Origin of the sequence: Enterobacter cloacae complex sp. 2021EL-01169 (assembly GCF_020733125.1) — a bacterium.
Lineage (GTDB): Bacteria > Pseudomonadota > Gammaproteobacteria > Enterobacterales > Enterobacteriaceae > Enterobacter > Enterobacter roggenkampii.
This window is the reverse complement of the sequence record NZ_JAJFTC010000019.1, coordinates 1-44,609: the sequence shown is the minus strand read 5'-3', so window position 1 is coordinate 44,609 and position 44,609 is coordinate 1. Positions and strand designations below refer to the sequence as shown.

Genomic DNA, 44,609 nt, shown 5'->3' with positions numbered 1-44,609 from the left:
GCCCGCACTCCACGCTGAATTATCAGACACCGTCTGAATTTGCAGCGGGCTGGAGAAAGGGTCATTCTGAGAATGAAGATTCCGACGTTACTAACTGAGTGTTGTATCTAATCGTGGGGGCAGGTCATCGCAACAGCAGCGCCTTTTCTGTGAGCGTCAACGAGCATATTTGCTAACAGCACGTGGTCGCTTTGGCTGAACGGTTTACCATCGTAACTGACAAAACTAGTTTTGCTTGTTTTGTCATATGGCGGATCACAATAAATCTGATCTCCTTCGCCGGTTGCGGCCAGAGTCTCCTCAAAACCAGCGGTGATCAGTTCAATACCTGAAAGACGAAATGAAAGGTAGTCTATTTTATTGAAGTCAAGCTTCAGTTCTGTATGTTTCCCCCAGGGCACTGAATAGATTCTTTCTGAGTTATAGCGGCACATACCGTTATAGCCCAGGCGATTCAGGGAGTAAAACAAAGCCGCTCTTTGAAGCGGTTGACCAGAAATACAGGTTTTGTTGAAACGGTCCCTCATCTCATAGTAGTCCTTTTCGACAAAGGTTTTATCCGCTAGGTTTTGGACCTGATTTATAAAGTTAGTTTTCTGTCTTTGAATAGTCCTGTATAGGTTGATCAAGTCTGGATTGCTATCTGCAAGCAATGCATTTTGTGCAAACATGTTCAGAAAAACGGCACCACCGCCTATAAAGGGTTCTACCCACCGGCAACTATGATCGTGTGGGTAGTGATGGCTGATGAAAGGCATCAGTTTCGTTTTTCCACCAGCCCATTTGATTATCGGCATGTGTCTGAGATGTCGAGTCAAAGTGTCTATACCTGAGAGAGAAATTTAGGTGCTGGTATCGTACCTAACCACGGGCTTTAACTAATAACTTAGGGAGCAAAAAAAAGTTGTTTAAGACGCACAGTTTTGACTTTCAGCATTGCGGATTTATAAGATTTTTCCTCACTGATACCTGAACTTTATGTTTTGGATTTATGTCTTTGTTTATGAAGCGATTTTGATGCCATCACAAGAAATGGGGAGCCCTCTTTTTTTGTGAAAAATCAGAATAGGCTCAAAAAGTACCTTTTTTGCGAAAAATTATGGATTTTTTTTTCGGTAGTATCCCCGCTACGCAGAAAGTAAGCAGAAAAATGTAACGGAGCCCCTATGAGTGTTTTACTGACAGAACCTACACAGCAAGCTAATGACAAGGTCTTTAAAACGGCCCATGTTGCCTTTTCAGTAGTTACTGGCACAGGTCGTTACGTCACTGGGCTTAAACAGTTCCGTGATGCAAACCCTGAACTTTGTACTGAAGTAAGTGACCAGAAAGCATGGGCTATCCACCCTTCAGTAATTCAGGTCACGCCAGGCTTCAACTCCCGCGAAATGGGAATGGGTGACGATTACTATAAGCTCCCTGAGGTTGAAGAACACATCTACAACATCAAGAATGCCTACATTCGAGGTGACTATGTAGACCCTATCCGAGTACGTGTCATTGATGGGGTACCTTTTGTTCGCCAGGGGCACTGCCGTTTAAAAGCCGCAATGATGGCATGTGATGAAGATCATGACATCACAATCCTTTGCGTTGAGATTAAAGAAGATGAAATTGGCTGTGAGCTCGCGACCATTGATGGTAACCGTGGTCTTGCGCTTTCTCCTGTTGCGCTTGGCGAGTCCTATCGTCGCCTACATTCTCTTGCTGGCTGGTCACTCGAACGAATTGCTCAACGTGAAAATAAAAGCCCGACGACCATCAGTTCTCTTATCCGCCTGACAACCTGTTCTGTTGTTATCAAGAAATGGATTCATGCTGACGCTATTTCGTATGTTAACGTGCTTTCACTGATCGATGAGCTCGGTGAAACAGAAGCAATTTCACGTATCAAGAAGATGATCGCGGAACTTGAGCAGGCCGATGCGAATGGCATCACGGTGAAAAAAACCCAACATGGTCAGGTACGAGTCAGACCTTCAGACTTCAAGCCAGCACGGATTCCGCCGGTTATTGCCACAAAAGCCGTAGAAGGCGTCAAACTCATCACCACCAGCTTATTACAGAAACTGGGGGATATTGAATTGCCGGAGATGACAGATTCAAGTGCTGACGAAGAAATCAACATTACGTTGAACCGCAGTACTCTGGAGATGCTGAGAAATCTTTCAAAAGAGATCACAGAATCAGAGAACAAGCAGCTTCGCCGTGCGGAGAATCGTCAGGCAAAACTTAATGGTGAGAAGCCAAAATACCCACGTAAAAAAAATGCTAAGAAGGCAGGGGAAGAGACCGATCAGGATACTGACCCACAGCCGGACGCAGAATAATTTACTTTTGGCAAAGTGTTGGTTTTGTCAGAGTCATTAAGGATTCAGGCTTTTTGCCCGCCTTTTTTAAACCTCCATGTATCGTTCTTGCCCCGTTTATGCGGGGCTTTTTTTTTGCTTCTTTCTATGAGTTGACATCTTTAAGTTTTATTCAGAGACATAAAAAACTTTTTCGTGTCACTGAACCTATTAGGTTACAGAGCGACGTTGCTATCCTGGTAAAAGTTTTTTCTAAAGGACCGGTAAAATGTCATCTCTTGATTCTGAAGCTAAACCCGATAATGCAGGTCACAGCGTACTGGCTTTAACAACCTCTCATAGCCTGGTGGTTAGCTCTTCTGAAACATTTCTTCCAGATATGCGCAAAGAGCTCGGCATTATCGCGGATCTTGTTGAGTCCTATAATGATGAACTCTGCTTGTTGAAACACATGGCTGTCCAGTTCAAAACCCACAATCACCAGAAACTTTATTCTTATCTCTCAGGCTACAACCACAGTATCTCTGAAGCGGATGCCTTGTTCGCGGAAAACGCTCTGAGATCTGAATACTGGAAACGCGTTATGGCACTCACTGATGTTTTGCCTATCATGTCGGATGCCAAACGTAACGAATGGGATAAGCAGTTTACGGCCGACCGCTATATTATGCCGCCTCAGGTGATCCCTGATTTCACAGCTGACGCTGTAGTAGGCACAGTCGTTGCTTTGCTTAATGACCGCAATCAATTTATTAAAGAAAGGGTTTACGACGTCTTCCAGTCTCTGAGCCGCAGTCATAAGACAAACAAAGCTTTTGGGTTCTCCACCCGCATGATCACTACCGGAGTTTGCGAGCCGTCTAAATACCCCTGGCAGAAATTAAGGGTGGATTTTAAAGAGTCTGGCATTTCACCACTGAGCGAGCTCCGCGTTATATGCGCATTCTTCCGTGGCGAACAGGTGAAGGCGATCCATAACACCAAATCATTGGTTGAGGCGTTGGTCGAACATGAGGGGTTCAGAAAATGGATCTGCATCGATGGCAACAGTATTCGTTTCAGGGTTTACAAAAATGGATCAATGCATATTGACGTCCACCCTGATATCGCCGAGCGGCTTAACAATATTTTATCAGCTATCGTACCGCTGGCATTACCTGCCGACCGCATGGCTCATAGCAAGAAATCTTTGGAGGCATTCCCTGTACTTAAGCAGTGCATCGACTTTGATACCCGGATGCAGCTTTCTGAACTAATGTTTAAAAATGACGGGGACAATAAATGGAGTTGCTGGACATCTTTAGGGTCTCTCGCCGAACGCAAATCTTCGAGTGTTGCCGCTGACACCCTTCGGTTCTTAGGGGCAACAGTAACAAAATACGATGTGACATTTTCCTATGATCCGTGTGAGGTTATTCGTTACATCGGCCAGATAGGGGAGATGCCTGATATTGTATCGCATCAGTTTTACCCTTCATCTTGCCGAATCAGCGAATATGTATATTCCCTGCTCGGTGCAGGGGAAGGGGATACCCTCCTGGAGCCTAATATTGGCCATGCGGATTTGCTTAAATCATTCCCTGCCGGTGTGATCGTTACTGGCATCGAGCTTGATACTTTGAATTGCCTTATCTCCCGGGCTAAGGGATACGATACGACAGAAGCTGACTTCCTCACATGGTCTAAGTCTAATCAACAGAAGAAGTTTGATTATGTCGTGATGAACCCACCTTTTGCCGATAACCGGGCCAGGCTGCATCTCCAGGCAGCTGCATCTCATCTCGCAGCCGGGGGATCTCTAGCAGCCGTTCTTCCATTATCTCTTCAGGGGCTCGATAACCTTCTGGGGGAAGAATTCCGGACGGAATGGATGGACGTTTTTGAGAACGAGTTTGAAAACACGACCGTTTCGGTTCGCATCCTGTACGCCGAACGTATTCAACAAGAGGAAGTCCTATGAGCAACCAACCCACCAGCCTGCCAGAAGAAGATATTGAGTTTGTTATGGATACCTTTCAGAGGAGCATGGGTAAATCCAAACCTGTCAGGGATACTCAAATAGAGGGCGAGAAACCGCAAAGTAAAGAGTCCGCAAACTCAACTGAAAACCCCGGTTATGAAGAATTCTTTTAATTACGCTCATGATATCCTGGTGCAGTTATTTAGAATGATATTTGAGGGATGGGGGACATTGTGATTAAAAGGCGTAACATTCGACGATCAGTTTATGGATTGCTTATTGTTCTTATCGCCGGAAATGTGTGGTTAGGCCTTAGAGCTGATAAAATTCATAAAGTGCGTTATCAGGATTTCTGGTCACCGGCAACTGTGATTAAAGTAACTGTAATGCCTTCAACGAATGAAATCCAGCTCAGTGGTAAAATCCCTAAATCGGTAAGAGTTTCAAACAATTATGTTGAGTACTCGTTACCGGGCACACTCTCGGACAAGACCATTTACCGAAGCGTGTTAGAAGATGAGATGCTCACTTTGCTTAATGCTGGAGGTCAACTTGAAGTTAAATACACTCTGGACAAGCAGACAAATCGAACTAAGGTATGCACTAAGTGCTTACGGGTGATTAAAGATATTAACCATCAATATTCAGCCACTGAGGTAAAGCATGGGCAGTCCTAAATTTGAAATTGCTGAGCAAATTAAAATGTGGATCGTTGTTTATCTAGTTTGCTTTTTAGCACTTTACTGTGTGTTAAGCGCTCTACATGCGCTTTATGATCCGCTAAATTTACCTGCCCTGACGTGGCCTATCAGCTGGTTCGTGGTGCCTGAAATGACAAGTTTTGGCAGTGCATTATTAGCTTTTGTCCTAACGCCAGGCCTTTGCTCTATAATTGCTGTTTTATTCGGTAAGTCTACCTTTAAAAAAGCTAAAACAAAAATATAGAGTTAATTAGATTGGTGGCTCAGGTTTATAAAACCTCTCACTAGAGAGGTTTATTTATTATTTTTGACTGAGATTAACAGCGTTTTCCATAAATGTATCAATAACAACCGTAAGAGACTGGCTGGTACCATGGCTATACTCAGGCCAAGGTAAAAAAGGATATGAAGAATACGCCATCAACATGATACTGGTTGGGCAACGCCAGTCCGTTGGAACACCTTTACTGTAATGGACAATCATAGCCGGGCGACTACAATCAATATCTCCAGCGTTTTTATCGAGTACGAAAGTAGCCAGAACGCCGGTGTCCTTCTGGGATACGAAAACAAGGCTGTCAGTAAAAATAAAGGCCATTAAGGAAGAGGCCAGGAAAGCGCCAGTAAATAAGGACTTCTTCTCTTTCCAAACGCGTCGAGCATATAACCCCATTAGCGCTACCGCTGAAACCATTCCGGACCACTGAGCACCCAAAGAAAAATCTGTTACTGTTTTAGATGTCATACTTTCATTAATAGTAATCATTGCGACAATGAATGGTGATGCAATTCCAAGTGTTGCTAGGACTATCAGCGATATTTCAGACCGGTTTTCTTTAGCGGATCCTTTACTTATTGCAGACATTGCTCTGAACATAACGAATGTACTGTTGAGCATCAGAAAACAGCATAAGAGCATGTATAACATTGGGTTTCCTCAACCTAGAAGTGATGGTTACCCTGTTATTTTACATAAATTTGACTCAACAGATGCTTTTAAAATCTCGCTTCCTTGAATTTAAAAACATATCAGCACAATTGGCAAACATAAAGGAGCAGCGTCTATCAAAAGTTACTTTTATGATTGGTTGAATACTCATTTTGAAGGCTAAAATCCAAAAAAGTGGGTACAAAAAGTTACTTTTGCGTCATCCAGATGCACTGCCGCCATTTTGCATTCTGTACGTTGGTTGCTTTCTCACTTGATGTCTCTTTTAACAGGCAAATTATCACTTTATCCGACCGGACCTTGTAGGCTGAATCCGTAGAATAAGGCTATAACCTATTCCCGGAGCATCATATGCGTAAAACTCTAATTGGCTGCATGGTTGCAACTGCCCTTGCTACTGTATCTTCGGCACATGCTCAGGTATTTAGCTACTCATTTACAGATACCAATAAGGCTGTTCGGAATATTAAGCCTGCAACACAAACATATCTTAATCCCGCTGGTGTTTTGACTCTGAACTTGATATCGGGTCTTGATCGGTACGAGCGAGTGACGGTCACACGAGACAGCGATAAAAAGGTTATGTATTCCTCCGTCTCGACCAAAACGAGCGTTGCAGATCGTATCGTTGCTGCCGATGGAACAGAATACTATGGAAAGGATATGGTTCTACCGGCGCTCGGAGAAGGGACCTTTACTGTAGTCAATGAAACTCTGGATATTCGCCAGACTGTAGTGAGCACATCTACTTATCATTTCATCGTTGATACAACTCCTCCACGCTATAAGAGTATTTATCCGAGTCAAAACGCAGGTTACGACATGGTACTTTCTGGGCCACTTTGGGAGTTGGGCCGAGGCGGTAGTGGCCAGTTTTCTATATTTGCAGACGGTATTGAGGATGCTAGTGGAATTGCCAAGATCCGTCTTGTCATTAAACGAAGTAATGGTTCTGTGGTCTCCGACAATAACCTGAGTTATGACACAGCCAATAAACGTGCGTTCTATCCGTGGATTAAAGATATGAACACCCAGGCTGGCATGCCCTCAAGTGATCTTGATGAAGAATTCACCTTCAATTTCATCGTTACGGACCTGGCAGGAAATACGCTTAACATTCCTCCCCAGCGGTTTTTATATGACGATCAAATGGGAGAATTTACGCCATTTGCAGTTCATGACTCACGTGTAAGCACCAGTGTTGTACCCGGCATTTCTTCGGGATACGTCCCGTTTAAACGAGGCCTTACAGTGCTGGAAAACCCCTACAAGTTGGTTATACGTATCCCAAGAACTAACTGGAAGCCATATCGAAATGGTGGCATGAGCATTACCAATAACTATGGCGGAGTACAGGTCCTTTCCGAAGATGCCACCTATGTCTACGTGGAAGTTAAGCTGCCACAGGGTGCCTTAGATGGAAACTACTATAGACCTGTGAATACATATCAATGGTCTGGAGGAGATCTTGGTCAGTATGCCAGCTGGCTCAACTGGGATCCTGCCTCTGTAAAGAGTCCGGCTTGGGGAAGTTCACCCATAGAACGACAAAAGGCTGATGGAACATGGTTCAACAGCGTAAACTGGAACCTGTTCAAGGCATCTGATATGCCTATAAAACTTACTAATATCCGGTTCAATGTACAGGCTAGGCCATATGATCAAAAAATCACTGGCGGAGCAACATGCAGTATTCCAGCTGGCTCAACAACCTGTACCGTCTCTTTGCCCCAGGATATTATAAATGGCACTACCGGCTATCTTCATAGTGGCTATGAAGTAAGGTCAACCACCGAAGCAACCTTCTTTGCCCCTATATGGGAGAATATAGCCTGGCATACACTGGGTCCCTCCGTCACTGGATTTGATTACATTGAAACCACCAACATTCTCCAGGTTTACGTGAATCAACCTGGAGATGGTTCATATTTCGACCATGTTTATGTAAATCGAGTTTGGTTGTCAGATAAAAACCGTAACAACGCAGAAATAAGCGTAACCGGCAAACAAACAGGTAGAAATATGGCGTCTGGGAACTACACGTATGAGTTCAACATGAAAGAGGTACCAGAAGGCAGTTATAACGTGGTAATTAATGCCCAAGATACATTCAACAATACCGGTAACCTCCCTTATCAAACTGTTGTCGTTGATAATACAGCACCATCTGTAAGTATTAGCTACGAAGGAAAACCGATCAGCAAAAACGTAACAGTATATGGGCTGGAGAACGTCCGTATACAGCTCACCGATGCTCTAACTAAACCATCCTTAAGCCGTATGACTCTTCGCGGTGGCCCTGTTTCTGATGCGGTGGAATTGTCTTGGGTGAATCTGGGAAACAACCTGTATGCACCTAATTATCCCAAGATCTTTCCGTCTCTTAATGAAGGCGAAACATACACTCTCACAGTTCAGGCCAAAGATGAGATGAACAACGTTAAAGAAAGCTCAGTCGAATTTAACTACCTTCCAAACAATCTCGTCAGGCTAGAGAATCTGAAAACCTTAGCTGTCAATGCTTCTCTCAAAACATCTGACAATACTCCTCTGGCTGTTCTGTATGCCAGCCAGCTGCGTAAAAAGGATGGTTCAATCGCTACAGGGCTTCAGGACGCAGTGCTTACTGTCCGTAAGGACGCTGCATTCGGCGTGACTGTAAATGGTGTTTCTGCGATGCCAGGTGAAAGCAAAGAGCTTCAACTGGATTTGGGGCTCGGGGACAGCCGTAGCTTTCCTATTTTCCCTGCTGTATCCGGCCTTACAGGCAGATCTGAGTTCATGATTAACATTGAAGAATTAAAATAAAGCAGGGCTGTTTTGCTGAAGCACAACGGCCGTCTTCTGATGCGCCGTAGCCCATGTTGTTGCAAATCAGTCCGACGTTCATTGCGTAAGTAACGCTTACTGCGGACCATGGTAGTGATTAGACTCACTACCATGGTCATTTCACCACATATCTTCTCTGCATTGCTCTTGTTGGGCAGACTAGTAACTCGTCACTAAATTGCAGCTTTTGTCTTGCTAAGTCGCTGGTATAACTGCACTACGAAATCGTCAAAAGATTTTATCCCTCATGTAGATCCAATAAATGATCCCAAAGGTGCCAGAGAGTACAAAGAAGATCCCGGTACGCTGTAGGCCGCATGGTTACTGGGCTGGAGCATTGTCACTGACAACAGTAGCGACATAAGTGACAACGGGAGTGACTTAAAAGACAATGGTAGAGACTATTTCGACGTTGGTAATGATTTTAAGTGACAATGGTAGTGAGGTTAGACTTAAACTTCCACTGTAAGGTAAGGTGACTCGCATTATTTAAATAAATTATTACTTTCAATTACTTGCGACACGAGTCTGCATGTATGCTTCTATTTCTCAAAAATTTATCCACCGAAAATGCCTGTGGCTGTGATTTAGCTTTGACGACAGTTTTTATCAGGGAGGCAAGTTGAGACCTGTATAAGAACTAAGCATTTATTTATCCCCATTTTCCACAAGGTAGTTCCAATAATTAGTACCTTAGTGTTCCTGATAGATCAAAAGAGATCCCCGCTGCCTCCAGGCCAGACGGCACAAGGCCTGAGACGTGATCAGTGACAACAGTAGTGATTATTTTGACATTGGTAGTGATTATTATAACGTTGGTAATGAGTTTTTTGACATCAGTAGTGATCAGAGCGACAATAGTAGTGACTTTTCATTAGATCTTTTTAACTTGATCTGATCCGTTGTTGATAAGAGTTGCAGGTCATTGTATGCAAAGAGTTTTTGCCAAGTTTTAATGAGTGGAGTCGTTTTTTTAGGTAGAACTTATGCACAGATATGGATCATCACAATGATCCATCCAGTGACATAGAGTTCGCTGGGGCTTACTATTCACCAATCTGTTTACACATTCAGTGATAACTTATTATGACTAAAGAGAAAGATACTGAGCAGCAGGACCTGGTCACCAGGGCTTTCTCTGTTAGAGAGAAAGAATCAGGTAAAGACATCATTTTGCGTCCTAACAGCAACCGTACGGTGCAGTCTATTGCTTTGATGCGGCTCGGGCTGTTCGTCCCATCACCAAAGAGTGTGGGGCGTCAAAATCGGGAATATAAAACGGTTGGCTTTGACGCAACGAAAGAGTTACAGACGCTCTCTTTAATGGAGAGCGAGGGGTTCACCAATATTTCAATTGTCGGTGAGCGTCTTGATATGTCAGTAGATTTTAAGACGTGGATGGGCATCATTCGAACCTATGCCAATCATCCGATTAACAATGACACGATAAGCTTAAAATTCACTGAATTCCTCAAGCTATGTACGCCTGAAAATTATCGCTCATCTACAGCGTCCAGAAAACGTATAGACGCCTCCTTACGCAGGTTAGCATCCGTTACCTTGTCGTTCACCAGTAATAACTCGTCCAAAGTCTATACAACGCATCTGGTACAGTCTGCCCTGTTAGACCCGGAATCAGATCAGGTTGTCCTTCAGGTTGATCCTAAGATTTTCGAGCTCTATCAATACGATCATAAGGTTTTGATGCAGCTGAAGGCAATTAAGGAGTTGGCCAAGAAGGAAAGCGCCCAGGCTCTCTATACGTTCATAGAGTCATTACCGCCAAATCCTATACCGATATCCCTTACTCGGCTGAAAAATCGTCTGAACCTCAAAACACGAGCAAATAGTCAGAATGCTACCGTGAGAAAGGCTCTTGAAGAGTTGGCATCGATAGGATACCTCCAGTACACCGAAATTAAGAAAGACGGAAAAGTATACTTCCAGATTCATAAGCGGGATCCCGATCTGAATTTGAACAATACTCAGCCTCCTTTAGAAGTGGTTGAAGATGAAGAAGAGAACTCAGGGTCTTCTGTTTTAGAAGGTGAGTTATGCCCACCAGCTGACCCGATAGACGGCGATGATGTTCTTACCGTCCATGATTTAACCGCTGAAGAACTGCGCTATATTCGTAGTCTTCGAAGCCAGAAAAAGAACAGCAACGCCAGCTAAAGTTAACCCGGCGGTTCAGGCTCCGGGTGCTAAATTACTTCTTCGATTTTCGTTAGTCCCAGCCCGCTCTTTCACGTCAACGGTAATGAGTCAAAAGTCATTACCGTTGTCATTGTTCTCTACCACCCTATGTAGATCGAGATTGCGAATTCAACGCTTTCTCCTGAGTCACCTGTTAACACCCGGTTTCTACGCTTTACTTCATTGGCCAGTACATCCAACGGAAAATATCGTAACGGGGTGACAATGGCAGTGAGTTGACCCACTCACTACCATCGACATTCAAATCCCGGCTTCTCTGGTAGCTATAGTGACAATGGTAATGATGTGTACCTTACTGGCATTGTCATTGTCCTCCGAGTGTGCGTTCAGCTTTGGGAGGACACCGGAACTTAATGCGGCGAGTCACGGCCATTGTGAATCTCGATTGGATTGGCGAATACGGCTTCCGGTTGGGCCAGATGTCAATGGTTATGCTTCATCCAGCTCATTACTGTAGTCATTGCCGTTCAGCTGAGCTGATGCTCCTCTCATTCTATGTGGCGACAACGGTAGTGAGCCCAGAAAGTGACTACCGTTGTCATGGCCGTCCAGTAGAGCGGGTCAACCTCTTAAATCACAGGGTGACAACGGTATTGAGCCCAGAAAGTCACTACCGTTGTCATGGACGTCTGGTTAAGCGGATCTACCTCTCAATTCACAGGGTGACAATGGTAGTGAGCCCAGCAAGTCACTACCGTTGTCATAGTCGTCCCGTTGAGCAGATCAACCTCTTAACTTACAGGATGACAACGGTAGTGAGCCTATTAAGTCATTACCGTTGTCATTGCCATCCAGAAGAGCGGATGATCCTCTCAATTCATACGGCGACAATGGCACTGAGCCCAGCAAGTCACTTCCGTTGTCATAGCCTTCCAGAAGAGCAGATGAGCCTCTTAATTAACAGGGTGACAACGGTAGTGAGCTCATTAAGTCATTACTATTGTCATGGCCGTACAGCTGAGCTGATCATCCTCTCAATTCACACGCCGACAATGGTAGTGAGCTATTAAAGTCACTACCATTGTCATAGACGTCCAGTTAAGTGGACCATCCTCTCAATACACACGGTGACAACGGTAGTGAGCCATTAGAATCACTACCGTTGTCATTGCTTTTCAGGTGCACTGATAAGGCTCTCAATAGACACGACGACAATGGCAGTGAGCAATTAGAGTCACTTCCGTTGTCATTGCTTTCAGCTGAGCTGATAAGGTACGTCATTTACACGATGACAATGGCAGTGAGCCAATCGAGTCACTACCGTTGTTAATGCCGACCAACCGAGGGAAGGGTCCGCTCAAAGAACTGAGTGACAACAGTAGTGAGATCATCCAATCACTACCATTGTCAGCTTAAACCTGTAGGACGAAGAGGCTTGTCCGATAAAATGACGACAATGGAAATGAGCCTATCCATCACTACCACTGTCATTAAAGTCCAGCGGTTCAACGTTAATCAGTAGCTCCGGATGACAATGGTTGTGAGTCAGGCAATTCCCAAGCATTAAGTGACAGCAGCGTAACACCTCTAAGCTCACTCCTGTTGTCAGGGGTTAGGGTATTGAGTCTCTACCGTCGTCAGTGTTTCTGAGACACCAGTATTGCAGATCACTACAATTGTCACTTAAGTATCGACGGGGGAATAGATGCAAGTGACTGGCTAACCAGTACCAGTTTAGATTCAAAACGATCCCATCTTTGTGGATGCACTTGAGTAAGCTCGTATGACGATATGTCAGAGAAGTGACAACGGGAGTGAGTTGCCGGACTCACTACCGTTGTCATCCCCGGTTGAAGGAAGAGGATCCCCGGGGCTGTATATTTACCGGGTATCCTTACTCAAGGGTTTCGACACTCACTCCCATTGTCGTAATCAACGAGTGTGCATTGTCTTTTAAAAGCATCGCTGGAAACGTACGATTAAAGTAACTTTTCTTTCGGTTCTTCCTTGCGAATCTCTGAAGACGTACTGGCTGATCGGAGTCAAGGAGGGCAGTAAAATTGAAGCCGTCAGTTTTACTGTCGGCTCCGGGTAGTTACTTCAACTCGTCGATCTGAATCATGAATTCTGAGGTGCCAACTTTCCCATTTTCGGAAGGATAAACGGGTAACAGAAGATTATCCCCCTGGCCCATATCTATTTGCACCTCAACTGACTCACCTGGAGCCGCCTGTGCCCCGTTAAATTTAATACCGAAGGCTGCATCCTTCCGCACAGTCAGCGTTGCGTTCTGGACCCCTTTAGCAATTTCTCCATTTGTCTTACGCAGAACGTTAGTGGACAGGTACGCAAGGGGTACGCCATCTGTCGTTTTGAGAGGCGAACTGACCGATAATGTGCGTAGATTATGTAACTGCACAAGGTTATTCGGTAGATAACTGAACTTCTGAGTATAGGTTTTGGTATTCGACTGACTATCGGCAACTGTTACGCTAATTGAATAATTTTCAGATGGTTCGAAATTTGGGAACAGCCTCGGATACTCAGGCATGTATGTATCTTTGCCTGCCGGTGACCACGTAAGCTCAACGTTATCAGCTGTGGGGCCACCTACGAGCTGAAGACGGGTTATCCTCGGGGTTGTCAGATTATCTGCCAGAGCGATCCTGAGGTTCTCCAGGCCGTACACTACCGTATCGTCTTTTACCGGCTTTCCGTCGAATGTTATGGCCACTGTCGGAGGAGTGTTATCCAGAGCAATTTCTCCGAAAGTTTTATTGGTCTGGTTCTGGAAGAAGTCCCTGATGTTGACCTCAACGTTGTATTTTCCTTCAGACTGACGGGATAAATCATAAGCAATCGTGTAGTTACCTGAGATACGAGATTTGATTACGCCTGTGGGTGACATCCGGGTACCGGTGTTCTTATCGGAAAGATAAAATTCCCTCAATGAGACCGAGTCGAACCAGTTACCATCGCCTTCAAGTGACGCCAGTACATCCAGCTGCTTGTTAGTCTCGTCATATGATATCGAGTTTATTACCGGCAGTTGTTTATTGTTCCAGCGTGTCATAATCCATTGCTCAGACCGCAAAATGGGATTGCTGATGCTGCGAACGAAGTAAAGGATCCTATTGTAGCCCTGGGTACCCAAGGCCATATCAAACGTCTCAGGCGCTTCACACGAGGTTTTTCCTGCCGGAATGGTGCAGGTCGCCTTACCGCCGATCTCTTGTGCAAAGGGCCGGGCTTCAACGTTAAAACGAAGTCGGGAAATTTTAATTGGCAGTCGTGATGAAGCCACACTCTCAAAATCCTTCCACTTAACCCAGTTCCCCTTATCATCGAGGAAATCTACCCAGGTACCCGCAAATGCAGGCGTTTGGTTTGCAGATGGGTTTAGAACGAGGCTGTATGACGGATAATACCCTCCCCACTGGCCAAAGTTCGCCATACGAGCCATATCCCCATTAATTGAGCCATAGGGAAGAGTCATTTCAACATAAGCATAAGTGCTGTCTACAGCTATCTCTTTGGGGGCGGAATATTGATTGATGAACTGAAGCCCACCTTCTGAATAAGCACGGTAGTTAGATTTTGGGATCCGGTAGACTAATCGAATAGGGTTTTCGTTAACGACCATACCGGCTTTGTAAGCCGGATAATTAGAAACCCCGGGTACGACGCTGGAAGACGTATTTGGATCATGAACGGCCCACAGTGTCATCTCACCCAGCGTGTTGTCGTAGCGAAATTTTTGAGTTGGCAGCGTTCGGCTATTACCTGCGTTATCGAAGATAACAACTTTTGCAGTAAAGTCTTCATCCAGGTTGCTGTCTGGTATTCCGGTTCCCTTAACTGAATTCTTAGAGTAAGTGTGGTACATCTTTTGGCCGGATACGTCATACTGCATCTGTGTAGTGCTGTAGAGGCTACCGTCCTGCCTGTAAATATATATTAGGCCCTTATCAATACCATTTGCATCACTTACGCCCGAAGAGGTGAAGTCATACTGCCCCGTTGCCTCTAATCCAAGCTTCCACACGTCACCAGCGGTAGAGCCAGAACCAGTATTAGCGGTAAGAGCATTTGCCGCTGGAGGGATGACATCAATTAGCCAGTTATAGTTATAGGTCGCTACAGGCTTCTGATTGAGATCTAACACGTTTATCTGAACGACAAATTTGCCTTCACCCAAAGCAGGCAAAGTTACTTTTTTGCCGTAGAACTCACTACCGTCAGCAGCTGTTAGTCGGTCTGATACACCCGTCCGTGTAGTCGTAGTATTAAGAATGACAGTTCCAGTGTCTTTCGTGACTTTGACATTAACGAAACGATCAAGACCTGAAATAAGTGTCAAAGTTACCGGTGATGCCGGATTAAGCATAAGACGAGAAGACGGGGCGTGGATCTCAATACCGTTCGTGTCTTTAAAGGCCGATTCATATATCTGAGCTGGGGCCTGAACAGACATACCGAGTCCGGCTACAGCAGTAATAAAAGCGAGATGTTTCATTCTTATTCCCCTTTAGGTTTGGTGTTATTTTAAGCTTTTCCTAAAGGTCACTATGTTCGTAAAAGTATAAAAAACTTCTCCATATGGTGCTCGAAATTACAAATCTATAATTTGCCTTTCGACAAACCTTATTGTGCGTTCAGGACGGAAATCTTTCTTTTTGGAATTACATCTGACATTTCTGTGGTGTCCAAACTGGCAACGATTGCAAAACTTATAACATTAGCCTGAAACTATCGGCATCCACATATCGCATTAAGTGATGCTTTTACTTTGTGTAAAAAAGAATCAGGATAAATTAGGTATGTCAGATATAAATGCGTTAACGGACGGCATATATGAATCAAAACCTGGCGGCATTACGCCACCAGTCGAGAGGGGAGTGAACCTCAGTCAGTACGTCTACCTTCGTTCCGCAAGGCGCTTCTTGTTGTGAATTACAAACTGCCCTGGCGAGAACTGCATCATTTCACCCCTAGCAACACACGTGCCTCTTCAACGGTTTGCCAAGAAGGCATTGCTACGCCAGATTGAGTGCCGTTGCCCCTGCGCTCACCTGTGTCACATTCTACATAAAGACGCATCAGCATCGCTTCTGTTTCAGCGGCCCGGCTATTATCCATTACCAGTTCTGCTGCGCGTCGTAGCTGTTCTGGAATGTCATTCCACATTCCCGCACCACTTCTGTCTTTGTTAGTGAGCAAGTCTTCAATAGCAGATGAAGCCATGTTAAGCAGGTCAGCCGAAACTAAAGGCATCGGCGGGGCGGTATAGAGGATTCGACGTCTTCCGCGTCTGTCTGGATCGTATTTATCATAAAAAGCTTTGTTCACATCTTCCCAGTGCCACTGAAGTTGCCCGGTTGCGTCATGGTGGCAAAACTCGCACTGATAAACAGGCGCAATCGACATAACTGCCTTTCCAATACGTGCCAGTACAGCAACTTCGTCAGCTCTGAGACTCATTGCTTCGCTTGGGTTACTACCCTCGGCAAATTCCAAAATTTGTTCAATACGTTCTGGTGTGAAAGTGGTCATAGGCTTTGAAAACATATTTTTCCAGTTGTGCTTACCATATCATCAGGCATTAGGAGCGTTAGCGAATAATTAACAGGTCAGGACCAAAACTAAATCCTTCCCCCATACGGTCTTCATGACGGGAGACATATGCCTTACCGTATTTCTCCAGATCCTGTAAGCGATCTTTTGCCAGATTCCACGAGTATTCCTGGCCCCACACGGGTCCGTCACGCCCGTCAAAGCGGTCAGGTTTACAATTTGCTTTCAGAAGAGCGTAGACATGCTCCACCGTGGGTAGCTGCAAAGCACTATTAGCCTGAGAAACGGCAGTATGCGTCATTTCTGTTCACTCTTTATTGATTTAGTCAGTTAAGCCGGTCAGGTAACTTTAACCGGCTACTCGTATTAAGATTTCTTTCCGGTTGCTTGTCAGTTAGCGGCGAAGATCAATTTCAAGGCGGGCTGTTTTGACCTTTGTTCCGGACTCCCTAAATGTATCATCCGGAAGAGGCGAAATTTGTCCGCCAAGTTGTTTGACTCGCTCCCTGAGCGCTTTTGTCAGTGTGTCTTCCCGGAACAATACCCCAGCTGACAGAATGGCCTGTAAGCGACCTCGCTTAGCGAGCATTGCGATGGCATGCATGACTTGTTTAACGTCAGAGCGTTTAAGGAATGGTGGATTCATAACGATAACATCAAAAGTTTCATCGGGCTGGTACCCAAGAAAGTCGGTATGCACCAGCTCGACTCCTGTGCTAAGGACACTATCGTTCTTCACTGCAAGGAATCGCTCATCGTTCAATTCGATCCCGGTAATCAATGCATCCGGAGCCGCCAGTTTTAAGGCTTTCAGAATGCGGCCATCACCAAACTCTGGCTCCAGTACACGCTCCCCGGCAGCTGGTTCAGCGCGTAGAACCATATCTGTGACTAAATTCTCAGGTGTAGGGAAGAAATTGAACAGATCTCGTGGGATGTCAACCGAACCTGTCAGAATGATTTGCTCGATACGCTCAGCTGCATCCGCCGTAAAAATATGTGCCTGCTCTTTTCGGTTCCATTTGCCACCGGCGGCTTCGAGCACTTTGTTTGTCTTAACATAAATGCTGCGGTCGAGCTGGTCGGCCAGGAAAAGAAAGTTCCCTTCAGCACGGCAGCGAGATAAGACGTTCAGAACTTCAGTTGAGATTTGCATTAAAACTCCATTAAGAGGATTTACCCGCCTGGCGGCAGCGGGTTGGTTACTTAAACGGGACAATTCAGATTTGGCCTTGGTTAGTCGGCAGACAACAGCAGGGATGGGCTGTTATAAGAGAAGCGGTCAACGGGAGCCTTATCAAATCGCTGACCGCTTGCATCAGGGGTCAGAACGAGTCCGTTATGGGCGCAATGAATGTGGAGCAACATATCCCCGCCGGTGTTGATGTGTAAGGCAGGCACACCCTGATCGATTTCGAACATGACACCAAAACAGGGGTTACCTTCCTTGTTAACAACTTCACAGTGGATGTTATGTTGGCCGGTAACGCTGACCTGATAGGCCTGACTGTCCTCTTCTGGCAGTGTTTCCTCCTCCAGGCGCCAGTCCTGAAGTGTGAGGCTAATTTCAGGGGTGTCATGCTCTTTCTGAAGAGCCTGGATACCTTTACGGAACAGCTGCATCATTTCAGGAGTAAGGCAGTCTTCCTCAGCTCCAAAATGTTCTTTCCAGCCTTCAGGATCTGCATACATCCAGACGTTTTTAGCGAGCGAAGGTAAGGAAGCATCAGGCTCTACAAGGAGGTGAGGGATGTTCTCTTTGATTCCGAGATAACGTACCGGCTGGCCATTAAGCGGTAACCCATCCGACACTGTAACTTCTGTTCCTGGCAAGACGACGCTGTTTACCAGACCTCCACAATGTTCGGCCACCACGCGGCCTAAATCTGCCATAAACATCCGATGCTTTTCTGGTGAGTCCAGCTCACCAAGGAGTTCAGGTTTAAGCAGTAAACCGGTAATAATCTCAGTCAGTTCACGAGGAGATACTAATTTATACATTTTGTTTTCCTTTTCTGTGTTGGCTTTATATTACCAATCCAGATGCACGAGCTAATAACCTCCAGACAACTTTTTCAAAAATTATTTACTTAAAGCAGGGTGCTAATATGCGCAAGAAATGAATTTAGGAAGGACGGCTTCAAATTTAACTTTTTGGTTTTTTATTTTAGACGGACTTTAAAATAGCATCGTTGATAAAATAATAAACATGGTTTGTTTTTTTGTTTGTATTGACAATCAAATGGGTATAAATTAATTTACTTACATGGCGTATATTTAACGCCACCGCCCCGGCGGCACCGGGCATAAAAGGAAAACCATTTTGAAACCGATGCTCAAAAAAGATTTTTTTTCAGCTATTGAAAACCTTCTCAAAGCTGGCTTTCAACCTCGCTTTTACACTGTTAACAGTGGCCGAATCGGTCTCATTACATTCACTGATAAAAATGGAACAAAACAGGTCGAACAGGTTTATTCCTGCACTTCTTTAGCCGCCAATACTTTTGGAAAGCGCTTCACCACTTGGTTAGAAGAAATTTTTCAAAAGCATAATGAAGAAAAAGTAGCTGATTCCGGGTTCGAGGTTGGTAGCCGTGTCTGGGATAAATTGATGTATACGTTGCGCACCATTTCAGAAATTCGTGCCGGGGGGGTGCTGGTGCTGGATAACGGTGCACAGCGTACACTGGATGAAGTGCAAAAAACGGCACCTGAAACAAACCAGGTGGAGCCAAAGGAAATCTCTTCACTTCAGGAGCTGCTGAACGCTTCCAAAAATCTGGAGCCGACTTCGCCTGAGCTAATTGCGGCTCTTAATGAGGCTCTGTCAACCGCCATAAAACGGTGAATGCAACGGCAGTCTGGCACATCAGGCCTTGTCAGAGATTAGGCCTGAAAAGCACTTACGTACCGATATAACACCTAATTCCCCTCTAAGGAGATTGCCCTAAATGGCGATGAATAAAAAAGAACAAGCCGCGTATGATGAGCTGGTGGCACAGGCCAGAATAAACCGCGCTTTACGCTGGTCTGACTATGGCGTTGAACGCGATATGCCCGTACCAGAGGTCTCGGGGGAATACCAAAACGGCTGGAGCTTCAACACCGCCACTGGCACTGTTTATCCGACATGGAGCGGAACTACGGTTCACGGCACACGGGAAGAGGGAGAGGTTGTCGATGCAACCTCCCGCCGCATGCGAGGCATGAATGGTAGCCAGAACGGCATACCACAATACAGCACCAAAGAACGCGCCCTGAAGGCATTACGCTGTTCGCTTGAAATCAAGTTTGCCATGCAGCTGGATGCCATAGATAAAGCTATCGCAAAAGAAATAGAGCTGTCCACCGCTCGCCGGGAGAGCGATACATCAGATGCCTAGCGGTAAACCATCAATTCAGGCCCGTGATCAGAGGGGCCTTAACGCCCTGAAAGAGGCGGTTCCAGCGACGGCACAACTACAGATGCGGGTTACCCCTGAACGTAAACTGCGTTACGTCAATCAGGCAAAGGCCGAAGGTCTGGGTCTAACAGACTGGGTCCAAAAGCATATGGATAACGTGTGTGATCTGGCAGGCCAGCCTGAAATAACCATGTACAAAGATGATGGAGAAACAAGTGGCCAAAAATAACAACAGTCTCAAACAGCATGTCTTCAATATGCTGTCGGCTGGCAGCGAACTTAAAGAAGTGAAGCGTTTTCTCACCAGCAAGCGAGTTAAAGCCCGCCTGGCAGTGTCAATGATCCACGAGCAGGCGATTGCTGTGCAGAACACTGAATACCAGAATTATCCGGCTTATAGCTAACTGGTAACAACAATTACAGAGAGATACTTAAAATGAGCGTAAACCCAGAATACACCAGGGTTCAGCATGTCCAGATTATTCGCGAGCGAGATGGGCAGAAGGAAGTTGTTCGAGTCTATGATGAAGATGGCGACGTGGTTCTGTGTTTACCTGCCTACATTCAGGATGAGGAAATAAATCTTATTCTGCGCCGGTTGAATGACGTATATTCAGTCGGATATCGTGTAGGTGATGCAGCCCGCCGCCGCGCCATCAAAAAAGCGCTGGGGGATGATGAGGAGTAAGGCCATTTTTACTGGCAAGATATCTGTATACCGGAGTCTTTAGAGTACGTTCTAATGGCTCCGGATTATTAATACTGTTTTACTCATGCAATAAAAAGCAAACCAAAATTCTTTCGCTAATTCATTTTTAAATGCTCAAATCATTAAATGTAAGGAGCGTTATTTATCAATAGGTATGGCGTTCTTAATGGCTATTAAGCTAGTTCTGCTTTCGCTTGCTTCTGGAAATTAGGGAAACCTAATTTTACCCTATCAAAAAGTAACTTTTCTGGTTTTGTTGCATTCACGTAAACAAAAAAAGTCCCGCCGGGCAGAAAAGAAAAACATCAAAAATAGCTATTTTCCCGAAAAGATCACGAACACTGAAAAAGTATCATGGGGAACCTGATCAGGAGACAACCCATGAAAATCAAACTAGCCCTGCTTATTGCATTTGCAGGTTTCAGCGCAGGAGCTTCCGCTGAAATCGCAGAATTCAGCTTTAAAGATACCCTGAACGTTAAAAAGACCGTATCGCCTGCATCCGTATGGATTAATCCGGTAACGAGCTTTGACGTTGCCGTTATTTCCGGTCTGGACCGTTATATTACGCTCAGTCTGCTGAAAAGTGACGGGAGCCTCATCTGGAGCACGAAAAGCAGCCTGGTTACCGTTGATGACCGTACCACATCTTCGACAGGCTTTGATTATTACGGCAAGACTCTGACCGTACCAGCGATGGGAGAAGATAGCTTCACCCTCAGAGAGGTGATTACCGACTTGCAAGGGAAGGAGGTCTCCCGGCAGGATTACCCGCTTGCAATTGACCGAACGCCTCCGGCAACGGGTACCATAAGTTATACGAGAAATGGGTGGAACTTTGGCAGCGAAGCGATCTTCACTTCAGTACCAGCCGGTATGCAGTACGCCAGCGTCCAGGCACTGGTCTTTAATGGACTGAGTGATAAAGGTTCCGGGCTTGCTAATGCTGAATATTTCATAACCGATGCCGCTGGAGTGGAGCGTAAAAAGCCAGCGGAAATTAATACAGTGGAAGGTAGCGTAACCGTTCAAGTCGCCGACGCAAGCAGCAATGCCCTGGCACCGGAAAACCGCTCTGAATATAAAGTGGGGATCTACCTTTATGACAAAGCGGGAAACAGGAGCGAACTAAGCCGCCGAAGCGTAATTGATCGGGTTAAGCCTGACGATATCATCCAGGTGCAGGACGCCACTACCGGATCATGGGTCTCCTATCAGTCTGGCATGACCGTCTTCCAGAACCCTATTTCCGTACGGGTATTAAGGAAGAAAAGTGACTTTACTGCTGTTAACGGTTCCAAATATGGCTGGGCGGACTCGAATTTCCAGACGTCCGATAGCACTTATAATATCTATACTTTCAAATACATATATCCAAATGTGGGGGATACTTATCATGAATTTCAGACTCTGGCGGGAGGAGTAAGACGAATTCATCATAACTCCCTCAACTTCACTCCAGCCCCGGCGATGGAAATAGCCCCGAAGATAGTGGCTAAAGAGATGTACCGGAGTGATACCAGTGAGTGGTTAACTCAGGCCTCAATCAGCGTTAAAACCGCCACCATTAGCCGCATAAAGGTAACCGCAGAACCCCGACCATACGTGCAAAAGTTCAGAACGGTAAAAAATGCAGCCTGGTTCTGCACTATTCCTGTCGGACAAAGTTCATGCGAGATGACGGTTAACTTCAACTACACCAGTGACAAAGGATTTGAGTATCTGCATCTTTACTCGGGAAAAGATGGTGACAGCATATTCGATGCGCTTGCTGGTAATTTTACGGTTATCTGGGATAACAACCCACCGGTGGTTAATGTCGCTCAGGTAAACAAGGCCTCCAAGACAATCACTATGACGGCCACCGATAATGATCGCGTCAACGCCTGGAACATCAGCTACTGGGATACCAAAGTTTTCGAAGCCACCCTTAAAAATGCCCGGGGGGAAACTTTCACCCTGAAGCCTGTGACTGTCAGTGAAAGCGATTATAAAACCAAAAACGCCACTTTCTCATACGCTGGTCTACCGGACGGGGATTATACGGTTGTTAGCGTGTCTGCCACGGATCTTGTTGGAAACACAGGAACCAAAACGCTTAATGCACCGCTGAAAATTGACTCAACGCTTCCGGTTATTGCGTTCAGCTTTAATGGCGCAGACGCAGAAGGAAAACTGGTTAAAGGGCTTGAGAACCTACGCATAAGCGTTACTGATGCCTCTGGGGATGCTTCCCTGATATCGCTTCAGCTCGCTGGTGGACCTAACTCTGAAAAGGTCACCCTTGCATTCACGCCGCTATCCAAGGATGTCTTTATTCCTGAATACCCCAGAATCTTCCCCAATACTGACGAATCGGGACAGATGTATCATCTGGAGGCTCTGGCTATTGACGAATCAGGTAACCGGACCACTAAAACGCTTAATTTTACCTACCAGCCAGCTAACCTGATTATGCTGGATAATCTCAAGACGCTGGCCACAGCCGTAGCACTGAAAGCAACGGACAACACGCCGCTGGCCATCATCCGAACCAGTGTGTTGCGTCGTCAGGACGGTTCTATCATTACCGGACAGTTAAACGGAACCCTGACTGTTCAGAAAAACGCCCAGTTCGGCGTTACGGTTGCCGGAGTTACGGTCCAGCCTGGTGAAACTAAATCGCTGTCACTGGATCTTGGTAATGGTGAAGAGCGCACATATCCCGTTACTCCCGCTGTAAGTGGTCAATCTGGCACGGCCACATTTGCTATAGAATTCCCTCAAACATAAACCCTACACAAGGGTACGGTAGTATGCCGTACCCTGTTACGCCATCCTCAATGTAAAATGTAGAGTTGAGCATGACTTAATTATTACTTTCTCAGGCTTTGTTGAATAAATCGAACTTTTGCTGAGTTGAAGGATCAGATCACGCATCTTCCCGACAACGCAGACCGTTCCGTGGCAAAGCAAAAGTTCAAAATCACCAACTGGCCCACCTACAATAAAGCCCTCATCAACCGTGGCTCCATAACTTTCTGGCTGGATGATGAAGCTATTCAGGCCTGGTATGAGTCAGCAACACCTTCTTCACGAGGCAGACCTCAGCGCTATTCTGACCTTGCCATCACGACTGTGCTGGTCATTAAACGCGTATTCAGGCTGACCCTGCGCGCTGCGCAGGGCTTTATTGATTCCATTTTTTCTCTGATGAACGTTCCGCTACGCTGCCCGGATTACAGCTGTGTCAGCAGGCGGGCAAAGTCGGTTAATGTCAGTTTCAAAACGTCCACCCGGGGTGAAATCGCACACCTGGTAATTGATTCCACCGGGCTGAAGGTCTTCGGTGAAGGCGAGTGGAAAGTCAAAAAGCATGGCCAGGAACGCCGCCGTATCTGGCGTAAGCTGCATCTCGCCGTTGACAGTAAAACACATGAAATCATCTGCGCTGACCTGTCGCTGAACAATGTTACGGACTCAGAGGCCTTCCCCGGGTTAATCCGGCAAACCCACCGGAAAATCAGGTCAGCCGCCGCCGATGGCGCTTACGATACCCGGCTATGTCACGATGAACTGCGGCGTAAGAAAATCAGCGCGCTTATCCCTCCCCGAAAAGGTGCGGGTTACTGGCCCGGTGAATATGCAGACCGTAACCGTGCAGTGGCTAATCAGCGAATGACCGGGAGTAATGCGCGGTGGAAATGGACAACAGATTACAACCGTCGCTCGATAGCGGAAACGGCGATGTACCGGGTAAAACAGCTGTTCGGGGGTTCACTGACGCTGCGTGACTACGATGGTCAGGTTGCGGAGGCTATGGCCCTGGTACGAGCGCTGAACAAAATGACGAAAGCAGGTATGCCTGAAAGCGTGCGTATTGCCTGAAAACACAACCCGCTACGGGGGAGACTTACCCGAAATCTGATTTATTCAACAAAGCCCGTGGATGGCCGAAAATGTGCTGTCATGGGAGACGGTCAGCGGACACATCACTCAGCGGGATCTGAACCGATATTATTTACTTGACGTTTATCTTCAGGCTCATTTTTCAGATTATGTGTTGCTCCCCGGATGGTTTAGTGAACATTCGCATCTTGCCCGCCCTGAAAAACGCGATTTTATTGCCTCTCTGAAACGATTTCTTCTGTCTTACCGTCCCGCCGGAAGGTTAACCATTTTCCGTTATCTCAATATGTTTTTTATATGGCAGTCAGTCAATCAGTATGACTATGGCACGGCTGAAGGCGTTGAAATGTATATTAAACATCTCATGAACGATATTCGTCGGCGAAAAATTTCAGTCAGGATGGCAAGACACTACTTGTCCGTGGTCAACCGGTTTTTGCTTACGGGCGGGCAGATTCAGAGGCGGTATGAATATGAATTCTTACCGAAAGGAACGTATCAGCAGCAGGGAAGGGATAGCTATACCAGGAATGAACTTTCCGAGATCCTGAGGCAGTTGTCATCCATGAATGAGTTCCTTGCGGGATGTATCCGGGAGCATATCGCTAAATCGGAAAAAGGGGTGCGGCATTTCTCACCGTCTTTGCTGGCACCTGTTTATGAAGCGTATTTCCGGTATCCGGGAGAGAACGGGGTCAGCAGGGCAGAGATCATCATCAGGGACGTTCTGGAAAATTACTTTCTTACTTCTTTTTTTCTGTTCTGTTACCACACATGGGGAAACACCTCTCAGGTTCTGGGTCTGACGCGGGATGATATACATCTGGATGAAAAGGGTATCAGCACTGATTATGTTTATAAGGGGAGAGCGAATAAGTATATACGTCTGACGATAGGTAAATCGGAGTATGTGACCAAACGTGCGGGCTATTACTGGTTTCTGTCTTTTATCAGGCTCAGGGACGACATCGTTAACTATCTGGTTTCCGCAGATAACTTCCCTCCGGTACAGGCGCTGTTTCTGAGTGAGCCGCAGGTGAAATTCCGTAAGCTTTATTCTCTTAATCCCAGTCATCTGACTAAATTTTCTAACTCTGAGGGGGCGTGGGCCACGATGCGGCAGCTTAATCCCTCGCTTCCATCAATTACCGTTTCTGGCTTGCGCAAAACGTCTGAGCAGTATACGGACAGAACATTAAAGAATGGTCTGATTACGGCGGAAAAAGCACAGCATAACTGGGGCACTTACAGGCGGAATTATGCTGCAGGTAACCCACAGGGGGCGAAGGAAAACTTCAGTGCTGCACTTGATACGCTTATGAATCAGGGGATTGCGACACGTGCGTTATCCGAGCGGGTAAAAGTTGCTGATGAGCTGGGGATCGATCTGCGTGGAAGCGATGAGGGTGTGGATCTTTTATTGAATGGCCTGGGATGTCGATCGCAGGAGCCGCCTACAGATATTGAATTGCGCTTTATAAAAAAGCAAAAACGATTTGGCCGGACACCAAAGGCTTGTGCGGATTTTTCTCATTGTGTCGAATGTTCAAAAAGTTGCGTTGTGGAAACGCTGGAGTCTGTATGGCTCCTGCTGTCATTCAGGCATGCTATCGAGTATGGAAAACCGTTGTACATCGGTTCGGTCAATGCTGTGGAGCGTTATGAAACGTTACTCCTGAAGATTGATTTACGGCTTGGGCTGGTAGATGAGGCGATCCTGAAAAAAGCGCGCGTTAAACTTCAGCGAGAAGGTGTGGCTCCGGTATGGCAGATTTGAAGAAAAAAGAGGTAAGCCGTAGTCGAATGGCGGAGTTTCCTGCCGGAACGCCGCTTCGTTCAGGGGATGAGTTTCCGACTGAGGATATCATCTGTGAGGCACTAGAAAACAAAAGCTTTGAACGTCTGAATAACTGCCTGGTTATCGCCAGCTCAGATGAACATGATATGCGTTTTATCAATGAGGAGACGCTGAATATTTATTTCAGGGATGATGTCTGGACCAATCGCTATGTCAGAACCCATATTGGTGAAACGTTAAGAACCGTTAATTTTTCAGGCATACGGGATCCTGAACTGCGTCTTGAAGCCAAAATCATCTCAGCCAGCCTGCTCTGGATTGTCGGCAGGACCGCGAAGACGCAGTCCCTGATCCGGAAATGTGCAAACATTGTGGCGGGAGCCCGTATTATTGAGTCTATGGGGTATCGCAGTCTGTTTCAGCTTCGTTTTCCGCTTGTCCGGAATGCTTTCATTGTAAAGATGAAGGAGGAGGATGAGCACGGCAGGAAGCGTTCTGAAAGAACATTACGTAATTACTTTATGGACCTGGCGGATATCTCGCTGACAGGTCATACCCGTCTTCGAAAATACGGTTACTTTCCTGATATTAGCTTCGACAGTTACAACAGTGTGGATGATTCAAACCAGACATATTGTATGCCTTTCAGTCTTATGATGTCTGTCTGGGAAGGGCTGATTACTGAACTGGATGCTGAAATCAGTGATTTCGATTTTGACGGGTTTTCCCGGCTGTGCGCTATCATAAACGGTTTTTATGATTCGCCTTACTATACGTCGATGCTGGAAGCCCGTAAAAGAGGGACAGCAAAAAGCATACCGGATTACCGGGCCGCGTATTACTACAATATTGTTGCCGGGGAAATTCGGCCGCTTTTCGCGACACTTGGCCCCGGGATGCAGGGCTGGTTCTCGGTACATAAAAATAAGCGCTGGAGATCTGATTTTATTGGCGTTGATCACATAAAGCTGAACACCTGGCATTTTGAGCTGACGTTAAAAGTCATGAATGTGATACAGGCCATGTCGGGGATGAGACACAGCGAAGTGCTTGGCGTGATGCACGGTTCACTGATTTATGATGGTGATATCCTGGGACTTCGTTCGGTGTTGCATAAGTTCGCCCCGGAAGGTGGAAGTCACGAAGACTGGGTTGTTTGTCGCTATGTGGAAAAGCCTTTTCAGCATTTACGCAGAATTAATCAAATCATGACAGGCCTGGACGGGAAGACGCTGGACAATGTTCCATTGTCTTTAAATATCAGGTCGTGGTTCTCGGAGCAAAAACTCTCTTTTATGGGGACGCAGCGCCAGACTGAGTGGGCAAAGAAATTTGTGAAAAGACACCATCTGTTCATCCGACGTGACCATATTGATGAGTTCAGGCTTTTAAATCCAAACATACGTGATGATGAACGCGTTGCGATGGAGATTCGGGAGGGGGCTTTCTGGCCATTGCGAACCCATCAGTTTCGCCGTTCACTTGCTGTACACCTCAGGCGTCTTGATCTGATTTCTACTAATGATCTTATCCGGCAGTTTAAGCACTTAATCAGAGGCATGACGGAGTGGTATATGTCCGGTGCACTCAACGCTTCGCATTTTAGCCGGGCGATCCCTCAGGCATTCGCTGCCGAGATTGAGAGGGTTGATACCGAACTCTCAGCTTCCAGGGCTGTTTCTTATCAGCATGAAGGCCTGCTTTATGGCGAAGGCGGGAAGTTACTGATGTCCCAGAGAGGTGGGCACTTACATCAGATGACGTTTCCTACACTGAAAAAAGCGATGAGCATGGCTAAACGAGGCGGGCAAAAACTGGTATCTCTTGGAAACGGTTTTTATTGCATGAATGGCCATGACTGCGAGTTTAAGGCGGTTGTTCAGTCAGCGTCCTGCAATCCGGGATGTGAGAACATGCTGGCCGGAGCTGATTCTGTTCCCGTGTGGAAACGCAGGATGGCTCATTATGACAACCTTCTGGAGATTGCCGTGCGAAATAATGCTCCTCAGGCTGACAGGGATTTTCTGATGCTTGAGAGAGATTTTTATGCAGATGCTGTCCGTTTTTTTGAAAAGGATGAATAGAGCATGACGAACGAACAGTCGGGGGTTAAAAAAACACAGGCAAGAGCAGAGCAGGCCCTGAGGGAACTGATGTTATCAGGGGAGCGTATCAGCCAGTATGCTGTGGAAAAACGAGCGGGGCTGGCAAACGGCACCCTGAATTATAACTGTCCTGAGTACAGGCAGGTCAGGGAGGCTATCCGCAGTCTGAAAAAAACGTGCCAGGGCACCGCGCCGGTTGATGAGCAGGGCATTGAGCAGCAGATCAAGCTGAAAGAAAAGTATCGCCGTCAGAGAAATGAGCTGAGGGAAGAAATCAAAAAGATGATGGCTGAAAATGTAGAGCTGTTACATAACCTTATACTTTTACAGCAGTATGTCAGGGAGCTTGAACGCAACACCGGGAGGGAGAAAGGGGACGTCATTCCGTTCTCGGGTGGTGTCAGGGACTGAGGCTATACTGAACGGAAGGACGCGAGGTGAATCGCCACAGGTTTAACAGACACCTCAGAGTCATTTAAGATGACTTAAAGAGAGGTGCCCATGAGCGGTAAGCGTTATCCTGAAGAGTTTAAAATTGAAGCAGTCAAACAGGTTGTTGATCGCGGTTATTCTGTTGCCAGCGTTGCAACGCGTCTCGATATCACCACCCACAGCCTTTACGCCTGGATAAAGAACTACGGTCCGGATTCTTCCACTAATAAAGAACAGTCAGATGCTCAGGCCGAGATCCGCCGTCTTCAGAAAGAGCTGAAGCGGGTTACCGACGAACGGGACATATTAAAAAAAGCCGCGGCGTACTTCGCAAAGCTGTCCGACTGAGGTACGCCTTTATTCGTGACAACACCTATTGCTGGCCTGTTCGCCTGCTCTGTCGGGTGCTGGATGAACATCCCAGTGGTTTTTACGCCTGGCTTCAGCAGCCGCATTCACAACGCCATCAGGCAGACCTGAGACTGACAGGACAGATTAAACAGTTCTGGCTGGAATCGGGATGCGTCTATGGTTATCGCAAAATCCATCTGGATCTGCGGGACAGCGGGCAACAGTGCGGAGTGAACAGAGTCTGGCGACTGATGAAACGTGTCGGGATAAAGGCTCAGGTCGGATACCGGAGCCCGAGGGCATGTAAAGGCGAGGCCAGTATCGTGTCGCCCAACAAGCTCCAGCGACAGTTCAATCCGGATGCTCCGGATGAGCGTTGGGTAATCACAGCGTGGTTTCCTCAAACCCTCGCTGTGAATTAACTGAAATACTTCATTGAAGCTGTAACCAAACAGTTAACTGAAAGAATGAGCCCGCAGAGCATTGCACAGCGATGACACCATTTGTTGAGCTTCACCGTTTTCGCATACAACCGTCCGGAATTTGGAAAAGCACTGTCTTTTTGTACTGACCGATCATGATTAAGTGACACCTCTTCGAAAAAGAGAGCGCGATGAGCGATTAATATATGGCTCGAAAGACAATTATGTTGGGCTTTTATGACCGCTGTCAGAGGTATTATCTTACCCGGACGGCAACAGGGTCGGAATGTCATCAGCGGCACTGTAACAAGCTATCCGCCATCTTAAATATCTGCAGGTCCTTGCACCGAGTATGCACACCAACCGACAGAGTGATTTGACCCAAACTGGTGGATATTTTGCAAAACTATTAGCCTCTTATGACCGGTCTGCAGCCTGATATTGAGGAATTAGTGCGCTTTCATGGAATGCCTGCCGGGATCGCAAGTACGAACCCCCGGTACTGTTACACTGAATGTGCTCAGTCCTGTATCAGATTGTATTTTTCAGCAACTCAAGAACAACCCTTATTTTATCATTGTCACGTTTGTAGTACGTCCAGGGACCGATGCGCTGAGAAGTAACAAGTTGTGCCCGTTGAAGAGCTGAGAGGTAAAGAGAAACGGTAGACTGTGAGAGCCCGACCTTTTCCTGAATGATACTGACACACACACCGAACTCGTCCGCATCAGCATAAGGCTGATGGAAGTGTATTTTCGGTTCCTTGAGCATATGCAGAATTTTTCTTCTAACAGGGTTTCCCAGCGCCTTAATCACGTCATTCAAATCAATATCAGGCATAAACTCTGTCACTTGTCGCATTGAGGAATTGCAATGTTACGATACTTCTCTACGTTAAGCATCAGCTTTTGAAAAGCTGATGCTCATAAGAATGGTTAGCCAAAGGCGGGATAATCTGTGTAGCCTTTTGCCGTTCCACCATACATGGTTGTTGGATCGACCGGATTCAGTGGCCATTCATGATAAAGGCGCTGCGGTAAATCCGGATTAGCTATGAACGGGCGGCCAAATCCGATAATGTCTCCCCAGCCAGCACCGATAATCCGTTCGGCTTTTTCTTGCGTATATCGCCCGGCATACATAATTACACCGCTGAATAACTTACGGACTTCAGCTCTGAATGCTTCAGGCAATTCGGGAGCATCATCCCAGTCGGCTTCAGCAAGAGAAATATAGGCTATTCCGATTTCTTCAAGAATTTTAACGGCTTCGGTATAGGTTTCATGGGGATCATCTTCCACCAGGCCAAGATAGACCCTTACTTCATCCGTGGTCTGAAAGAGCGGAGCAAAACGGACTCCCACACGGTCTTTACCGACCACATCAGCGACAGCCTGCGTCACTTCGCGCAGAAACCGCAGCCGGTTATGTAATGAGCCACCATATTCATCCTCTCTTTTGTTGCTATGGGATGACATGAACTGGTTAACCAGGTATCCATTTGCACAGTGAATTTCCACACCGTCAAAACCGGCATCAAGGGCGTTCTGAGCTGCCCCGGCGTACATCCTGACAATCTCACTAATTTCCTCTTTTTCCAGTGCGCGGGGGCAGGAAGCGGTAGCCAGCGCACCCTCTCCCGGCCCGGTTTCGATGAATACCTTAACGTTTTCCCCTGCCGGTATCGCCGACGGAGCGACAGGCGAGGCGTTACATGGCTGCAGGGAGTTATGGGATACTCTTCCGACATGCCAGAGCTGGGCAAAAATGATGCCTTCTTTTTCATGCACTGCCCGCGTCACTTTCTTCCAGCCTTCCACTTGCCGTGAGCTGTAGATCCCCGGGGTCCACGCATAACCCTGCCCACGAGGTTCGATTTGTGTTCCTTCGGTCACCATAAACCCGGCACTGCTGCGCTGTGCGTAATATTCAGCCATCAGTTCGTTCGGAATATCACCCGGTTGTGAGCTCCGTGAGCGGGTTAAAGGCGGAAGTACAACACGATTCTTCAGGGTGTAGGGACCTAGTCTGGTGGGAGAGAACAGGTTTTTCGTCTTCATTACATATCCTGATATAGCGAATTTTCAATATCACTGAAACGCCATGTCTCAGCATTTACGACCTGGCATGTCGTCGTTCGGCCGATGTAGCCGCAGAACCACGACACTTTATTCCACATATTGAGATTTACCAATATCTAGATTTATAAAAATTATGATCGGATGAGCGGAACGGGGGGGTTGCCTGATGGCTCACAGAATCGGCATCATGAACCTAAATGGTTCTGATAATGTTATCGGAGATCCTGAACGGGAACGGTATGCGTCACGATTTTAATGACTATGTTGCATTCATGGCAGTAGCACAGGAGTGCAGTTTTTCACGGGCTGCTGTCCGCCTCGGGATCTCGGCATCCACGCTTTCACACACGATACGTCGTCTCGAGGAGCGCGTTGGCATGCCGTTACTTATGCGTACAACCAGGCGGGTGGCTGTCACCGAAGCCGGTAAACAATTATTACTGACGCTTGAACCCGGTCTTGCGCGCATTGAAGCGGGCGTGACAGCTCTTCAGAGACTGCGCCATACACCGGCTGGGCTGGTCAGACTTACGGTATCAGATCACATGATTCATGAATGTCTCTGGCCACGATTGTCACCGTTACTAAAAAAATATTCGGATATCAAGGTGGAAATGTCGCAGCAGAACGGTTTTGTCGACATTGTTGAGGGCAATTTTGATGCCGGAGTCCGAATTGGTGATGACATATTAAAGGATATGGTGGCCGTCCGAATCGCACCGGACATACGGTTTGTCGTCATTGGATCGTCCACCTATCTTGCAGAAAGAGGTCTGCCGCTACATCCCTCTCAGCTGGAAAAACATGACTGCATCAATATACGTCTGTCACCCACAGGCCCGCTGTATGGCTGGGAATTTGTCAGGCAGGGGGAGATTGTGAAAAAAGTGGACGGGCAGCTTACTTTTTCAAGCATTTATCCAATGCTTCAGGCAGTAAAAGATGGCTACGGCCTGGCCTACCTGCCGGAGTCTTCTGCCCTGGCGGGGATTGAGGCGGGACACTATTGTCGGGTGCTTGAGGACTGGTCAGAGGCTTTTCCCGCCGACATGATAATTCCAATAATGTCCATTACAGGCTCCGGTAAAGATAATACCGACACCTTACATGAGAAAGGCAAAAGCAATATAACCTGCTGTGCTCCGGATTTTAAGAATGAGCGGTTTACGTAGCAGGATGAGCAGTTCGAACCAGAAATTTCGTTACTATTGCTAAAGTAAAACCTGATGACCTCTAATCGTAACGGAGACCAATATGACTTCACAACTGAACTGGCAGGCCCCGGCTATCAATCGCAAAAAAGTAGGTGACATGACTGTGACCATGCTGAGTGATGGCTATCTGGACGTATCTTTTGAGCTGCTGTCTGGTATTGACGGCTCACGTGCCGAGGATTTACTGCAGAAGCGCGGTGTGCCAGCAGTACCCCGTATTAATATCAACGTCTACGTTATCCAGACGCCTGAGCGAACCATCCTGATTGACAGTGGTGCCGGAGGTATCAATGGCTGGGGCGGTCGGCTTCAGGTAGCCCTGGCCGCGGCAGGCATTGACCCGCTTCAGATTGATACCCTTCTCCTGACTCACGCGCATCCTGACCATATCGGCGGGCTTGCAGGCCCCCTGCAAACTCCCGTTTTCCGCAATGTTCAGCAGTTGTTTGTGCATGAGAAAGAACTCGCTTTCTGGCGTGATGAAACCATTTCCGCTGGCGCGCCTGACGCATTCAAGCCGTTCTTTGAAGTAGCAAGGAACGCCTTCAGCGCTTATGACGACAAACTGGTGCCATTCCGCGAGGAAGCGATTTTACCAGGTATTCAGACTGTACCGCTGTTCGGCCATACACCAGGACATACCGGTTATCTGCTGGGTGATGAAAAAGAGTCGCTGCTCATCTGGGGTGATATTGTTCACTTCCCGCACATTCAGGTTGCTCAGCCTGACGTTACTATCGCGTTCGACAGCGATCCTGCGGCGGCGGCGGCCATCCGTAGCAAAGTGCTTGACCGCGCAGCGAGCGATAACCTGGCTGTCAGTGGTATGCACTTCAACCTGCCTACTACCGGTAAGGTTATCCGTGAAGGTAACAGCTTCGCACTGAATTACGACCTGTGGTCACCCGCAGTCTGATCACCTTCCTTCCCGGTGCACACAATAGTGACCGGGAAGATCCCCTTTCATATCGCCCGACAAGAACCCACCTGCAATACTATGAATATCACTGCCTCACAAAAAAATGGCTCATTACTCTTGCGCCCTGGCTTTTTGTATTCCTCTGGAGTCAGGGTTTGTCGCAGCCAAATTTACCGTGCAGTACAGCGCGCCGTTTCATCTTTTATTCCTGCGTGGCGCATTTTCCTGTCTGGTCCTTCTGCTGCTTACACTGGGGTTCAGGGCCCGTTTTCCGTCCGGCAGAGGAATGGTTCGCAACCTGATTGTCGGACTTTTCCTGCAGAGCTTCTTTCTGGGCGGATGCTTTTATGCCATCCATCGTGGCATGCCGTCAGGCATTGTGGCGCTCATCACCGGCCTGCAGCCGGTACTGACTGCAATACTGGTTTCACTCATGCACCGTCAGTCCCTGCATCCCCGGAAATGGCTGGGTATTGCGATTGGCTTTGCGGGCGTTTTCCTGGTGCTCTCGCCAGGCCAGCATAGTTTTGCACTGGATCCTGTGGCTTTTGGGTCGGTCATGCTGGGGTTATTTGGCGTAACGATCGGAGCGCTTTATCAGCGCCGTGCTCAGGGAGATGGACATATCTTTGCGAACACGTTTTTACAGTACGTCACTTTGACAATATCGATGGGTGCAATTAGCCTGATGTTCGAATCTGCTCCGACGCAGTGGAGCTTATCATTTGCGCTGGGTCTGGGCTGGCTGGTTATTGGCGTATCGGTTCTGGCGATTATGTTGCTGATTTTTATGATACGAAGCGGTGAAGCAACCAAAGTCGCTACTTACTTTTACCTGGTTCCCATTCTCACGGCAGCTGAAGCGTGGTTGCTGTTTGGAGAGGCCATTACATTGCCCATGCTTGTGGGTATGGCAATAACTATAATCGGCCTGATTTTTGTCATCCGGGAATAGACAACCGCACGCGTCGCTGTATGCTTTTGTATATGGCGACGTATAATAGCGGTCAAAGTCAAATTCCGGATGAATATGCAAACAGTCAGCTTTTCCGATTCTCCCGTTGATGATCTCCTCGCTGAGCTTCTTACCCTGGCACGCTCCCGTTTTCCACTTCCCTGCGATTGCCTTCGCGCAGAACAGACGCATCAGGTAAAGAAGTTCGAGGTGGAAGGTGCGACCCTTTCCTTCCCGCTGGAAGGAGAATTCCGGTATCGTGAAAATGAGAAATGGCACCGGGTGATCCCGGGCGAGATTATGGTCGTCCCGAATGCCCGTAGCATCGATATAGAATATGCCCCTTCAGAACAAAGTGGTGAGTTTGTTGCCCTGAGCGTGGTGCTCGCGGAGGAACAGCTTGAAGCAGCCAGGCTGTTACTTGCCGCACCACCACCACAGGACACCGGCAGCATCGCAGCCATTTCCGTATCAGCTCTTCTTTCACCCCTTAACCGCTGGACAGCCGCAATGCGGGAAGGGAAGCGTCCGCTTTCCCTGCACGCCATGGTTGAAGTGGTGCTCTGGCTTTATGGCATGGGATACCATGCTTTGCTGCGAGCCCGGCAGCCAAGTCTGGCCATGAAAATCCGTCAGATGGTAGCGGACAAACCGGCTCATCCCTGGAGTGCTGCTGAAATTGAAGATCTGACGGGACTCAGTGGCCCCACGCTTCGGCGCCACCTGGCCAGTGAGTCAACCAGCTTACGCTCAGTTATCGCCGATGCACGTATCGCGGAGGCTCTCCGCCTGCTGATGACATCGACGCTGCCGGTAAAAACGGTCGCGGGGCGGGTGGGTTACAATTCACTATCGAGCTTCAGCAAGCAGTTTTCTGAACGCTATGGAATCGAACCTTCAGGGTTCCGCTGACTTCAGTTCGTTCAAGGTACACATTGCGTCCCTCGCACTTCAGTAACTTGCGTGGATCTTTCGAATATAACGGAAGATATTGGCCGGCATTGCGTGTAACCGGTTCAGGAGTTCTCATCGTGACGGGAGAGCTAAATCGGTACGGCTGTTGTTCTCAGCTATAAGAACAACTGAGTATCTGACCAGCTGTCTGGTGCTGGCAGCAGCATGCAGTGCAATCGGTCAGGCTCAAAGGAACTGACCTGATGTCAGGTTATAATTTCGGACACATCATAACCCCAGAAGGAGACAACTGTGGTTCATGTTTTCATTATCGGTGGTGCAGGCAAAATCGGCCAGCGTCTGTGCAGGATCCTTTCAGGTAGGGGGCATGCTGTTCGTGCCCTCTACCGTAAGCCAGAGCAGCAGGCATTGCTAGGCGAGCTGGGTGCTGAGCCCGTCAGTGGGAGCCTGACAGAGCTGGATGCAGCTGCGCTGGCGATGCACTTTGCAGGTAGTGATACAGTGGTGTTTACTGCCGGTGCCGGCGGTAAGGGGGGACAGGAGATGACCAATGCGGTCGACGGCGAAGGGCTGAAAAAGTCGGTAGCTGCCGCCCTCAGTGCCGGTGTGTCTCGCTTTCTGCTCGTTTCTGCATTCCCGGAGTCCGCACGGGGAGAAACCACTTCTGAATCATTCGAAAATTATATGCGTGTTAAAAAAATGGCCGATGTGGAACTAGCACAAAGCGAGCTTGACTGGGTGATCCTGCGCCCCGGCGCGCTGCAGGATAAGACTGGTACGGGTTATGTACGTGCCGGCCTGGCCATCCCGTATGGTAACGTGCCCCGTGATGACGTGGCGGCTACGCTGGCTGAACTCATTGAGCAACCTGCCGTCAGCCGCGTCATCATTGAGCTGACGTCTGGCGATGCTCCTGTCCGTGAAGCCATACAGAAGCTGGCGGGCCGATAAAAGGCAGCGCACGTACCAGCAGGCTGCAGGCCCCCAGGCGTTTACAATAAACTTTCCAGCCAGTCGGTAAACGCCCGTACTTTTCGGGAGAGATGGCGGTGCGGATACAGAAGTTACAGTTTGCGATTCGGGGACGTATTATCTGGCAGAACCTCTACCAACAGCCCGCGATCGAGATAAGGCTGCAAAAAAATATTCATGCCCTGTAGTATTCCCAGCCCCGCCAGGCCTGCTGCAATGTAGGCTTCTGAGTTATCCACGACAAGCCTGCCTGGAAGTTCAATTTCGGTGGAGCCCTCTGACGTCCCGAATGTCCAGGGCATAACTTGTCTGTTGCTGCTGTTAATCCAGTTGACGGCCTGATGCTGCTGCAACTCGTCCATTGTTTCCGGGGTGCCGTGTTGATCAAGATACGCAGGACTGGCGCAGGTCGTCATTTTAACGGTTCCCACCTCCTTTGCGATATAGTCGCCATCGTCCAGCTCCCCCACCCTCAGTATGCAGTCCAGGCCATCATGCAGCATATTCCGTCGGCGGTCTGAGCTGCTCAGGATAATTTCAATTCCGGGATGCTGGCGATAAAAATCAGGCAGGTTGGGTATAACAAGTAAAGCCGCAAACGCGACAGGCATATCTATGAGCGAATAGCGGGCGTCAAAATGATAGCGACAGGAAAGTTCTGCCATATTAAACATAACAACCCTTGGGCGCACCGCCGCAGGCGCCCTCAGCACGTTTCTGCGGCCTCCCGCCTGTTTCCGGCACCTTTCAAACGCCCCTGATGATTTCTGCGCGTCTGCATGGCTATGCAGTGAGATCTGCTCTCCACCGATTAGTGCATGCAGATTTTGGAAACGTCCAATTCTGGCACGAAGCGGTCACCCCGGCGGGGTGCAGTCCGCTGTCAGCGAAAACGGACATTGAGCCAATCAAATAATCTGTGCCAGAATTTGTCATTGAGGCTAGTACTTTCGAGTAGATCTATTTCCCGCCCGTACTCTTAAACTCATCTATCTCATCCTTCTACGACTTATTACCGGGAATATAAAACCCCGCCGAAGCGGGTTTGGTAATTTGAGTTTTTCTCAGGCGGCCATCTTTCTGCATTGTTCGGCGCAGTGATGACAAGCGCTTGAGCAATCCTGACAATGGTCATGTTCATGCTTTCCACACTCGTCACCGCACTTCTGACAAACATCAGCGCAAAGACGGCAAAGATCCTGGGCAGACCCGCTATTTAGTGTCATGAATTGAGCTGCAAGACGGCAGATATTTGCACACTGCATATCCAGTTTTATGCACTCGCGCATCATCTCCAGATTCTCTTCGTCGAGACACGAAGCCGCACAGTTATCACATGCCGTTGCACATAGATAACAGGCTTCGATGCATTTTTTGTATTCGTCTAACATAATTTCTCCTTAGCTAAGGTTACGTATTAAGCATGGAAGAGATAACTGATTATTCAAATTTTGAATTAGTTAATTACCTTTTCAGCATTTCATATCATTGATTCAAAGTGCATCTCTAGGGTTACCTAATTCACCTATGTCTACTTCTGGCACAATGCAGAAATGAGATAGATTTACTTTATCCGCTTCTCGCTCAAAGCTGTCCGTAATCCCTTGCCTGCTTAAAAAAACCGGATTAACGTGTGATGTTTTTACGTTTTCCAGGCAGCCTTCATCGGTAAGTACCTGTCTTACAGACTTCAATGCACTTAGTTAAGAAACATCCTAATCGTCCTTTCGCCGATCGCGAGATCTGTTATGGCAGCTAAACTCGATTGATACCCCAATCCGCGGGGCAGCATTTCCTTTCCGCACGCAAGAAGGAGAAGATCATGAAAGCAGTAATTTACAACGGTCCTTATGATGTAAAAGTAAAAGACGTACCGGATGCGAAAATTGTCCGCCCCACGGATGTACTCGTCCGCATCACCACCACCAACATTTGTGGGTCGGACTTGCACATGTATGAGGGCCGGACCAGCTTTGAACAGGGACGGATTCTGGGTCACGAAAACCTGGGTGAAGTGGTCGAAATTGGCTCAGGCGTTGAACGTATTAAGGTGGGCGACTATGTTTGTCTGCCGTTTAACGTGGGATGTGGTTTTTGCGAAAACTGTGAAAAAGGTCTGACCGGCTTTTGTCTCACTACCAATCCGGGTACGGCAGGCGCAGCTTATGGTTTTGCTGAAATGGGTCCCTGGGAGGGAGGTCAGGCGGAACTTCTTCGGGTGCCATTTGCCGACTTTAACTGCCTTGTTCTTCCCCCTGATGCGGCAGAAAAAGAAGATGATTATGTGATGCTCTCTGACATTTTTCCTACCGGCTGGCATGCAACAGAACTTGCCGGATTGAAGCCTGGTGAAAGCGTGGCCATTTATGGCGCGGGGCCGGTCGGTTTGATGGCAGCTCATTCGGCGATCATTAAAGGTGCTTCACAGGTGTTTGTGGTTGATACGCACACAGACCGGTTGGCTCTGGCTGAAAAAATGGGGGCGACGGGCATCAATGCTACTGGCGATGAAGCTGTACAAAAAATTCTCGACCTGACGGATGGACGCGGTACGGATTGTGGCTGCGAATGTGTTGGCTATCAGTGCTGTAACAAACATGGCCATGAAGATAACTCTGTTACCATGAACAGTCTTGTTGCGTCGACGAAAGCAACCGGGGGAATTGGTGTGGTTGGCGTCTTTATTCCTCAGGATCCGGGGGCTGAATCGGAGCTTGCCAGAGAGGGTAAGATGCCATTTGATTTTGGGAGTTTCTGGTTTAAAGGACAGGCAATCCGTACCGGCCAGGCGAACGTTAAGGCCTATAACCGTCAGCTGTCTCGCCTCATCCATCACGATAAAGCCAGTCCGGGCAAAATAATTTCTCATCGTCTTTCGCTTGAAGAGGCTCCTGCCGGATATAAGCACTTCGATGAGCGGGATGAAGGATGGACGAAGGTTATCCTTAAGCCTTAAATAGAGTTATCCGGTATGAGAAAGCAAAAACCGGGAAAGAATGTATGACTTTTGACAGGGTGCAATAAAATATCCTGTCAGGGCGTTATTATTCATACTTTCAGCTGCCAGGCGCTTCCATATCCAGACTTGTTCCCTGATTTTGCCGACGAGATAGCAAAATTAATACATTCAGGAGGAGGCATCTGCGGTTGATCTGTTCCGTATTTATTAACGCCCTGTGCTGTAAGTATTGTCTGCCTCTACCACATAGCAGACATGTGCGCAGGAACGGTCCGCTATGAGCGAAAAGCGGACTTCCGGTCCTTGCGCAAACTCCCGTTCCGAGAAGTTGCAGTTCACAAATCACCTGTTAAAGAAGGTATGGTAGCCCACAGCATTAATTTTGCTTCCATCTTCAGTCAGACTGGCCGGTACCGGCTTCCGATAAGTTTCGTCGGCTGAGGCCCGCTAAAGTAGAGAGGTCAAAAAATAACCTTGACGTACAATAATTTTCGATATCCAAACTGACCCCTAATTAGGTGGACACCTGATGACTGACTTAAAATTTCTATCACGCCAGCGTTACACATCCGCAGTCGCATCTTGCGGGGTTCAGCGGGGTGTTGCAGGCGGACGTGCACGTGCGGACGCCCTCTGACACCACGACCGAAGCGCTGTGCCGTATCGGCGAGCTGTATGGCATCGAGGCGGGCATCCGGGGCAAAAGCGCGGCGGAACGGCTGGCCATTCGGCAGGAAAAAGCGGTACCGCTGCTGACCGCGCTGGAGGGCTGGCTGCGTGAAAAGCAGAAAACGCTGTCACGGCACTCGGAGCTGTCGAAGGCGTTCGCGTACGCGCTGAACCAGTGGGATGCGCTGAAATTATACCTGCGGGAGATTACTGATACAGAACACGCCGGGAATGTGCCGCCATTGACGCAATGACGACACAGCCCTTTTTAACCGTTCCGTGAGAGTTCCCTGGCAATATACTGTGCGGTACGGCTTTCTTTGACCTGCGATACCTGTTCGGGAGTTCCTGCGGCAACCAGGCGTCCTCCCTCATGTCCCGCTCCAGGACCGATGTCGATAACCTGGTCTGCCTGAGTAACCGCCCGCATATCGTGTTCAATCATTATCACCGTATTTTCTGCATCAACAAGCCGCTGCAGCTGCACAAGGAGGCGGTCGGCGTCTGAAGCATGCAGGCCGGTTGTCGGTTCATCTAGGATATACAACGTGTGGCCACGTTGGCTACGTTGTAGTTCGGTTGCCAGCTTGATCCTTTGCGCCTCCCCTCCGGATAACTCGGTTGCTGGTTGTCCCAGACGCAGGTAGCCCAGACCAATTTCACTCAGCAGACGGAGGGGACGAGCCACTGGTTCTTCAGTCGCAAAGAACTGACTGGCTTCATCCACCGTCATATGCAGGACCTCCGCGATATTTTTGTCCTGCCAGCAGATCCTGAGAGTATCCCGGTTATACCGCGCGCCATGGCAGGTCGGGCACGGTGCATACACGCTCGGCATAAACAACAGCTCCACGCTGACGAATCCTTCACCTTCACAGGTTGCACAGCGGCCTTTTGCCACATTGAAAGAGAATTGACCCGCATCGTAATGATGGAGTTTGGCGTCAGTCGTTCCGGCAAAGAGCTTACGAACAGGATCAAACAACCCGGTATATGTCGCCAGGTTTGAACGGGGGGTCCTGCCTATCGGTTTCTGGTCAACCTGAACCAGACGCTTTACCAGTCCGGTATCACCGGTCAGGGTACCGTACGTTTTCTCCGTTACGGATGGCCCCTCAGCGTCGCTGGCTTCGGAAAGCACGTCTTCTGGCTCACCGCCAAGTGAAGAAAGCACCAGTTCCGGTAAGGCCTGGGCAATCAGACTGGATTTACCGGAGCCAGAGACTCCCGTCACGGCTGTCAGCACACCCAGAGGAATATCAACATCGATCCACTTAAGATTGTGGCGATGGATCCCCTGCAGTTTCAGCCACCCGGATGGGATACGGGCAAAAGATTGTGGTGGCCGGACTTCATCAAATAAATAACGCGCGGTACGAGATTGGGTGACGGCTTTCAGATCTTCAGGAATACCACTGTAGAGAACATGTCCTCCCTGTTCACCAGCCGACGGTCCCACATCAACAAGCCATTGCGCCCGTCGCATCAGGTTAAGATCATGTTCAACGACAAACACCGAGTTGCCGGCATCACGAAGGTTCTCAAGCGCATCGTAAAGCGCTTTACTGTCTGAGGGGTGCAGACCCGCAGACGGTTCATCAAGAACATAGACCACACCAAACAGCATCGAACTGAGTTGCGTGGCAAGACGCAGTCGCTGAAGCTCTCCTGCAGATAGAGTTGGGGTTGCTCTGTCCAGCGTAAGATAACCCAGCCCCAGCTTCTGCAACTGATACAACCGGGCCATGACACCACCGGTCAGCCGTTGTGCCGCCAGTCGTTTCTCTTCCGATAACGCCGATGTCCGGCAGACATCGGCGTTATCGGAATGGACCGCTTTTCCGGATGCAGCACGCTCTGTCAGATCCCGACGGGTGATATCCCTGTCGGCATCTGCGCCGGCGTGGTGGGCACTGAAATCCCCCCGGGAGATTGGAAGGAGCAATTCCGCCAGCTGGTCTAAGGGCATCTGCATAAATTCACCAATGTCCACACCGGCAAAGGTGACGGACAATGATTCTGACTTCAGTCTTTTCCCGTGACAGACCGGACACAGCTTGCCTTCCATAAAACGGGAGACTCGTTTTCTCATCAACGCGCTTTGCGTGCTGGCGAAGGTATGTAGCACATAACGACGTGCCCCGGTGAAGGTCCCCATATAACCCGGCGTCATTTTTTTCCTGACGGCTTCGCGCGTATCTTCCGGACTCAGTCCCGGGAAAACCGGTACAGTGGGGGTGTCTTCGGTAAAAAGGATCCACTGACGGTCTTCCGCTGGCAGATTTTTCCAGGGAGTGTCGATGTCATACCCCAGCGTCACCAGAATATCCCGCAGATTCTGTCCGTGCCAGGCCGGGGGCCAGGAAGCAATAGCCTTTTCACGGATACTAAGTGAGGGATCGGGCACCATCAGTGTTTCAGTTACCTCATAGATATGGCCCAGACCATGGCAAGAAGGGCATGCCCCCTGCGGCGTGTTGGGAGAAAAATCCTCGGCATACAGCATCGGTTGTCCGGCAGGATAAGCGCCCGCCCGTGAGTACATCATTCGCACCAGACTGGATAAGGTGGTCACGCTGCCGACAGAGGAGCGCGCGTTACTGGCACCGCGTTGTTGCTGAAGCGCAACGGCTGGCGGCAGTCCGTCAATGGCATCCACATCCGGAACCCCGACCTGATCAATGAGGCGACGAGCGTAGGGGGCAACCGATTCAAAGTAGCGCCGTTGCGCCTCAGCATAAATGGTGCCAAAGGCCAGTGAAGACTTACCCGAGCCTGACACACCCGAAAAAACAACCAATGCGTTGCGCGGAATGGAAACATCCACCTCTTTAAGGTTGTTCTCGCGAGCACCGCGAATCACAACTGAATTGTTGTCGTCAGTCAGGATGGGATGATAACCGAAAAGTTTCTTTGCCATAGAATTTCCTGTGCTAGGTGTGTCCGCTCTTAATAAGGCCACCTCTTGTGACGGTATCTGGTGTGCCGGACCGCTCGATCAGAAAGCCCGTCGAAAAAAGCGTTTGTGTGACTGGAAACAGATTGCTGAAGCTGGGCCCGGTGGTACCATGTGGGACACCGCTGAAGTTTCAGCGGTACCCTGCGGATCCGCCTTCTGTATGAGAACTGGCTGGCGGCGTACCCGGGACCGGAGATTTGGCTCCCGTGATAATGCGGGCTCCCCGGTACGCGACGCTGTGGTTCCAGACCCAGCTGATGGCGACACTCAGGCGGTTTCGGGTACCAATTAAAAAATACAGATGAATAATGCACGTGATTTCATATGTCATTTCCTTTCATTACAGTTTTAGACCCCATCAGACATCTGCCTGGCAGAGTTAACGGAGATAGGAGCGGACTATCGAAATGGTGTCGTCGATTGACCTCTTCTGCGACTCATTTCGTTTGCCCGTATCGGGGAATTCCTCCCGAAGATAGCTTTCCAGAACAACCGCCATCAGGTCGTTAACGGCTCCCTGGACTGACCCCGCCCCGGTAGACGATCCTGCCCTATAGTTTGAGTATAGGAGGAGCGTATGGGCACACCACGATTTACACCTGAATTTAAGGAAGAAGCCGTCCGTCAGATAACGGAACGCGGTTATTCCGTCGCCTAAGTATCTGAGCGTCTGGGCGTCTCTGCACACCGCCTCTACAAGTGGCTACGGGCTATCAAACCTGATAACAGCGAGCAGCATGCCCGGGATTTACTGGAAGCTAAAAGCGAGATCCTGAAACTCCGGGCGCAGCTAAAACGCACCGAAGAAGAACGGGATATCCTGAAAAAGGCCGCGCGGTACTTTGCAAAGGAGCCCGACTGAAGTACCGCTTTATCAATGAGCACCGAACTGTATGGGGTGTGATGACGATGTGTCGGGTACTGAATGTCGCCCGGGCCGGGTTCTATGCGTGGCTGCATAACCCTGTCTCGGCGCGTGATAAAGATAACCAGCGCCTGCTGATGCTTATCCGCGACTCATATTCCCTGAGCGGAGGCGTATACGGTTACCGGCGGGTTCATGGCGATCTGAACGAAATCGGGGAAACCTGTGGTAGAAACCGGGTGGGTCGGATCATGCAACTGGACCGGATTAAAGCTGTGCGCGGCTATAAAGCGCCACGTCGTATCGCTGGCAGGCCTTCAGTCGTTGCTCCTAATCTCGTGCAGCGGCAGTTCACCGTTGTCCGGGCCACCCAGGTCTGGGTCACCGATATTACTTATAGTGTGCCCGGAGTTCAGGGCGGGCATGGATGCTTAAATGAACCGCGAGTCTGTCTGGAATATTGAACCGGTAACTCACGATGAGAAACCCAACAATCCCACCGGGTGTGACGGT

At 48.2% G+C, this 44,609-nt stretch carries 33 protein-coding genes and 4 pseudogenes; 25 read left to right on the top strand and 12 right to left on the bottom strand.

Annotated elements, in window-relative coordinates; translation table 11 throughout:
- Positions 1-107 precede the first annotated feature (107 nt).
- A complete protein-coding gene (locus tag LLF79_RS24415; protein WP_227880542.1) occupies positions 108-797 on the bottom strand; it encodes a Dam family site-specific DNA-(adenine-N6)-methyltransferase in 690 nt (229 codons plus the stop codon).
- Between the two features lie 369 nt (positions 798-1,166).
- On the opposite strand from LLF79_RS24415, the gene LLF79_RS24410 reads away from it, so the two are divergent.
- The 5 genes from LLF79_RS24410 to LLF79_RS24390 all read left to right on the top strand — a co-directional run bounded on the left by LLF79_RS24410 (position 1,167) and on the right by LLF79_RS24390 (position 5,214).
- Positions 1,167-2,330, top strand: a complete 1,164-nt coding sequence (locus LLF79_RS24410) for a hypothetical protein (RefSeq protein WP_000114860.1) — start codon at positions 1,167-1,169, stop codon at positions 2,328-2,330.
- 247 nt (positions 2,331-2,577) lie between these two features.
- Positions 2,578-4,269: a DUF4942 domain-containing protein gene (locus LLF79_RS24405; protein ID WP_000096325.1), complete on the top strand. Its 1,692-nt coding sequence runs from the start codon at positions 2,578-2,580 to the stop codon at positions 4,267-4,269.
- Positions 4,266-4,442: a hypothetical protein gene (locus LLF79_RS24400; protein WP_000070862.1), complete on the top strand. Its 177-nt coding sequence runs from the start codon at positions 4,266-4,268 to the stop codon at positions 4,440-4,442. Before LLF79_RS24405 ends, LLF79_RS24400 begins: the two co-directional genes overlap by 4 nt.
- A 60-nt stretch (positions 4,443-4,502) precedes the next feature.
- Positions 4,503-4,946, top strand: a complete 444-nt coding sequence (locus LLF79_RS24395) for a hypothetical protein (RefSeq protein WP_001805248.1) — start codon at positions 4,503-4,505, stop codon at positions 4,944-4,946.
- Positions 4,933-5,214 (top strand): hypothetical protein, encoded by a 282-nt coding sequence (locus tag LLF79_RS24390; protein WP_000535423.1) that lies wholly within the window; start codon positions 4,933-4,935, stop codon positions 5,212-5,214. The genes LLF79_RS24395 and LLF79_RS24390 overlap by 14 nt, the downstream gene beginning before the upstream one ends.
- Positions 5,215-5,271: 57 nt before the next feature.
- On the opposite strand, the gene LLF79_RS24385 is transcribed toward LLF79_RS24390, so the two are convergent.
- Complete coding sequence (locus tag LLF79_RS24385; protein ID WP_000966518.1) at positions 5,272-5,898, bottom strand: hypothetical protein; 627 nt, start codon at positions 5,896-5,898, stop codon at positions 5,272-5,274.
- 372 nt (positions 5,899-6,270) lie between these two features.
- Here LLF79_RS24385 and LLF79_RS24380 point away from each other — a divergent pair, with 372 nt between their 5' ends.
- Both LLF79_RS24380 and repHI2 read left to right on the top strand, forming a co-directional pair.
- Entirely contained in the window at positions 6,271-8,727 is a 2,457-nt protein-coding gene (locus tag LLF79_RS24380) for an Ig-like domain-containing protein (RefSeq protein WP_001232713.1), read from the top strand.
- Between the two features lie 1,107 nt (positions 8,728-9,834).
- Positions 9,835-10,923 carry an IncHI-type plasmid replication initiator protein RepHI2 gene (repHI2, locus tag LLF79_RS24375; protein ID WP_000159528.1) on the top strand — a complete coding sequence of 363 codons (1,089 nt, stop codon included), beginning with the start codon at positions 9,835-9,837 and terminating at the stop codon, positions 10,921-10,923.
- Positions 10,924-13,000: 2,077 nt separating this feature from the next.
- On the opposite strand, the gene LLF79_RS24370 is transcribed toward repHI2, so the two are convergent.
- From LLF79_RS24370 to LLF79_RS24350, 5 genes are all read right to left on the bottom strand, one after another.
- The gene (locus tag LLF79_RS24370; RefSeq protein WP_058688217.1) at positions 13,001-15,421 is read right to left on the bottom strand and encodes an Ig-like domain-containing protein; all 2,421 of its coding nucleotides are present in this window, start codon (positions 15,419-15,421) and stop codon (positions 13,001-13,003) included.
- A gap of 464 nt (positions 15,422-15,885) precedes the next feature.
- Positions 15,886-16,473, bottom strand: coding sequence for a hypothetical protein (locus tag LLF79_RS24365; RefSeq protein ID WP_000491820.1), 588 nt, complete (start codon positions 16,471-16,473; stop codon positions 15,886-15,888).
- 43 nt (positions 16,474-16,516) lie between these two features.
- Positions 16,517-16,780, bottom strand: coding sequence for a hypothetical protein (locus LLF79_RS24360; protein ID WP_000149862.1), 264 nt, complete (start codon positions 16,778-16,780; stop codon positions 16,517-16,519).
- 93 nt (positions 16,781-16,873) lie between these two features.
- The gene (locus LLF79_RS24355) at positions 16,874-17,635 is read right to left on the bottom strand and encodes a methyltransferase (RefSeq protein WP_001167418.1); all 762 of its coding nucleotides are present in this window, start codon (positions 17,633-17,635) and stop codon (positions 16,874-16,876) included.
- An 80-nt stretch (positions 17,636-17,715) separates the two neighbouring features.
- On the bottom strand, positions 17,716-18,480 hold the full coding sequence (locus LLF79_RS24350; RefSeq protein WP_000277498.1) for a hypothetical protein: 765 nt from the start codon (positions 18,478-18,480) through the stop codon (positions 17,716-17,718).
- 331 nt (positions 18,481-18,811) lie between these two features.
- Here LLF79_RS24350 and LLF79_RS24345 point away from each other — a divergent pair, with 331 nt between their 5' ends.
- The 10 genes and pseudogenes from LLF79_RS24345 to LLF79_RS24300 form a co-directional block, all read left to right on the top strand.
- Entirely contained in the window at positions 18,812-19,327 is a 516-nt protein-coding gene (locus LLF79_RS24345) for a hypothetical protein (protein WP_012695482.1), read from the top strand.
- 103 nt (positions 19,328-19,430) lie between these two features.
- The gene (locus tag LLF79_RS24340; protein WP_001251242.1) at positions 19,431-19,862 is read left to right on the top strand and encodes a hypothetical protein; all 432 of its coding nucleotides are present in this window, start codon (positions 19,431-19,433) and stop codon (positions 19,860-19,862) included.
- A gap of 221 nt (positions 19,863-20,083) precedes the next feature.
- Positions 20,084-20,287: a hypothetical protein gene (locus LLF79_RS24335; protein WP_012477421.1), complete on the top strand. Its 204-nt coding sequence runs from the start codon at positions 20,084-20,086 to the stop codon at positions 20,285-20,287.
- A gap of 32 nt (positions 20,288-20,319) precedes the next feature.
- Positions 20,320-20,571 (top strand): hypothetical protein, encoded by a 252-nt coding sequence (locus LLF79_RS24330; RefSeq protein ID WP_000115760.1) that lies wholly within the window; start codon positions 20,320-20,322, stop codon positions 20,569-20,571.
- Between the two features lie 402 nt (positions 20,572-20,973).
- Positions 20,974-23,364: an Ig-like domain-containing protein gene (locus tag LLF79_RS24325; RefSeq protein ID WP_000694551.1), complete on the top strand. Its 2,391-nt coding sequence runs from the start codon at positions 20,974-20,976 to the stop codon at positions 23,362-23,364.
- Between the two features lie 126 nt (positions 23,365-23,490).
- Positions 23,491-24,459: an IS5-like element IS903B family transposase gene (locus tag LLF79_RS24320; RefSeq protein WP_031942297.1), complete on the top strand. Its 969-nt coding sequence runs from the start codon at positions 23,491-23,493 to the stop codon at positions 24,457-24,459.
- 61 nt (positions 24,460-24,520) lie between these two features.
- The gene (locus LLF79_RS24315) at positions 24,521-26,257 is read left to right on the top strand and encodes a hypothetical protein (RefSeq protein WP_103786860.1); all 1,737 of its coding nucleotides are present in this window, start codon (positions 24,521-24,523) and stop codon (positions 26,255-26,257) included.
- Positions 26,245-28,362 (top strand): hypothetical protein, encoded by a 2,118-nt coding sequence (locus LLF79_RS24310; protein ID WP_227880541.1) that lies wholly within the window; start codon positions 26,245-26,247, stop codon positions 28,360-28,362. The genes LLF79_RS24315 and LLF79_RS24310 overlap by 13 nt, the downstream gene beginning before the upstream one ends.
- A gap of 3 nt (positions 28,363-28,365) precedes the next feature.
- Positions 28,366-28,794, top strand: coding sequence for a hypothetical protein (locus LLF79_RS24305; RefSeq protein ID WP_017384060.1), 429 nt, complete (start codon positions 28,366-28,368; stop codon positions 28,792-28,794).
- Positions 28,795-28,884: 90 nt separating this feature from the next.
- Positions 28,885-29,573: pseudogene (locus tag LLF79_RS24300) on the top strand (IS3 family transposase); the annotation flags it as partial.
- Positions 29,574-30,119: 546 nt separating this feature from the next.
- Here LLF79_RS24300 and LLF79_RS24295 read toward each other — a convergent pair.
- The gene (locus LLF79_RS24295) at positions 30,120-30,428 is read right to left on the bottom strand and encodes a helix-turn-helix transcriptional regulator (RefSeq protein WP_032415288.1); all 309 of its coding nucleotides are present in this window, start codon (positions 30,426-30,428) and stop codon (positions 30,120-30,122) included.
- 95 nt (positions 30,429-30,523) lie between these two features.
- Positions 30,524-31,648, bottom strand: coding sequence for an alkene reductase (locus LLF79_RS24290; protein WP_023279877.1), 1,125 nt, complete (start codon positions 31,646-31,648; stop codon positions 30,524-30,526).
- 260 nt (positions 31,649-31,908) lie between these two features.
- Here LLF79_RS24290 and LLF79_RS24285 point away from each other — a divergent pair, with 260 nt between their 5' ends.
- The 5 genes from LLF79_RS24285 (at position 31,909) to LLF79_RS24265 (ending at position 36,623) form a co-directional block, all read left to right on the top strand.
- A complete protein-coding gene (locus tag LLF79_RS24285) occupies positions 31,909-32,841 on the top strand; it encodes a LysR family transcriptional regulator (RefSeq protein ID WP_158002126.1) in 933 nt (310 codons plus the stop codon).
- An 82-nt stretch (positions 32,842-32,923) separates the two neighbouring features.
- Positions 32,924-33,799 (top strand): MBL fold metallo-hydrolase, encoded by an 876-nt coding sequence (locus LLF79_RS24280; RefSeq protein WP_017384065.1) that lies wholly within the window; start codon positions 32,924-32,926, stop codon positions 33,797-33,799.
- Positions 33,800-33,905: 106 nt separating this feature from the next.
- Positions 33,906-34,757, top strand: coding sequence for a DMT family transporter (locus LLF79_RS24275; RefSeq protein WP_023279882.1), 852 nt, complete (start codon positions 33,906-33,908; stop codon positions 34,755-34,757).
- Between the two features lie 75 nt (positions 34,758-34,832).
- A complete protein-coding gene (locus LLF79_RS24270) occupies positions 34,833-35,669 on the top strand; it encodes a helix-turn-helix transcriptional regulator (protein ID WP_023279881.1) in 837 nt (278 codons plus the stop codon).
- A gap of 294 nt (positions 35,670-35,963) precedes the next feature.
- The gene (locus LLF79_RS24265) at positions 35,964-36,623 is read left to right on the top strand and encodes an SDR family oxidoreductase (protein WP_007897903.1); all 660 of its coding nucleotides are present in this window, start codon (positions 35,964-35,966) and stop codon (positions 36,621-36,623) included.
- A 41-nt stretch (positions 36,624-36,664) separates the two neighbouring features.
- On the opposite strand, the pseudogene LLF79_RS24260 reads toward LLF79_RS24265, so the two are convergent.
- Both LLF79_RS24260 and LLF79_RS24255 read right to left on the bottom strand, forming a co-directional pair.
- A pseudogene (locus tag LLF79_RS24260) lies at positions 36,665-37,261 on the bottom strand (LysR substrate-binding domain-containing protein); the annotation flags it as partial.
- 447 nt (positions 37,262-37,708) lie between these two features.
- The gene (locus LLF79_RS24255; protein ID WP_022649401.1) at positions 37,709-38,035 is read right to left on the bottom strand and encodes a four-helix bundle copper-binding protein; all 327 of its coding nucleotides are present in this window, start codon (positions 38,033-38,035) and stop codon (positions 37,709-37,711) included.
- A gap of 431 nt (positions 38,036-38,466) precedes the next feature.
- Between LLF79_RS24255 and LLF79_RS24250 the strand changes: the two genes are divergently transcribed.
- Both LLF79_RS24250 and LLF79_RS24245 read left to right on the top strand, forming a co-directional pair.
- Positions 38,467-39,600: a glutathione-independent formaldehyde dehydrogenase gene (locus tag LLF79_RS24250; RefSeq protein ID WP_022651297.1), complete on the top strand. Its 1,134-nt coding sequence runs from the start codon at positions 38,467-38,469 to the stop codon at positions 39,598-39,600.
- Between the two features lie 569 nt (positions 39,601-40,169).
- A pseudogene (locus LLF79_RS24245) lies at positions 40,170-40,469 on the top strand (transposase); the annotation flags it as partial.
- Positions 40,470-40,540: 71 nt separating this feature from the next.
- Here the strand turns inward: LLF79_RS24245 and LLF79_RS24240 are convergent.
- Complete coding sequence (locus tag LLF79_RS24240) at positions 40,541-43,192, bottom strand: excinuclease ABC subunit UvrA (RefSeq protein WP_012561117.1); 2,652 nt, start codon at positions 43,190-43,192, stop codon at positions 40,541-40,543.
- 616 nt (positions 43,193-43,808) lie between these two features.
- On the opposite strand from LLF79_RS24240, the pseudogene LLF79_RS24235 reads away from it, so the two are divergent.
- Positions 43,809-44,494 (top strand): annotated as a pseudogene (locus LLF79_RS24235) (IS3 family transposase); the annotation flags it as partial.
- Between the last annotated feature and the right edge of the window lie 115 nt (positions 44,495-44,609).

Bases quoted from the DNA above. Each gene is read 5' to 3' on its own strand.
- LLF79_RS24415 (WP_227880542.1), bottom strand. From the start codon at position 797: ATGCCGATAATCAAATGGGCTGGTGGAAAAACGAAACTGATGCCTTTC.
- LLF79_RS24410 (WP_000114860.1), top strand. From the start codon at position 1,167: ATGAGTGTTTTACTGACAGAACCTACACAGCAAGCTAATGACAAGGTC.
- LLF79_RS24405 (WP_000096325.1), top strand. From the start codon at position 2,578: ATGTCATCTCTTGATTCTGAAGCTAAACCCGATAATGCAGGTCACAGC.
- LLF79_RS24400 (WP_000070862.1), top strand. From the start codon at position 4,266: ATGAGCAACCAACCCACCAGCCTGCCAGAAGAAGATATTGAGTTTGTT.
- LLF79_RS24390 (WP_000535423.1), top strand. From the start codon at position 4,933: ATGGGCAGTCCTAAATTTGAAATTGCTGAGCAAATTAAAATGTGGATC.
- LLF79_RS24385 (WP_000966518.1), bottom strand. From the start codon at position 5,898: ATGTTATACATGCTCTTATGCTGTTTTCTGATGCTCAACAGTACATTC.
- LLF79_RS24380 (WP_001232713.1), top strand. From the start codon at position 6,271: ATGCGTAAAACTCTAATTGGCTGCATGGTTGCAACTGCCCTTGCTACT.
- repHI2 (WP_000159528.1), top strand. From the start codon at position 9,835: ATGACTAAAGAGAAAGATACTGAGCAGCAGGACCTGGTCACCAGGGCT.
- LLF79_RS24370 (WP_058688217.1), bottom strand. From the start codon at position 15,421: ATGAAACATCTCGCTTTTATTACTGCTGTAGCCGGACTCGGTATGTCT.
- LLF79_RS24365 (WP_000491820.1), bottom strand. From the start codon at position 16,473: ATGTTTTCAAAGCCTATGACCACTTTCACACCAGAACGTATTGAACAA.
- LLF79_RS24360 (WP_000149862.1), bottom strand. From the start codon at position 16,780: ATGACGCATACTGCCGTTTCTCAGGCTAATAGTGCTTTGCAGCTACCC.
- LLF79_RS24355 (WP_001167418.1), bottom strand. From the start codon at position 17,635: ATGCAAATCTCAACTGAAGTTCTGAACGTCTTATCTCGCTGCCGTGCT.
- LLF79_RS24350 (WP_000277498.1), bottom strand. From the start codon at position 18,480: ATGTATAAATTAGTATCTCCTCGTGAACTGACTGAGATTATTACCGGT.
- LLF79_RS24345 (WP_012695482.1), top strand. From the start codon at position 18,812: ATGCTCAAAAAAGATTTTTTTTCAGCTATTGAAAACCTTCTCAAAGCT.
- LLF79_RS24340 (WP_001251242.1), top strand. From the start codon at position 19,431: ATGGCGATGAATAAAAAAGAACAAGCCGCGTATGATGAGCTGGTGGCA.
- LLF79_RS24335 (WP_012477421.1), top strand. From the start codon at position 20,084: ATGATGGAGAAACAAGTGGCCAAAAATAACAACAGTCTCAAACAGCAT.
- LLF79_RS24330 (WP_000115760.1), top strand. From the start codon at position 20,320: ATGAGCGTAAACCCAGAATACACCAGGGTTCAGCATGTCCAGATTATT.
- LLF79_RS24325 (WP_000694551.1), top strand. From the start codon at position 20,974: ATGAAAATCAAACTAGCCCTGCTTATTGCATTTGCAGGTTTCAGCGCA.
- LLF79_RS24315 (WP_103786860.1), top strand. From the start codon at position 24,521: ATGGCCGAAAATGTGCTGTCATGGGAGACGGTCAGCGGACACATCACT.
- LLF79_RS24310 (WP_227880541.1), top strand. From the start codon at position 26,245: ATGGCAGATTTGAAGAAAAAAGAGGTAAGCCGTAGTCGAATGGCGGAG.
- LLF79_RS24305 (WP_017384060.1), top strand. From the start codon at position 28,366: ATGACGAACGAACAGTCGGGGGTTAAAAAAACACAGGCAAGAGCAGAG.
- LLF79_RS24295 (WP_032415288.1), bottom strand. From the start codon at position 30,428: ATGCCTGATATTGATTTGAATGACGTGATTAAGGCGCTGGGAAACCCT.
- LLF79_RS24290 (WP_023279877.1), bottom strand. From the start codon at position 31,648: ATGAAGACGAAAAACCTGTTCTCTCCCACCAGACTAGGTCCCTACACC.
- LLF79_RS24285 (WP_158002126.1), top strand. From the start codon at position 31,909: ATGCGTCACGATTTTAATGACTATGTTGCATTCATGGCAGTAGCACAG.
- LLF79_RS24280 (WP_017384065.1), top strand. From the start codon at position 32,924: ATGACTTCACAACTGAACTGGCAGGCCCCGGCTATCAATCGCAAAAAA.
- LLF79_RS24275 (WP_023279882.1), top strand. From the start codon at position 33,906: ATGGCTCATTACTCTTGCGCCCTGGCTTTTTGTATTCCTCTGGAGTCA.
- LLF79_RS24270 (WP_023279881.1), top strand. From the start codon at position 34,833: ATGCAAACAGTCAGCTTTTCCGATTCTCCCGTTGATGATCTCCTCGCT.
- LLF79_RS24255 (WP_022649401.1), bottom strand. From the start codon at position 38,035: ATGTTAGACGAATACAAAAAATGCATCGAAGCCTGTTATCTATGTGCA.
- LLF79_RS24250 (WP_022651297.1), top strand. From the start codon at position 38,467: ATGAAAGCAGTAATTTACAACGGTCCTTATGATGTAAAAGTAAAAGAC.
- LLF79_RS24240 (WP_012561117.1), bottom strand. From the start codon at position 43,192: ATGGCAAAGAAACTTTTCGGTTATCATCCCATCCTGACTGACGACAAC.